The 44,187-nt window shown below is 74.9% G+C and carries 30 protein-coding genes; 15 read left to right on the forward strand and 15 right to left on the reverse strand.

What is annotated here, in order from left to right:
• Nucleotides 1–28 precede the first annotated feature (28 nt).
• The 11 genes from ACFVGY_RS28020 (at nucleotide 29) to ACFVGY_RS28070 (ending at nucleotide 21,448) form a co-directional block, all read left to right on the forward strand.
• Nucleotides 29–2,839, forward strand: a complete 2,811-nt coding sequence (locus ACFVGY_RS28020) for a hypothetical protein (RefSeq protein WP_385682003.1) — start codon at nucleotides 29–31, stop codon at nucleotides 2,837–2,839.
• Between the two features lie 66 nt (nucleotides 2,840–2,905).
• Nucleotides 2,906–3,421: a GPW/gp25 family protein gene (locus ACFVGY_RS28025; protein ID WP_385682005.1), complete on the forward strand. Its 516-nt coding sequence runs from the start codon at nucleotides 2,906–2,908 to the stop codon at nucleotides 3,419–3,421.
• Between the two features lie 19 nt (nucleotides 3,422–3,440).
• Nucleotides 3,441–5,618 carry a putative baseplate assembly protein gene (locus ACFVGY_RS28030; protein ID WP_385682007.1) on the forward strand — a complete coding sequence of 726 codons (2,178 nt, stop codon included), beginning with the start codon at nucleotides 3,441–3,443 and terminating at the stop codon, nucleotides 5,616–5,618.
• Nucleotides 5,618–7,849, forward strand: a complete 2,232-nt coding sequence (locus ACFVGY_RS28035) for a phage tail protein (protein WP_385682009.1) — start codon at nucleotides 5,618–5,620, stop codon at nucleotides 7,847–7,849. The genes ACFVGY_RS28030 and ACFVGY_RS28035 overlap by 1 nt, the downstream gene beginning before the upstream one ends.
• A 238-nt stretch (nucleotides 7,850–8,087) precedes the next feature.
• Nucleotides 8,088–10,019 carry a hypothetical protein gene (locus ACFVGY_RS28040; RefSeq protein WP_385682011.1) on the forward strand — a complete coding sequence of 644 codons (1,932 nt, stop codon included), beginning with the start codon at nucleotides 8,088–8,090 and terminating at the stop codon, nucleotides 10,017–10,019.
• Nucleotides 10,012–12,105: an AAA family ATPase gene (locus ACFVGY_RS28045; protein ID WP_385682013.1), complete on the forward strand. Its 2,094-nt coding sequence runs from the start codon at nucleotides 10,012–10,014 to the stop codon at nucleotides 12,103–12,105. Before ACFVGY_RS28040 ends, ACFVGY_RS28045 begins: the two co-directional genes overlap by 8 nt.
• Entirely contained in the window at nucleotides 12,102–13,532 is a 1,431-nt protein-coding gene (locus ACFVGY_RS28050) for a hypothetical protein (protein WP_385682015.1), read from the forward strand. The genes ACFVGY_RS28045 and ACFVGY_RS28050 overlap by 4 nt, the downstream gene beginning before the upstream one ends.
• On the forward strand, nucleotides 13,529–15,055 hold the full coding sequence (locus ACFVGY_RS28055; RefSeq protein ID WP_385682017.1) for a hypothetical protein: 1,527 nt from the start codon (nucleotides 13,529–13,531) through the stop codon (nucleotides 15,053–15,055). The genes ACFVGY_RS28050 and ACFVGY_RS28055 overlap by 4 nt, the downstream gene beginning before the upstream one ends.
• Before the next feature lie 78 nt (nucleotides 15,056–15,133).
• Nucleotides 15,134–15,928 carry a BTAD domain-containing putative transcriptional regulator gene (locus ACFVGY_RS28060; protein ID WP_385682019.1) on the forward strand — a complete coding sequence of 265 codons (795 nt, stop codon included), beginning with the start codon at nucleotides 15,134–15,136 and terminating at the stop codon, nucleotides 15,926–15,928.
• Between the two features lie 20 nt (nucleotides 15,929–15,948).
• The gene (locus tag ACFVGY_RS28065) at nucleotides 15,949–19,317 is read left to right on the forward strand and encodes a DUF3376 domain-containing protein (RefSeq protein WP_385682021.1); all 3,369 of its coding nucleotides are present in this window, start codon (nucleotides 15,949–15,951) and stop codon (nucleotides 19,315–19,317) included.
• A 55-nt stretch (nucleotides 19,318–19,372) separates the two neighbouring features.
• Nucleotides 19,373–21,448 carry a SpoIIE family protein phosphatase gene (locus ACFVGY_RS28070; protein WP_385682023.1) on the forward strand — a complete coding sequence of 692 codons (2,076 nt, stop codon included), beginning with the start codon at nucleotides 19,373–19,375 and terminating at the stop codon, nucleotides 21,446–21,448.
• A gap of 64 nt (nucleotides 21,449–21,512) precedes the next feature.
• Here ACFVGY_RS28070 and ACFVGY_RS28075 read toward each other — a convergent pair whose 3' ends face one another.
• Both ACFVGY_RS28075 and ACFVGY_RS28080 read right to left on the reverse strand, forming a co-directional pair.
• Nucleotides 21,513–24,323, reverse strand: a complete 2,811-nt coding sequence (locus ACFVGY_RS28075) for a SpoIIE family protein phosphatase (RefSeq protein WP_385682025.1) — start codon at nucleotides 24,321–24,323, stop codon at nucleotides 21,513–21,515.
• 442 nt (nucleotides 24,324–24,765) lie between these two features.
• Entirely contained in the window at nucleotides 24,766–25,914 is a 1,149-nt protein-coding gene (locus ACFVGY_RS28080) for a glycerate kinase (protein ID WP_385682027.1), read from the reverse strand.
• Nucleotides 25,915–26,129: 215 nt separating this feature from the next.
• Here ACFVGY_RS28080 and ACFVGY_RS28085 point away from each other — a divergent pair, with 215 nt between their 5' ends.
• Both ACFVGY_RS28085 and ACFVGY_RS28090 read left to right on the forward strand, forming a co-directional pair.
• Complete coding sequence (locus ACFVGY_RS28085) at nucleotides 26,130–26,630, forward strand: NUDIX domain-containing protein (RefSeq protein ID WP_385682029.1); 501 nt, start codon at nucleotides 26,130–26,132, stop codon at nucleotides 26,628–26,630.
• Nucleotides 26,631–26,679: 49 nt separating this feature from the next.
• Nucleotides 26,680–27,108 carry a hypothetical protein gene (locus ACFVGY_RS28090; RefSeq protein ID WP_385682031.1) on the forward strand — a complete coding sequence of 143 codons (429 nt, stop codon included), beginning with the start codon at nucleotides 26,680–26,682 and terminating at the stop codon, nucleotides 27,106–27,108.
• A 202-nt stretch (nucleotides 27,109–27,310) separates the two neighbouring features.
• On the opposite strand, the gene ACFVGY_RS28095 is transcribed toward ACFVGY_RS28090, so the two are convergent.
• Together ACFVGY_RS28095 and ACFVGY_RS28100 are read right to left on the reverse strand one after the other, a co-directional pair.
• On the reverse strand, nucleotides 27,311–27,835 hold the full coding sequence (locus tag ACFVGY_RS28095) for a methylated-DNA--[protein]-cysteine S-methyltransferase (RefSeq protein ID WP_385682032.1): 525 nt from the start codon (nucleotides 27,833–27,835) through the stop codon (nucleotides 27,311–27,313).
• Nucleotides 27,836–27,850: 15 nt separating this feature from the next.
• A complete protein-coding gene (locus tag ACFVGY_RS28100) occupies nucleotides 27,851–29,335 on the reverse strand; it encodes an AlkA N-terminal domain-containing protein (RefSeq protein WP_385682033.1) in 1,485 nt (494 codons plus the stop codon).
• Nucleotides 29,336–29,580: 245 nt separating this feature from the next.
• On the opposite strand from ACFVGY_RS28100, the gene ACFVGY_RS28105 reads away from it, so the two are divergent.
• Nucleotides 29,581–30,537, forward strand: a complete 957-nt coding sequence (locus ACFVGY_RS28105) for a hypothetical protein (RefSeq protein ID WP_385682035.1) — start codon at nucleotides 29,581–29,583, stop codon at nucleotides 30,535–30,537.
• A 316-nt stretch (nucleotides 30,538–30,853) separates the two neighbouring features.
• On the opposite strand, the gene pssA is transcribed toward ACFVGY_RS28105, so the two are convergent.
• The 10 genes from pssA to ACFVGY_RS28155 all read right to left on the reverse strand — a co-directional run bounded on the left by pssA (nucleotide 30,854) and on the right by ACFVGY_RS28155 (nucleotide 42,853).
• Complete coding sequence (gene pssA, locus ACFVGY_RS28110) at nucleotides 30,854–31,675, reverse strand: CDP-diacylglycerol--serine O-phosphatidyltransferase (RefSeq protein WP_179176699.1); 822 nt, start codon at nucleotides 31,673–31,675, stop codon at nucleotides 30,854–30,856.
• Nucleotides 31,676–31,709: 34 nt separating this feature from the next.
• Entirely contained in the window at nucleotides 31,710–32,366 is a 657-nt protein-coding gene (locus tag ACFVGY_RS28115) for a phosphatidylserine decarboxylase (RefSeq protein WP_360631413.1), read from the reverse strand.
• Between the two features lie 188 nt (nucleotides 32,367–32,554).
• Nucleotides 32,555–33,769, reverse strand: coding sequence for an acyl-CoA dehydrogenase family protein (locus ACFVGY_RS28120; RefSeq protein WP_385682037.1), 1,215 nt, complete (start codon nucleotides 33,767–33,769; stop codon nucleotides 32,555–32,557).
• Nucleotides 33,770–33,796: 27 nt separating this feature from the next.
• Complete coding sequence (locus tag ACFVGY_RS28125) at nucleotides 33,797–34,300, reverse strand: MaoC family dehydratase (RefSeq protein WP_360631407.1); 504 nt, start codon at nucleotides 34,298–34,300, stop codon at nucleotides 33,797–33,799.
• 15 nt (nucleotides 34,301–34,315) lie between these two features.
• Nucleotides 34,316–35,290, reverse strand: coding sequence for an HpcH/HpaI aldolase/citrate lyase family protein (locus ACFVGY_RS28130; protein ID WP_385682041.1), 975 nt, complete (start codon nucleotides 35,288–35,290; stop codon nucleotides 34,316–34,318).
• Entirely contained in the window at nucleotides 35,287–37,347 is a 2,061-nt protein-coding gene (locus ACFVGY_RS28135; protein ID WP_385682043.1) for a protein meaA, read from the reverse strand. Before ACFVGY_RS28135 ends, ACFVGY_RS28130 begins: the two co-directional genes overlap by 4 nt.
• 85 nt (nucleotides 37,348–37,432) lie before the next feature.
• Entirely contained in the window at nucleotides 37,433–38,770 is a 1,338-nt protein-coding gene (ccrA, locus tag ACFVGY_RS28140) for a crotonyl-CoA carboxylase/reductase (protein WP_385682046.1), read from the reverse strand.
• Between the two features lie 475 nt (nucleotides 38,771–39,245).
• Nucleotides 39,246–40,067: a TetR family transcriptional regulator gene (locus ACFVGY_RS28145; RefSeq protein WP_385682049.1), complete on the reverse strand. Its 822-nt coding sequence runs from the start codon at nucleotides 40,065–40,067 to the stop codon at nucleotides 39,246–39,248.
• Between the two features lie 175 nt (nucleotides 40,068–40,242).
• Nucleotides 40,243–42,045 carry a 3-hydroxyacyl-CoA dehydrogenase family protein gene (locus ACFVGY_RS28150; protein ID WP_385682052.1) on the reverse strand — a complete coding sequence of 601 codons (1,803 nt, stop codon included), beginning with the start codon at nucleotides 42,043–42,045 and terminating at the stop codon, nucleotides 40,243–40,245.
• 454 nt (nucleotides 42,046–42,499) lie between these two features.
• A complete protein-coding gene (locus tag ACFVGY_RS28155) occupies nucleotides 42,500–42,853 on the reverse strand; it encodes a hypothetical protein (RefSeq protein WP_385682055.1) in 354 nt (117 codons plus the stop codon).
• A 151-nt stretch (nucleotides 42,854–43,004) separates the two neighbouring features.
• Here ACFVGY_RS28155 and ACFVGY_RS28160 point away from each other — a divergent pair, with 151 nt between their 5' ends.
• Nucleotides 43,005–43,574 carry an adenylosuccinate lyase gene (locus ACFVGY_RS28160; protein ID WP_385682058.1) on the forward strand — a complete coding sequence of 190 codons (570 nt, stop codon included), beginning with the start codon at nucleotides 43,005–43,007 and terminating at the stop codon, nucleotides 43,572–43,574.
• Between the two features lie 8 nt (nucleotides 43,575–43,582).
• Here the strand turns inward: ACFVGY_RS28160 and ACFVGY_RS28165 are convergent, their stop codons facing one another.
• A complete protein-coding gene (locus tag ACFVGY_RS28165) occupies nucleotides 43,583–43,999 on the reverse strand; it encodes a RidA family protein (protein ID WP_385682061.1) in 417 nt (138 codons plus the stop codon).
• Nucleotides 44,000–44,187 lie beyond the last annotated feature (188 nt).

A 44,187-nucleotide genomic window follows, 5' to 3' on the forward strand; every position in this document is an offset into this window, starting at 1 on the left:
TCTTGCTTTGAGTGCGGATGCGACTGATGTGTTTCCGAGACTGGCCGCGCGCGCCGCCACCGCCGGGCCCGGCGGGGCCGCACCGCCCGCCCGGCTCGCGGACGAGCTCGCCCGCGCCCTGCCCGCCCCCGCCCCCGACATGCCCAAGGAGGAACTGGCCCTGGAGGGCGGCGCCCCGCTCGCCCCGTCGCCCGCCGTCGCCGCGTACCTGGAGCAGAAGGGGCCCGCGGGCGGGCCGGTCCGCGTCCGCCTCGGGCACACCGCCGCCGGCATCCTGCACCTGCGCTCCACCGACCGGGGCCCGGCCACGGCCGCCGGCGGCGCGTTCCAGCCGGTGCCGCTCCTGCTCCCGTTCCTGCTGCCGCTGCGGACCGCCGGCATCGAGCCGGTCCTCGCCGTCCGCGTCCATGACGGCGTCCTGCAAGGACACGCCTCGGTGGTGGTGCAGGGCACCCTGATCGCCGGCCACCGCGCCCTCCTCGACCGGATCGCGAGCTGCGCCCGGGTCCTCGGCTGGCTCGGCGTCAGCGGCCTGAAGCTGCCCGGCGCGGAGAACGAACTGCGCGGCCCGACGCTGGTGGTGAAGGCCACCGGCATGGGCTTCACCCTCGGAGGCTTCCTCACCGCCTCCGGCAGCTTCGGCCTCACCGGCGACACCGTCACCTTCGACGCCGTCGCCCGCGGCACGGTCGCCGGCCTCGGCTCGGTGGAGGTCCCGGTGGTCCGCGGCCCGGACGGCGCGCTGTCCGGCAGCGCCTCCGTGGACGTGGCGCTGCGCGGCTTCACCGGGCAGGTGACGGCCGCGTACGCGAGCGGGGCGGTCGACGTCCGGGGCACCGTCGGCTACGCCAACGACCGGTTCGACGGCCAGGTGACTTTCGTCGCCACCGACCCGGCGACCGCACGGGAACTGACGGACAGCCGGCTCGCCGAACAGGTGAAGACCGCCCCGATCGTCACGGGCGAGCCGGCTCCCGCGCAGGCGGCCGCCACCGGGGCCCCCGACGGGGCCGCCGGGCCGCGCCCCGGCCCCCGCGTCCTCGCCGGCTGGGGCACGGTCACGGTCCGGCTGGCCGACTGGCTGGGCGGCGAGGCCCTGGTCGTGGTCGACCACCGCGGCGACGTGACCGTCGTCGGCAAGATCGTGCCGCGGATGGACAAACCGCTCTTCGAGCAGAAGGACTTCGTCAAACAGCTCGCCCGGTTCGAGGTCCGCACGCTCTACGGCGTCCCGCTCGTCGGCAACGTCTTCCTCTTCGCCGGCATCGGCCTGGAAGCCGTCGCCACGATCGGGCCCGCGACCCTCGACCGCATGGAGCTCACCGGCACCTGGTCCACCAAACCCGAGGTCCTCAAGGACTTCGGCCTGACCGGCACCCTCAACGTCTCCGCCTTCGCCGGACTGCGCCTGAAGGCCGAGGGCGGCGCCGGCCTCCAACTCCTCGGCCACGACATCAAGGCGGGCGTCGCGCTGCACGCCCTCGCCGGCGTCCGCGGCTACGTGGAGGCCACGCCCCGCATCGGATTCCGCGAGGTCGCCGACCCGAAGGCCGGCAAACGCGGGGAGTTCTTCCTCGCCGGGCACATGGAGATCGCCGCCCAGCCCTTCCTGGCGCTCGGCGGGGACCTCTTCGTCGAGCTCGACAGCCCCTGGTGGTCGCCCGCCCCGGACAAGCGGTGGGACTGGCCGGTGGGACGGCTGGAGTACCCGCTGTCCGGGGAGTTCGGCATCGGGGCGGACGTGGAGCACGTCCTCGGCTCCGGGAAGGTCCCCGAAGTCGCCTTCAGCGACGTCAAGTTCAGCCCCGACAAGTTCATGAGCGACCTGGTCAACGACAGGGTCCCGGCGAAGTCGGCCGCGGACGAGCAGAAGAAGGGCGCCTGGAAGGAGCCCGGCACCCCCGGCACCCCCGGCACCACCGGATCCCCCGGCGGTGCCGGCCCGGGGGCCGGCCCGGCCCCGGGTGCCCCGGCCGCCGCCCCCGCCGGGGCCCCCACGGCCCCCTCCCGGCCGACCGCCCGCCGAGCGCCGGCCGCGGGACCCGGCCCGGTTCCGGCGGCACCTCGCAAGGACCCCGCCGACGTTCCCTCCCCGGCCAAGCAGACCCGCTGGCTCTCGGGGCTCCAGGCCCTGGGACGGATCGCGCAGAAGTCGCACGCCCACCCGTACGAGGAGGCCGACCTTCGCGCCGAACTCGCCGGAGTCCGCAGGACGTACGGGTTCAGCGTGCTGGAGCCCGAGCTGCACGAGGGAAAGTGGCACGTCACGGCGGCCATGAGCCCGAAGGCGCAGAAGCTTCCGCTCATCGACGCCGCCCCGAAGGGCACGGCGAAGGACGCGGCGAAGGAGGCGGCGAAGGAGGCGGTGAAGGACGCGGTGAAGGGATCGCAGAAGGAGGGCGGCAAGGCCGGCGTCGACCGCCGCGACCCGAAGGAGCTGCCCGACTTCCACGGAGGCCGCTACGACGAGCTGAAGAACCCGAAGACCGGACTCAACTACGCCGGCACCGAGATCAACCACATCCCCCCGCACAGCGTCACCAAGCAGGTCAGCACGGTCTCGTACGGCCGCGGCCCGGCCATCCAGATGGACCGCCAGGACCACCGGGGGCGCAAGAACCCCGACGGCAACTGGAGTTCTCATCCGCGGGCGCTGAGCACGGGCAGTTGGACGGAGTCCAAGGAGCACCGCGCCCGGCAGCTGGAGCTGATGGAGGCCGAGCGGTTCAAGCAGGCGGTCCGGCTGGACGTCAACGACATCCGGTCCAAGTTCGGCGCCAAGTACGACGGCGCCCTCAACGAGATGAAGCCCGCGCTGCGCGCCGAGGGCTGGTGGTGACCGGTGGCCGCGGCCCGTGGCAGCGGGGGAGACGGCGCGGTGACGCCCGTCGCGCAGCATGGAGCCATGGCAGCATCTGACGCCCTGACATACGCCCCCGGCGGCGGCCCGCTCCCCGCGGCCGGGCCCGCGGGCGAGGCCTGGTCCGGGACCGGGATCCGGTTCCCGCTGCGGCCGCAGGGCGGCGACGGCGGCGACGGCGGCCCGGGTGGCGGAGGCGGCCCGGGGGAGGGAGGCGGCCCGGGCGATGGAGGCGGCCGGCTCGGCTGGGTGGCGGGCAGTGCCGCGATACGCCAGTCCGTGGAGACCATCCTCGACACCGAGCCCGGCGAACGCGTCATGCGCCCCACCTTCGGCTGCGGACTGCGCCGCCACCTCATGGCCCCCAACACCCCCGCCACCCGCGCTGCGATCGCCGCCGAGATAGGCGAGGCCCTCGCCGCCTGGGAGCCCCGTATCCAGGTCACCGAGGTCTCCGTGACCCCGGGGGAGGAGCCGACCCTGGTGTGGATCGACATCGCCTACGTACGACTGCTCGACCTGCGCCCGGACAATCTCGTCTACCCCTTCTACCTGCGATAGAGGGCCGGGTGACGACGCCATGCCGCTGATCGGCCCCATCCTCGACGACCGCACCTTCGAACAGCTCCGCGACGAGCTGGTCAAACGGATCCCCGTCTACGCCCCCGAGTGGACCGACCACAACGCCGGCGACCCCGGCATCGCCCTCCTCGAACTCTTCGCCCACCTCGGCGAGTCACTGCTCTTCCGCTTCAACCAGATCCCCGACGCCACGAAGGTCGCCTTCCTCCGGCTGCTCGGCGTACGCCCCCGCCCCGCGCTCACCGCCCGCACCCTCCTCACCCTGCGCACCGAGCGTCCCGATGGGGTCCAGGTGCTGCGCGGCACCGAGGCCCGGGCCGGCGCCGTCCCCTTCGAAACCGACAACGAGACCGTCGCCTGGCCCCTGGACGTCCTCGCCGCCGGCAAGACCCCCGTCGCCCCCGCCCCGCCCGGCAGCGGGGAGAGCCGCCGCCGGGACAACGCCGTCGAGGCCCTCCCCAAGGCCGACCGCGACCGCGTCGCCGCCGGCGCACCCGTCGTCTTCTACACCACCACCGAGGCCCCCGCCGATCCGCTCGACCCCGACCGGCCACCCCTCGACGTCAGCACCACCCTCGACCAGAGCCTGTGGATCGCCCTCCTCGCCCGCCCCGCCACCGACCCCGCCCGGCTGCGCGGCCAGACCGTCTTCCTCGGCGTCGTCCCCGACGAGGAACTCCGCCGCCCCTACGACCTGGTGGCCCGGGACCCCCGCGACCCCACCCGGCTGCGCGCCGGCGACCTGCTGAACGCCCCGCCCGGCTTCCTGTGGGAACTGTGGAACGGGCCCGGGGCCCGTACCCCCTTCACCCCCCTCGCCGTGCTCGGCGACACCACCCGCGGCCTCACCACCGCCGGCGTCGTCAGCGTCGCCCTGCCCACCGCCTTCCCCACCCACCCCCAGGGGCAGGCCGGAACCGGCGGACCGAACAGCCCTCCGACGCCGGCCGACGAGCAGACCGCCGCCCGCGTCCTCGGCTGGCTGCGCGTACGCCGCCCCACCGGGGAGAACGACGCCATCCACCGCATCCGGTGGGTCGGCGTCAACGCAGTCGGAGCCGTCCAGGCCCGCACCGCCGCACCCGAACTCCTCGGCACCGGCACCGCCGAGGCCGGACAGGTCCACCGACTCACCCAGCGCCCCGTCCTCCCCGGCAGCGTCCGCCTGGAGGTCGAAGAACCCGACGGCTGGCAGCCCTGGACCGAGGTCGAGGACTTCGCCGCCAGCGGCCCCCTCGACCGGCACTACACCCTCGAACCCGACGCCGGCCTCGTCCGCTTCGGCAACCGCGGCCGGCTGCCCCGGATCGGCGAACGCATCCGCGTCCTCGGCTACCGGTACGGCGGCGGCGCCGCCGGCAACGTCCCGGCCGGCGCGATCACCGCCCTCACCGGGGTCTCCGGCGTCCAGGCCGGCAACCCGCTCCCCGCCGCAGGCGGCGCCGACCCCGCCTCCCTCGCCGACGCCCTCGAAGCGCTGCCCGCCGAGGTACACCGCCGCGACCGCGCCGTCACCGCCGACGACTACCGTGCCCTCGCCCTCGAAGTCCCTGGCGTACGGCGCGCCGAGACCCTGCCCCTGCTCCACCCCGACACCCCCGGCCGGCCCGCCGCCGGCGTCGTCAGCGTGCTCGTCTTCCCCGCCGAGGACCTCCGCGACCCCGGCGCGCCGCTGCCCGACCTCGCGCTGCTGCGGCAGGTGGCCGCGTACCTCAACCCCAGGCGCCCGGTCACCGCCGAGCTGTACGTCATCCCGCCCACGTACGTGGACATCGCCGTCTCCGTCGGCATCCGGACCCGGGAGGGCTACCAGCCCGACGCCGTGCGCCGCTGGACCGAGCTGATCCTGCGCCAGTACCTGGCCCCACTGCCGCCGTACGGGCCCGACGGCGCCGGCTGGCCGCTCGGCCGGGCCGTGCGGCGCGCCGAGCTGGAGGCCGTCGCCGTCCAGGTGGAGGGGCTGGAGTACCTCGACGGCGAACTCGCCCTGGCCCGGCGCGGCCCCGCCGGCTGGACCCCGCTGCCGCTCGTCCCGCTGAACCCGTGGGAGGTGCCCCGGCTCGCCGAGATCACCGTCGTCACCGGCAGCCCGCTGCCCGTCGGCGCCGGCTACGGCACCCCGCCCGCGCCGCCCGGAGACCCCGTCGTCGTACCGCTCCCCCCGGAGGTGTGCTGATGCACGGCGACCGCACCACCGCCCTGATCGCCGACCCGGACCAGTGGGTGCGCTGCCGCCACGAGTCCACCGCCCTGCTCGACGGCGGCGGCGTCCAACTCGCCTGGGAACCGGAGCCCGAGCCCGAGCCGGAGCCCGGGCCCGGGCCCGTGACCGGAACCGGAACCGGATCCGGGACGGCGGGCCCCGCGCCCGCCTCCGCATCCGCGTACGGCGCCGCGTACGGCCCGGCCGGGCTCGCCTTCGACCGATGGGGCCGCGCCTACCGCTCCCAGCCGCGCGCCGGCCGCGTCGACGTCCTCCCGCCCGGCGCCACCGCTGCCGCCCCCGCACCCGCCCCCCACCGGCCCGGCACCCTCTGCGTCCCCCGCGGGCTCGCCGTCGACGCCGGCCAGCGGCTCCACATCGCCGAGTCCGGCGGCGCCGCCGTCCACGTCGTCGACCTGTGGGGCGAACGGCTGCTGCGCCGCGTCCCCGTCCGCACCGCCGCCCACCCGCACCGCCGCCCCCTCGACGTCACCGCCCACTGCGGGGCCGTCGCCGTCCTCGTCACCCGGCCCGCCGGAATCCTCCTCCTCCAAGGCCGCCGCGGCCCCCTGCGCGGTCCCGCCCTGCACCGCCCGCCCGGCGCCGACGGCCTGCGCCCCACCCGGATCGCCGACCACGCCGGACACCTGTACGTCCTGTGGACCGGGCCCGCGGGCCCGGCCGGCGCGGCCGCCGTCATCGCCCGCGCCGACGGCACCCGCCCGCTCACCGTCGGCGGGGCCACCGACCTCGACCTGACCCCCGACGGCACCCTCGTCGTCGCCCGCACCCCCGGCCGCCCGTTCCGCCGCTTCCGCCCCGACGGAACCACCGCCTGGGCCGAGCTCGAACCGCTGCGCGCCCCCGACTACGACGGCGGCGCCCTGACCGTGGACCCCGACGGCCGCACCGCGTTCACCACCGCCGCCGGCATCGCCCGTACCGCGGGAGCCGCCGCCCGGTACACCCCCACCGGCACCGTGATCTGTTACCGCCTCGACGCCGGCGAGTACCGCATCCGCTGGGGCCGCCTCTTCCTCGACGCCTGCATCCCGCCCGGCACCGACGTCCGGGTCAGCTTCCTCACCGACGACGAGGACACCGTCCCCGACCCGCTGCCCTGGCAGCCCCCCGTCCGTGGACCGCGGGCCGTCCACCGCCCCGACCTCACCCCGCCCCTGCCCTCCCGCGCCGGACACGCCGCCCGGCTCCCCGCCCCCGCACCCCTGTTCCGGCGGCCCACCGGACGCGAACTGCCCTGGGCGCAGATCGATCCCGACGACGCCTACGAGACCTACGAGGCCCCCGTCCAGGCCCCGCCCGGCCGCTACCTGTGGATCGTGCTCCGCCTGACCGGCACCCTCCGCCTCACCCCCCGCGTCCGGGCCCTGCGCGTCGAACGGCCCGGGCACCGGCTGTCGGCGACCCTGCCCAGGGCCTGGAGCCGGGACGAGACCCACGCCGCCTTCCTGCACCGCTTCCTCGCCCCCGCCGAGGGAATGCTGCACGAGATGGACTCCCGCGCCGCCCTGCGCACCCTGCTCCTCGACCCCCGGACCACCCCGCAGGAGGCCCTCGGTTGGCTGGCCGGACTGCTCGGCCTGGCCCTGGACCGGCGCTGGCCCGTGGCCGCCCGCCGCGAACTCATCGCCCAGGCGTACGACCTCTTCCGCATCCGCGGCACCGCCGCCTGCCTGGAACGCATCCTGCGGCTCTACCTGCCCGTGCCCGTCAGCGTGGTGGAGCACTGGCGGCTCCGCGGACTCGCCGGCGCCGTCCTCGGCACCGCCCCCGGCGGGCCGCCCGCCCCCGCCGTCGGCGGCGCGGCCGCCACCTCCGGGGCGCTGGGCCGGTTCACCGTCGGCGGCACCCGGCCCGGCGAGGACGGCTACACCGCCACCGCGCACCGCTTCAGCGTCCTCATCCCCGCGGCCCCGACCCCCGCCCAACTGGACGTCGTACGCGGCATCGTGGAATCCCAGAAGCCGGCCCACACCCGCGTCGACATCTGCCCCCTCGGCACCGGCATGCGCATCGGCCGCACCCTCCACCTCGGCCTCACCTCGGTCGTCGGCCCCGGCGCCGCCTGGGCCCCGGCCGTCGCCGGCCACCTCACGCTGGGCACGAACGCCGTCGTCGGCGTTCCGGCCCAGGGATCCCGCATCGGCGAAACCACCATCTCCGGGGCGGTGCGCGTCGGATGACCCACCACCACCCCGCCGTCGTCCCACTGCCCGGCGGCACCACACACGGCACGGTCGCGCTCCCCCCGGACGCGCGCAGTGCACCCCCGCACGGCAGCGCAGGCGTGGACGCACGCCGCCCCGGCGCGTCAGCAGCGCGGCGGGCGGACGTACGGGGCCGGCCAGGGGCGGTCTGCGGCGCGGACCGGACGGGTGGGCCGGGCGGGGGAGCCGTCGGAACCGGGGCGGGGTGGGTACGGTGAGCGGCGGGCGGCCGGGGGACGGGCGGCCGGAGGCCGCCGCGGGGCCGGAGGTGGTCGTCGGCCGGTTGTCCGCCACCCTGCGGTACGACCCGGGAGGGGTGCCGCCCGCGGCGGACCGGTTGCGCGGGCCGCTGCGGCACGCCGTCGCCGGCCACCTGGAGGCGGCCCTGCGCGCCCTCGCCCTGCCGCCCGGGCGGTGGTGCCTGGCCCGGCTCGACCTGACCGTTCCCCTCGACCTGGACCGCCCCGACACGGCGCTCGCCCACGACTGGTCCCGCGCGGTCGCCGAGGCGATCGCGCGGACGGTACGGGAGGACCGGGGCCCCGCCGTCCACTACCGCAACGACGCCGACCTGCTCGCCGACGCCGTCACCGGCCTCGCCACCGGGCGCCACGAACGGCTGTGGGCCTGGCGCCAGACCGGCCTGGTCCGCCCCGAGGACCCCGCGCCCGCGGCGGCCCCCGGCGCGGCGGTGCTCGCCGTGCTGGAACGCCACCCGCACCAGGCCGCCGCCACCGTGCTCCGCGCCGCCGAGCGCTGCGGGGCGGCCGCACTGGACCGGGCCCTGGGGCGCCGCGGCTGGCAGCGGCTGGCCGCGCTCGTGACCGGCGCCGCCCCGACCCCGCCCGGCGACACGGACCCCGCCCCCGCCCTGCGCACGCTGGCCCGCACCCTGCTCGCCGGATCCCGGTTCGCCGCCCTCGTGCGGGCCGCCCGGCTACGCCCGGCCGAACCGACCGCGGCCGCCTGGGCCGTGCTCGTCCTCGCCGAGACCGACCCCGCCGCGCTGCACCGGGCCGAGGCACGCCCCGGCCTGCACCGCCTCCTCACCGAGGCCCTGTACGCGCCTGGCGCCACGACCGCCCGGACCGATGTCGAACAGCGCCCCTCAGCGGCGGAGTCAGGGCCCGACGGTCCCGCCCGCCCCGCGGCTGCCGGGCCGGCCGGACCCGAGGCGCCGCCCGGGGGCGTGGTCGAGCAGGCCGGGGGAGCCCCGCCCGCCCCGCCGGAGCCCGTCGGCCCCGGCCGCTGCGCCCCCGCGCCGGACACGCCCGCCGGGCGGGCAACCGTGCGCGCCCCGGAGCGGGACGACTGCCCGGCGGCGGACCCGTCGCGGGGATCCGTCCCCGAGCCGGCCTCCGGGCCGTCGGCCGAGGGCGTGCCGTCCGACTGGGCCGGGCTGCTGTTCCTGCTGGCGACGGCCGCCGGGGCCGGCCTTCCGGACCGGGTCCTGGACGACCCCGTCCTCGCCGCACGGCCGTTGCCCTGGGTGCTGTACACCGCCGCACGCACCCTCGTGCCCGCCGTCCCCGCGGGCGACCCGGCCGCCCTGGCCCTCGCCGGCCTCGACCGGAGCCGGGCCGTCCGCGTTCTGGGCGCCGAGCCGCCCACCCCGGCTGAACAGGCCCGGGTCGACGCACTCGCCGCCTCCTGGGCCCGGGCCACCGCCGCCCGGCTGGCCCCAACGGCCCAGCCGGCCACCCCCGTTGCAGCGTCCAATCCCGCCGCCCCCGCCCCCGCTCCCGCTCCCGCTCCCGCCCCCGCCGCTCCCCCCGCTTCCGCCCCCGCCGCCCCGGCACGGCCGGAGCCGCCCGTCTCGGACGACCCCGCTGCCGCCCCCCGCCCGGATTCGGGTTCGCCGCACCGTGCGTGCACACCGCCCGCTCCGGCCGCCGCCATCCCTGACACCCCGCTCGGCCGGGCGCCTTCCACCGCATCATCAGCCGTGGCACCGGCCGGGGCGGACGAGCGGCGGGTCGTGGCGGCGGTGGCTCGGCGGCGGGGGCGGGTGGTGGCCGAGGCGGGGTGGGTCGAGGTGGTGCTGGCCGCCGGGGACGCCGATCCGCGGGTCCGGCGGGCGGGGTTGGACCTGGATCCGGGCTGGGTCGGCTGGCTGGGGGCCGTCGTGAGGTACCGCTATGTCTGACCGCATCAGCCGTGACCTGTCGGTCCGGGCCGCCGCCGTGGCCGTACGGGTCGCGGAACTGCTGGAGACCACGTGCAGCGAGGAGGCCGGCGCCGAGCCCGCCGCCTTCCTGCGCGACTGGGCCGCGGCCGCCGAGCGCCGCGCTCCCGGTCCGACCCCCGCCACCGCCCCCGGCCCGGACGCCGAGAGCGCGCCGCTCGACCGGCTCGTGCGCTGCTACGGGCTCGGCGTGCTCGAAACGGAGCTCGTGCTGTTCGCCGGGCTCCCCGAGGAACACGAGGGCCTCGCCCGGACGTTCCGCACCATGCATCCGGCCGGCGCCCCGCACCCCAGCGTCGGCCTCGCCGGGCTGCTCGTCGACTGCGCCGGCAGCCGCAGCTCCGCGGGCGCCCGGACCGCCGCCCCGGACCGGGTGGCCCTGCGCCGGCTGCTCCACGAAGGTCCCGCCGTACGGGCCGGGCTGCTCGCGCTGACCGGCGACGGCCCCTTCCACGAGCGCTCGCTGACCCTCGCCGACCAGCTGTGGGAGGCCCTGCACGGCCACCCCGCCCGGCCCGCGGCGCTGGAGCCGGCCGACGCCGGCCCGCCCGTCCCCGGCCTCGACGGCTGGCTCGCCCTGCCCGAGAGCGTCCGGGCGGTCGCCGCGCTCCGCTCCCGCGAACCCCGCACCCTGCTCGTCAGCGCCCGCGACGAAACCGTCGCCCTCAGCCGCTGCGCGGCCCTTGCCGCCGCCGCCGGTCTCGACGTGTTCGCCGCCCGCGCCCGCCCCGAAGACCCGGCGGCCATCGGCCTGCTGGGACTGCACGCCGCCGTACGGGGCGCCGTACCGCTGCTGGTGGTGGCCGCGCCGCCGGCCGGGGCGGGCCCGGTCACCCCGGCCGTGGACCGCGTTCCGGGCCCGCTGCTGGTGTGTGCCGCGCCCGGCGCCGTACGTCCCGGGCCGCAGCGGCCCGTGCTCACCGTGCCCGTCGGCCCGGTCGGCGTGGCGGACCGGCGCCGGGCCTGGCAGGCGGCGCTGCCCGGAGCCCCCGGCCGGGCCCCGGAGCTGGCGGCCCGTCACCCCCTGGACCCGGCGCTCACCGCACAGGTGGCCCTCGACGTGCGCAGCCGGGCCGCCCTCGCCGGCCCGGGCAACGGCCCCGACGGCCGCCCGGACGTGTCCGGTGCCATCCGGGCCCGGGCCGGGGCCCTGCTTCCCCCGGGCGTCGACCTGGTCGGGCCGAGCGCCCGCTGGTCGCGGCTCGTCCTCTCCGCGGAGGCCGACGGCCAACTGCGGGACGCCGTCGCGCGGCTGCGCCACCAGGCGCTCGTCCTCGACGACTGGCGGCTGCGGGAGGCCGCCCGGGCCGCACGCGGCGTACGGCTGCTGCTGACCGGCCCGCCCGGCACCGGCAAGTCCCTCGCCGCCGAGGTGCTGGCCACCGAGGCCGGCCGGGACCTGCTGGTCGTCGACGGATCCGAGCTGGTCTCCAAGTACATCGGCGAAACGGAGAAGAACCTCGCGGCCTGCTTCGAGGCGGCCGAGCGCACCCAGGCGGTGTTCCTGCTGGACGAGGCAGACGCCCTGTTCGGCACCCGCACCGAGATCTCCGAGGCGAACGACCGGTTCGCGAACATGGAGACCGCGTACCTGCTCCAGCGGCTGGACCGGTTCGACGGCCTGGCCGTCCTGACGACCAACCTGCGGCAGAACATCGACGCGGCCTTCATCCGCCGCATGGACTTCGTCGTGGAGTTCCCGCTGCCCGACGATACGGGCCGGCACCGCATGTGGGACCTGCACCTGCCGCGCGCCCTGCGGGACGCCGACGTCGACCTGGCCGCACTCGCGCAGTGCTACCCGGTGCCCGGCGGCTGGATCCGCAACGCCGCGATCGGGGCGGCGTTCCGGGCGGCCGACGAGGCAGGACCGGTCCGGCAGGCCCACCTGGCCGATGCGATGCGGCGCGAGTACGGCAAGGCGGGCCGGCCCTTCCCCGGGGATCCGGTCACCCCGGGCGGCGCCGGCGCGGACCGCCGGGCCGCGCAGGCCCTGGCCGCGGCAGACACGGCGAGCGACACGCTCACCCGGAAGGAGAACCCATGACGGCCCTCGGCACCGGCGGCACCCCGTGCGGCTGCGGCTGCAGCGGCGGCGGCCCGTCCGCCCCGGACCTGCCCACCGGACCCTCGCCCGGAAGCGGCCCCTGCGGCCCCGGACCCTGCGGCGGGGAGGAACTGCCCGCCAACCCCTTCCTCGCCCTGCGCGTGGCCTTCGGCATGCTCCTCGGCGAGGACGACTTCCGCGTCCTGATGGGGAATCCGCGCGGCAAGCTCATGCTCCACAACGCCTGGTTGCACGGGCCGGGCGTCATCTGGGGCCTGGGGGTCGCGCGGGACGGCGACGAACTGGCCGTACTGCCCGGGCTGGCCCTGGACGGCCTGGGCCGCGAACTCGACCTGGAGGCGCGGTGGTGCCTCTCCCTGACGCAGTGGGCGAGGGACTGGGCCGAACAGCACCCCACCGAGCCGACGCCGGAACCCGTCGCCCGCACCGCCGAGGCCTGGATCGTCGCCGAGTTCGCGTCCTGCCCCGACCGCCCGGTGCCGGCCCTGGCCGACCCCTGCGACGTGACGCGCCGCCACGACGACTTCTCCCGGACCGTCGAGACGGCGGCGGTCACCGTCCGCTCCCGTCCGCCCGAACCCTGGCGCCCGTACCACCGCGTACGGGTCCTCCTCGGCCTCGACGAGGCCGGCGAGGGCGACGCCGCCGGCCGCGAGGCGCTGCGCGAGGCCGCCGAGGTCGCCCGGGTCCCCGCCCACCTGCGGGCCCCGGCCCTGCTCGCCGCGTTCCGCCGGCTCGCCGCCGCCGACGCCACCGAGCAGGCGCCGCGGTGCGAGGAGGGCGACGCCTGCCCGCCCCGGGCGCCCGTGACCGAGGAGCACGCGGCGGTCGTCCTCGCCCGCCTCACCGTCGCGTTCACCGAGTACGACGGCTGCGTACGCGTCGAGGAGGTGCGCGTCGACCCCTCCGTGCGCACCGCCGTCCTGCCCACCACCACCCTCCAGGAACTGGCCTGCGGCCTCGCCCCCGGACTCGTCGGCGCCGTTCCCGAGGCCGACGCGGGAGGCCCCCGCCTGATCCGCGACTCCCTCGCCTGGAGCCGCGAGCACACCGTGCTCACCTTCGACGTCACCGCCCCCCTCGCCCCCGGCTGCGCGGAACCGGGAGGCGTCGAGATCACCTCGCTCTCCGACACCGGCCGCGGCTGGGCGACCGACGACGTCGCCGGGATCGGCATCTCCGCCCACGGCCGCCGGGTACGGGTCGACCTCGACCAGCGGCCCGCGTACGAGACCGTCCGCATCCGCATCCGCGGCACCGGCCCCACGCCGCTGTACGGCGACGCGCCCCGCGCTCCCTTCGCCGGCCCGGCCGGCGGGCCGCCGGGCACCCTCGACGAGGGCCACGACGCCGTCGTCACCGTCCACCTGCCGCGCGGGACGGCTCCCGAAAGGACCGAGGAATGACGATCACCGAAGGAACCGCCGACGGCGGGATCGACCGGCTCAACGCCTTCGACGGCCTGTTCCTGCGCGCCGAACACCTCAACCTCATCCAGGACTACGCCCGGGAACTCGCCCTCGCCGTCGGCGCCTGCGCCGGCCCGGGCACCGTCGAGGGCTACGAGGTCACCGTCCAGGACGGCACGCTCCGCGTCGGAGCCGGTCTCGCCGTCAACGCCGAGGGGCGGCCGCTGCGCTCCGAGCGGCTGGTGACGCTCCCGCTCACCGGCCTGAAGCCCGGCCTCGACGGGTTCTGGTGGGTCGAGGTCGCCCCCGCCACCCGGGACCACGGGGAGGCTCCGGTCCAGGGCAGCTACTGCGACGACCCGTGCTCCGGGACGGGCACGACCCGGCACCCGTACACCGCCGAGGGAGTGCGGATCCGGCTGGTGGAGGACACCGAGCGCGGCCTCGACGGCCAACTCCCCGCCGCCCGCCGCAACTTCCTCGCCTCCCGGGTCTTCGGGGCCGAGCGCACGGCGCACTCCGCCTGGCCGTACGGCACCGCCGCCGCCACCCTGCCGCGCAGCTGGGGGCCGCCGGCCGCCGCCCCGAGCCGGTCGGCGGCCGTCCGCCTCGCGGTGCTGCTGCGCGTCCCCGGTACGGCCGACGGCTTCGAGGTGGACGTGTGGACCGCCCGCCGGGACCGGGGCGCGGCCCCGCCGTACCGGTACGGGCAGTCGCGGCTCGGGATGCGCCCCTGGGACGTCTACATCGCCCAGATCCTGCAGTTCCAGAGCCAGTTGGCGCAGGTGCTGGCGGCCCGGGAGGCGCAGGGGGCGTCAGGGGCGTCGGGGGCGCCGGGGGCGACGGGCCCTCGAGAGGGGCCGGGGGCCGGGTCCGCGGCCGCCGGTCCCGGGATCGGGCCGCTGTTGGAGCAGCTCGCCCTCCTCGGCGACCAGCAGTTCCTGCGGACCCGTACCAAGGACCAGCTCGGCCGCGAGGTGGCCCGGATCGTCGCCGGCCTCGGCGCGCACGGCGGCCCCGCCGCGGTCGCGCCGCCCCCGGCGGCGGCCGAAGGCCCGTACTCGCTGGAGCAGTTGGGCATCGTCGAACTGCCGCCCGCCGGGTACCTGCCGGTCCGCGCCGACGAACCCGAGGAGGGGGACGGGGACGGAGGAGGCGGGGACGGAGGGGACGGAGGGGACGGGGACGGAGGGGACGGGGACGTGGACCGCAGCGTCCCCGGCCGGATCGAGACCCTGCTCGGGCAGCAGGCGTACCTGCGGTACTGCCGGTGCGGTCCGGCGGACATCGCCGAGGCCGTCGAGGAGGCCCGCAACCGCGACCGGATCCGCCTCGACACCCCCTCCTTCCTCGACGTCCTGGTGCCCGTCGACGAGGAGGGGGAGCCCGCCGGCGACTGGGTCGCCTTCGTCCGCAGCCGCCGCCGCATCTGCTACAGCCCCGGCAGCGCGGGCACCGCCGCGGACCGGGGGGCCGAGAACCGGGGGGCCGCGAACCGGGGGGCCGCGAACCGGGGGTGAACTGTTGCACTCGGTGACTGATCCGTGACGGTCTGCGCATAGCATGGGCGGTCGGACTTCTCTGCGGGAGGACCGCCCATGAACCAGCAGTTCCTCGAGTCTCCGTCCCGTGTTCCCGGGGCGGGTGAGGCGCCGATGCTCCATCTCCTCGGCGGCCCGCGCGTGGTCCACCAGGGGAGATGGCTGGACGTTCCGGAAGGGGGGAAGCGACTGCTCGCGTTCGTCGCGCTCCACGGGGGCCGGGTCGAACGCAGGCATGCCGCGGGCACGCTGTGGCCGTCCGGGGACGACCTGAGGGCGGCGGGGAACCTGCGGTCCGCGCTGTGGCGGCTCAAGGCCGCCGGCATCGACCTGCTCGACTCCGACAAGTGCTCGCTCTCCGTCCGTGAGCACACCGTGGTCGACCTGTACGTGCTGTACGGCTGGGCCGGACGGCTCATCAACGGCACCGCCACCGCCCAGGACCTCTCCCCGCTGAAATGGCGCACCGACGCCCTCGACCTGCTCCCGGGCTGGTACGACGACTGGGTGCTGCTGGAGCGCGAACGGGTGCGCCAGCGGTTGCTGCACGCACTGGAGGCCCTCAGCCGCGAGTTGGGCCGCGTCGGACGGCATGCCGAGGCGGTGGAATCCGCGCTGGTCGCGGTCAGTGCCGAACCGCTGCGCGAGAGCGCCCAGCGGGCCCTGATACAGGCACACTTGGCAGAGGGCAACCTGGTGGAGGCCATGCGGGCGTACGACACCTACCGCAACCTCGTCCGGCGCGAACTCGGCGTGGACCCCGGGCGCGAACTCTCGGCACTCATACGCGACTTCTGCCGCGCCGCGACCCGCTCCCGCGAGGTCCTCGCCGCCCGGGTGCGACACGCCTGATCCCGAGCCAAGCTGGGGGCATGAGCGACGACCCACGGGGCGGGCGCAGCTCCGAGCTGCGGCTCGCCCTCGCGATGCGGGGCGGGGTCAGCCTCGCCGTGTGGATGGGCGGGGCCTGTTGCGAAACGGCGGCCCTGAGGGCGGCGGCTCCGGCTGCGGCTCGGGCGGCGACGCCGGAGCCGGAAGCCGCCCCGGAGCCGGGCACCCCGGAGGACGGGAACCCGCAACGGGGGCAGGACGAAGGCCCGGACCGAAGCCCGGGCCGGGGCGGGGGAGAGGATCCGGCCCGGGGTCCCGGGCCGGGCGTCTACCGGGGCCTGCTCCAGGCCTGCGGCTACGACCACGTCGACATCGACGTCCTCGCCGGCACCAGCGCCGGCGGCCTCAACGGCGTCCTGATGGCCTGCCACCTCGTCTACGGCATGCCCTTCGGCAAGGGCGTCCGCGACCTGTGGCTGCGCCTGGGCGACCTCGAAGGGCTGCTCCGCCGCTCGACCCCGTTCCACGTACCGGCCTCGCTCCTGCGCGGCGACGAGGTCTTCTACCGGGAACTGCGCGCCTCCCTCGGCACGCTCGTCGACCAGGCCCCGCGGGACTGGAAGGCCCCCGCCTCGCTCCGGCTGATCCTGACGGCGACCCGGCTGCGGCCCCGCCGCGACTGGGTGCGCCCCACCCTGGGCCGGCCGCTGCTGGTGGGCCGGTCCAACGCCTACTTCCGCTTCCGGCACCGCAGCGCCCTGACCGACTTCCCCGACGACACCACCGGCGCGGCCCGCGAGACCGCCCTGAACCGGCTCGCCTACGCCGCCCGCACCACCTCCTCCTTCCCCGGCGCCTTCGAACCGGGCCGCATGTACGTCGGCAACGGCGCCCAGCCGTTCACCGACCCGCTGCCCGTGGACATGCGGGGCGTCAGCAGCGAGACCGGCTACCCGGACGAGAACCTGGGCGGCTGCATCGAGCTCATGGACGGCGGGCTGCTCGACAACATCCCCGTCGCCTGGGCGGTCCGGGCCGTCGCCGCCGCCCCCGCCGACCGCCCGGCCGACCGGTGGCTGCTGTTCCTCCAGCCCGTCCCGCCGTTCCCACCGCCCCCGGAGCGGGGCACCCGACGCCGCGTCCCACGGCTCGTGCGGACCGCCGTGGCCTCCCTGGCGGTCAAGGCCGGCACCGAGTCCCTGCGCGACGACGCCCTGGAACTGCGGGCCGCCGAGGCCGCGGCCCAGCAGCGGCAGAGCGCCGCCGGGGTGCTGCCCCTGGCCCTGGAGGAGCTCCAGGCCGCGGCCCTGGCCCGGCTCCCCGCCTACCGCGCGAAGGTCGGCGCGGCCGAGGCCACCCGGCTGATCCGGCTCCTGGAGGACCCGGCCGAGGTGACCGGCCCGGACGGGCTGCCGCTGCCCGCCGGCCCCGGCCCGCTGGAGCCGCTCGACGCGACCGGTCAGGGCTCGGTCACCCTCTTCGGGCGGCTGCGCCGGCCGGAGACCGCCGCCGGCCTGGTGCTGCCCGAGGGGCCCGGCGCACTCCCCGAACCGGGCCGTTCCCCGCTGCCCCTGGCCCGTACGGTGCGGCTGCTCATGGACTGGGTACGGGCCTGGGAGTCCGGCGGCCCACCGGTGGATCCGGCCGTCGCCGAGGACCTGCGGCGGCGGCTCTACGCCTTCCGCTTCGCCGTCGCCACGGTGATCGCCGCGCGGGACCGCCTGCTGCTCGCCGCCTACCGCGACGAGCTCGCCCGGGGCCTGGTCCCCTCCGACGCAGCCGCCCCGTACCGGGCCGCCACCCGCAGCCTCGGCGCCCTGATGCCGGCCCTCCCGCCGCCCGGCGCCGACCCGGCGCAGTGGGACACCTGGTCGGTCAACCTGGCCCAGGCCGTGACCGGCGGCCCCCCGCCCCCCGCCTCCGCTCCCGTCGTGCTGCGCGCCGCCCCCGCCCCGCTCGCGGACGTCTACGCCGGCCTGTGGGAGCGGCTCGCCGACCTGGGCGCGACCATCGGCGCGGCCCTCCCGGCCGGCGTCGACGGCTACGAGGCCCTGGAGGAGGCCTCCGTCGCCCCGTTCCCGACCACGGCGGACGCCCTGGCCTTCGCCGAGGTGCTGCTCGGCCCGCTGCGCCCGGGCCCGCTGGCCGAGGCCGCCGACATCGCCTTCCACACCGTCTCCGCGGCCAACACCAGCTGGGCGACCGGCGCGGTCCTGCCCGGGGTGCCCCGGAACTCGCCGAAGGACCTGGTCAGGGCGAAGCTCAGCGGCAACCAGCTCAACAACTTCGCCGCGTTCCTCAGCGCCCGCTGGCGGATGAGCGACTGGACCTGGGGCCGCCTGGACGGCGCCGCCTCCCTCGTCTCCGTGGTCGCCACCGATCGGCGCCTGGAGGACGGGTTCGGGGGCATCGAGGACCTCACGGCCCTCGGGGAGAGCGTTGCCGGGGCGACCGGCCTCGGGTCGGCGTTCATGGAGGCCTGGGCCGCGGACGTCGTGGCCGCCCCCGAACTGCCGCCCTGGGACCGCGTACGGGGCGTCCTCACCCAGCTGCGCCAGCGCGAGATCCTCGACGAGGAACTGCCGCTCATCGCCGACCTGCACCGCACCGGCCCGCGCGGCGGCAACCGGCCGCCGGAGCCGCCGCCCGCCCCGCCGCCCCTGGAGCCCGACGCCTTCGACGGTGCGCTGGGCGCCTTCCGCGAGATCGGCGCCGAGGGCGTCGGCCGGCTGCTCCGGGCCCGCGACCCGCGCCGGTCCGCCCTGCGCGCCGGACTCGTCGCCTGGCCGGCCCTCCAGCCGACCGGCGGGGCCGGTGCCCGCCTCGTGCAGGGGGTGCTCGGAGCACTGAAACCGCTGGTCTACCTGCCCCTGCTGAGCGCGGTCCTGGCACCCTGGCACGCTCTGGCCGCCGCCGCGCTGATGTGGACCGGCATCGCCTTCAGCACCGGCCGGTGGTCCTCCCTCCTCGGGCACGTACCCGTCTGCCTGTACGCCATGGCAGCGCTGGCCGGCGCCGCGTGGCAGCTGATCCGCCCGGCCTGGCCGCGCAGGATCACCGCCCCCGTCCTCGCGGCCGGCCCGCCGCTCGCCCTGTGGCTGCTGCGCGGGCTCCACCCCCCGGACGTCGGCGCCGGCTGGCGCACGGTGATCGTCGGTGCCGCGTTCGCCCTGGCCGCGGGGGCCCTGCTGGACGTGGGCGCCGACCGGTGGGAGCAGCTGCTCCCCGCGGCGGCCGCCGCGGGCGTCGTGGCCGGGCTGATCCAGTTCGGGCGGGGCCCGCTCGGCGGCTGGTGGGGGGCGCTGATCCTGTACGCCGTCCTCTTCTGGGTGACGTTCGTCCTGCCCTGGCTGTACCCCCGGCCGCGCCCACAGGGCCCGCAGGGTGACGACGCAGGGCCCTCCCCCTGACGCTCGGATAGGGTGAATCGGTAGGAATCGGACCCCCCGGGGTGAGGTCGGTGCGGTGGACGCTTATCAGTCGACGAGCGAGGTCCCGGAGCAGCCGGCCGCGGCTGTCGGGTACGCGGGTGTGCTCCGGGAACTGCTGCCGATCGCCCTGTGGCGGGAGGACGCCGACGGCCGCGTCGTCGAATGGTCGCTGGCCGCCCAGGACCTGCTCGGCCACCGCCCCGAGGACATCCTGGGCCGCCCCGGCACCGAGGTCCTCGTCCCCGACGCCAACCGCGAGCTGGCCCACCAGCTGACCCGCCGCGTCCAGGCCGGCGAGACCGTCGTCGGCACCCTGCCCGTCCGCCACCGCGACGGCCACCGCGTCACGATGGAGATGTGGATCGTCCCCGCCGCCGACGCGCGGGGGCGCACCGGAGCCATGCTGATCGCGGTGGAGACCTCCGAGGTCCTGCGGATGCGGGACTCCCTCGCCGCCCTCCAGAGCCTGTTCACCCAGTCGCCCATCGGACTCGCCACCCTCGGCCCCGACCTGCGGTTCCTGCGGGTCAACGACGCCCTCGCCCGGATGAACGGCGTCAGCCCCGCCGGCCACGTCGGCAAGCGGCTCACCGAGGTCGTCCCCGGCGTCAACGCCGACGTCCTGGAGGCGACCATGCGGCAGGTCCTGGAACGCGGCACCGGCGTCGTCGACGTCCGCCGCACCGGCCGCACCCCCGCCGACCCCGACCACGACCACACCTGGTCCTGCTCCTACGCCCCGCTCCTCGACGCCTCCGGCCGCGCGCTGGGCGTGATCGCCTCCCTCATCGACATCACCGACAGCCAGCACGCCCAGATCGAGGCCGAACGGGCCCGGCGCCGCTTCGCCGTCCTCGCCGAGGCCGGCACCCGCATCGGCACCACCCTCGACCTGCGGCAGACCGCTGAGGAGATCGCCCAGGTCCTCGTGCCGCAGCTCGCCGACTCCGCCGACGTACAGCTGCTGGAGGCCGTCCTCGCCCCCGACGACGCGGCCGGCTCGCACCGCGGCGTCATGCGCCGCCTCGCGGCCGTCTTCCCCGACCCGAGCGCACCCACCGCGAAGCTGCTGCCCGGCCAGACCTTCAAGATCCCCGTCGGGACGGTGTACGAGCAGGTCATCGCCGCCGGCCGGCCCATGAACCTGTACCGCACCGACATCAACACCCTCATCCCGGACCCGCGCGCCGAGCCGCTGCGCGCCTACCTCGCCACCCTCGGCTCGGCCCGGCTGATCCCCCTGGTCGCCCGCGGCACCGTCCTCGGCGCCGTCACCGTGACCCGGCTGGCCAGCCGCGAGCCCTTCGACGAGCAGGACTGCATCCTGATCGACGAGGTCGTCGCCCGGGCCGCCCTCAACATCGACAACGCCCGGATGTACACCAACCAGCGCCGCGCCGCCCTCACCTTGCAGCGCAGCCTCAGCAACAGCGCGCTGCCCCGGGTGACCGGCCTGGAGCTGACCGGCCGCTACCTGCCCGCCAGCGACCACGACGTCGGCGGCGACTGGTACGACGTCATCCAGCTGCCCGGCGGCCGGACGGGCCTGGTCATCGGGGACGTCATGGGGCACGGCATCCACGCCGCGGCCGTCATGGGCCAGCTCCGCACGGCCGTGCGCACCCTGGCCCGGTACGGCGTCCCCCCGGCGCAGCTGCTGCGCTCCCTCGACGCCGTGGTGGCCGACCTCGGCGAGGACGAGATGGCCACCTGCGTGTACGCCGTCCACGACCCGGCCTCGGGCGGCTGCACCATCGCCCGCGCCGGCCACCCCCCGCCGGCCGTGGCCGCCGCCGGCGGGCAGGTCACCTTCCTCGACGGCCCGCCCGGCACCCCCCTGGGCACCGGCGGCCGCGAGTTCCGCACCGAGGAGGTGGCCCTGCCGCCCGGCAGCCTCCTCGTGCTCTACACCGACGGGCTCATCGAGGCCCGCGACCGCGACCTCGACCAGGGCATGGCCCAGCTCGGCTGGGTCCTGCGCGACCCGGCCGTCCCCCTGGACCGACTGTGCGACGCGGTGCTGACCCGGCTGCTGCCCACCGCCCCGCAGGACGACGTGGCCCTCTTGTTGGCCCGCACGGTCCTCGGCGGGCACCCGCCGCCCGACTAGCGCCGGCCCGGCCGGCCAGGCCGGCCCTTCCGGCTGGGCCAGCCGCCGGCCGCTGCCGCGCGGGTCACCACGCGAGGTCTTCCAGGGCGTCCAGGTCGGGGGCGGGCACGGCGGGCTCGCCGGTGTCCGTGAGCGGTAGCTCGGCCCAGATCACCTTGCCGCGCTCGGTGTAGCGGGTCCCCCAGCGGTCGGCGTACTGGGCCACCAGGAACAGGCCCCGACCCCCCTCGTCGGTGGTGGCCGCGTACCGCAGGTGCGGGGAGGTGCTGCTGGCGTCGGACACCTCGCAGATCAGCTTGCGGTCGCGCAGCATCCGCACCCGGATGGGCGCGTTCCCGTACCGGATGGCGTTGGTGACGAGCTCGCTGAGGATCAGTTCGGCCGAGAACGCGGTCTCCTCCAACCCCCACGTGGTCAGCTGCCGGGCGCTCGCCCCCCGCACCCGGGACACGGCCGCCGGGTCCGCGGGCACCTCCCACTCCGCGATCCGGTCGGCCTCCAGGCGCCGAGTGTCGGCGATCAGCAGGGCGATGTCGTCGCTGGGCGCCGGGAACAGCAGTGCGTCCAGCACGTCCCCGCAGGCCTGGTCGGGGCTGCGGCCCGGCCGGGCGAGGGTCTCGGCCAGCACCACCTGACCGGTGTCGAAGTCCCGGTCGCGGTCCTCCAGCAGCCCGTCGGTGAACAGCACCAGTCGGCTGGATTCCGGCAGCCGCAGCTCCACGGCCTCGAACGGCATGCCGCCCACCCCGAGCGGCAGCCCGACCGGCAGCTCCGGGAACTCCACCCGCCCGTCCGGCCACACCAGCGCGGGCCCGGGATGCCCCGCGCTGGCGATCGTGCAGCTCCCGGACACCGGGTCGTAGACGGCGTACAGACAGGTCGCGCCGGTGACCGAGGCCGACTCGCCGGCCGCCGCGTCGCTGCCGTCGGGGCCGGCGGTGGCCGCCGACTCGTTCTGGTCGATCCGGTCGATCAGCTCGTCCAGGTGGCCCAGCAGCTCGTCCGGCTGCATGTCGAGGGTGGAGAAGTTGTGCACGGCGGTCCGCAGCCGCCCCATGGTGGCCGCCGCGTGCACCCCGTGGCCCACCACGTCGCCGACGATCAGGGCCACCCGGGTGCCCGCGAGCGGGATCACGTCGAACCAGTCCCCGCCGACCCCGGCCTTCGCCGGCAGGTACCGGAAGGCCGCCTGCACGGCGCTCTGGTCGGGTAGTACCCGCGGCAGCAGGCTGCGTTGCAGGGTGACCGCCGTCGCGTGTTCCCGGGTGTAGCGGCGGGCGTTGTCGATGGAAACCGCCGCCCGGGCCCCGAGCTCCTCCGCGAACGACAGGTCCTCCTCGTCGAACGCGTCGGGCGTGGCGGCGGCCCGCCAGAAGTTCGCCATGCCCAGCACCACGCCGCGGGCCTGCAGCGGCACCGAGATCAGCGAGTGCAGCCCGTACTCCAGGGCCTCCCTGGTGCCGGCCTCGTCCTGGGCCCGCCAGCCCATCGCCGCATCGAGGTCCGCAGCGAGCACCGCCCGCCCGGCGTCGAGGGCCGCGGCCATGGGGGCCGTGGGCACGTCGAAGCGGATGAGGTCGCCCACCGCCTGCAGCGGCTGGTCGGTGCGGACCCCGCCCATGGCCGCCCGCCGCATCTCCGAGTGCATGCCGGCGGCGAGCTCGGGATCGTCCCCGTGCAGCACCGGCTCCAGCAGCTCCACCGTGACGAAGTCCGCGAACCGGGGCACGGCGACCTCCGTCAGTTCCTCCGCCGTACGCACCACGTCCAGCGTCGTCCCGATCCGCACCCCGGCCTCGTACAGCATCTGGAGCCGCTCCCGGGCCACCTCGGCGCGGCCGGAGAGCGCGGCGAGCTCGGTGGAGTCGCGCAGCGTCATGACGCTGCCGGTGGGCCGCCCCTTGTACGGCTTGGTGGGGCGCACGTTGATGGCGAGGAGCCGGTCGCCCGCCAGGTGCACCTCGTCCGTCGCGACCCGCCCCGACAGCAGCAGCGAGGTGGTGCGCGCGTCGAGCCCGAGATCGGTGACGTTGCGGCCCTCGGCCCTCGGCGGCAGGTCCAGCAGCCGCCGCGCCTCGTCGTTGGCCAGCAGCAGCCGGTGGTCGGCGCTGATGATGAGGACGCCCTCGCGCACGGCGTGCAGCACCGCCTCGTGGTGCTCGTTCATCCGGGCCATCTCGGCGGCGCCCAGGCCCCGGGTCTGGCGCCGCAGCCGCTGGCTGACCAGCGCCGCGCCGGCCGTGCCCAACAGCAGGGCGACCCCCGCCGCCCCCAGGAGCAGCGGCAGCTGGCCCTCCACCACGTCCGAGACGTTCTCGACCTCTATCCCGGTGGCGACCAGGCCCACGACCGTCCCGCTCGCGTCCCGTACGGGCACCACCGCGCGGACCGCGTTGCTGGGCTCGCCGCGGAACGTCTCGGTGAAGGACGTCCCGGAGACGGCGCGCGTGAGGTCCCCGCCGGCGCGCGCGCCGATCAGCTCCGGGCGCGAGTCGGTGTAGCGGATCCCGTTGGTGCTCATGACGGCGATGAAGTCGACGCCGGCGGCCGCGGTGGCGGACTCCGTCAGCGGCTGCAGGGTGGGCGTGGGGTCGGACGAGTCGAGGGCCGCCGACAGGCCGGGGGCGTGGGCGAAGGCCTCGGCGGCTGCGAGGGACCGGTTCTTGGCCTCGCGCTCGCTGTCGTACCGCGCCTGGAACACCAGCGCCAGCGCGGCCGCGGTGATCAGCAGCAGTACGAGGGAAGCCTGGAGCGCGAAGACCTGACCGGCGACGCTGCGGGCACCCCGGGAGAGGCGCGCGAGCAGTCCCGGGTCGAGTTCGGCCGCGAGCCGGGGCGGCGACTCCCGGGGCGGTCGACCAAAACGTCCGGTCATGAGCCATTTCTAACACTGTCACCGTGATTCGCGCGTGGCCGCGGCCCCGCCCCGGCCCGCCGCCCACACCTGCTCCGCCGCCCGCGCCGCCATACCGCCGCGGGGCCGTACCGCCGCCGGACGGGGCACGGCGGGCCCGCCCCCACCGCCGGGACCCGGGCGAGCGGCCTTCGGGCGGCGGGCGGTACGGGTCCGCGCCCCGCGACGGTGCCACGCGTCGGCCTCCGGCGCCCCGGCCGGCGCGCGGTGGGCCGGTCGGAGTACGACCACCGGGGGCAGCGCCCGGATCCGCACCGGCACCGGACGCCGCGCCCGGCGCGCGGACCGGCAGCGGGACCCGCGCCCGGGCGGGAGCGGGAGGGCCCGAACGGCCGGCGGCCCGGCGTCCCCGCGGCCCGGCCGGAGGGACGCCGGGCCCCCGCGAGCCGCAGCGGGAGGCGGGTCAGAGCGCGTCGGCGGCGATGGTGGCCGCGACCCGTTCCAGCAGCGGGCCCGCGTTCGCGATGCACTTCGCCGGGTCCGGTTCGAGTTCCGTCAGCGGGTACGCCCGGCGGATGCCCGCCGCCTGCAGCGCCGACTGCTCCAGCAGGAGCCGCCCGCACACCGCGACGACCTCCTTGCCCGCCGCGCGGGCCGCGGCCGCGACACCGGCCGGGGCCTTGCCGTGCAGGGTCTGCTCGTCCAGCGAACCCTCGCCGGTGATCACCAGAGTCGCCCGCTCCAGGGCGGGGGCGAAGCCCAGCACCTCCAGCATCAGCTCGATGCCGGGCCGGAAGCTCGCGCCGAGCAGCAGCGCACCGTAGCCGATGCCGCCCGCGCCGCCCGCGCCCGGGGAGGCGGCCAGCTCGGTGGCCTTCGGGCCGATCGCCTTCTCCAGCACCAGCGCGTAGTGCGCCAGCGCCGCGTCGAGCACCGCGACGTCCTCCGGCGAGGCGCCCTTCTGCGGGCCGTACACCGCCGCGCAGCCCTTCGGGCCAGTCAGCGGGTTGTCCACGTCGCTGGCCAGGACGAAGTCCACCTCCGCGAACCGCGGGTCGACACCGGACAGGTCCGCCGAGGCCAGCCGGGCCAGCGCGCCGCCGCCCGGGCCGACCGGCTCGCCGTCGGCGTCGAGGAACACCGCGCCCAGGGCGGCGAGCATGCCCGCGCCGCCGTCGGTGGTGGCGCTGCCGCCGACACCGAAGACGATCGTGCGCGCACCCGCGTCCAGCGCGGCCTTCAGCACCTCGCCCGAGCCGTACGTCGTCGCCGCCAGGGGCGCGAAGACGCCCGGCGGCAGCAGCTGCAGCCCGGAGGCCTCCGCCATCTCCACCACGGCGGTCCCGTCGCGCAGCGCGAAGGCGGCCGTGACCTGCTCGCCGAGGGGCCCGGTCACCCGTACCTCCCGGCGTTCGAACCCGGCCGCCACGGCAGCCGCGACCGTACCGTCGCCGCCGTCCGCGACGGGGAGGGTCTCGACCTCCAGGCCCGGTACGGCCTTGCGCAGGCCGGCCGTCACCCGCTCGGCGACCTGAACGGCCGTGAGCGAGCCCTTGAATTTGTCCGCGGCGATGAGCACGCGCGCGGCCCCAGTTACTGCTCCGTCCGTCACCTTGCTATCCCTTGCTTTCGAACAGTGCAGTCGCGCCCCCATGAGCCTATCCGGAGGATCCTCCTATGCCCATGGGTGGCGTGGGTCACCTCCGGCATTCCATGCGTATAAATACGGACATACGCCTGCATGTCGGTGTCGACTCGCCCGGATCCGCACGACGGTCCACCGAAACGCCCGTGATCGCGTACGCCCCCGCTCGATAGGGTGACCGGGTGACCACCACGGATGACTACGCCACGTACATCGCGAGCCTGCCCCGGGTCCTGGCCGGCTCGGCCGCCCTGTTCCGCGACGTGCACGGGCGGGTGCTGATCGTCGAGCCCAACTACCGCGAGGGTTGGGCGCTGCCGGGCGGCACCATCGAGTCCGACCGCGGCGAGTCCCCGCGAGCGGCCGCCCGCCGCGAGACCGCCGAGGAGATCGGCCTCGACGTGCCGCTCGGCCGGCTGCTCGCCGTCGACTGGACGCTCGGTCCGGGGCGGCCGCCCCTGGTCGCCTACCTGTACGACGGCGGCGTCCTCGACGAGGCGCAGCTCGCCGGGATCCGGCTCCAGGAGGAGGAGCTGCTCTCCTGGCGGCTCGTCGAGCCCGCCGAGCTCCCCGGCTACCTCCTCGGCCCCCTCGGCCTGCGCGCCGTCGAGGCCTGCCGGGTCCTGGACTCCGGCGAGGGAACCGCGGAACTGGAGAACGGCCGCCGCCCGGACGCGTCCTGACACCGGGTCGGTGGCGGGGGGCTCAACCAGAGCAGGACACAATCATCCGATGATCACGATGTACGCCTGGCCGAGCACGGCCGACGGGCCGGACGCCCTGCCCATGGTCCACTTCACCACCGACCGCCAGGACGGCGGCGAGGTCACCCCCGACGGAACGCCGGTGTGGCTCTTCGACACCGCGATACGTGAGGGCGGCTGGGCCCTCTTCACCGACTTCGACGGCTGGGCCACCCCCGCCGAGGGCTGGCGGGCCCTCTACCGCCGCGAGGACGACCTGCTCGCCGTCTCCGGGCCGGGCCCCTGCGAGGGCTGGTACCAGGGCAACCTCGGGGCCGACGCCGACTGGGTGGAGGCCGCCACCGCCCGGCAGAGCGTGGTCCTGCTCGCCGCCCCGGTCCAGCACCCCTCCCTGTTCCCGTACGCGGTGGAGGCGGGTGCCGCGTTCGCCCTGCTGGTGCCCCTGGCCGTCGTCTAGCTAGCGGTGCGCCGCGCGGCGGTGGCCTTCGCCCTGTGCACGACGTGCGCGACGGCTCCCTCACCACCCGGCGCTACGAGCTGACGCACTGACGCACGATGAGTTCTACGGGCGGCCTTTCTCCACCTCGGGATCCCGCTGAACCGCTGGCTGCTCGAGGACCGCACCGGCCGCGGCCGTTAGCGGGCCGCCGCCCCGGGGATCAGAAGAGGGCCCCCGGAGCCGGGACGGCGGCCGTCTTGCCGGACTCGAACTCCAGCAGGCGGACCTTGCGGTCGACGCCGCCGCCGTAGCCGGTCATGCTGCCCGAGGCGCCGATCACGCGGTGGCACGGGACGATGATCCCGATCGGGTTCTTGCCGTTGGCCAGGCCCACCGCCCGCGAGGCGTTGGGCTTGCCGAGCCGGGCCGCGAGCTCCCCGTACGACCAGGTCTGCCCGTACGGGATGCGCACGAGCTGGGCCCACACGCTCTGCTGGAACTCGGTGCCCTCCCAGCGCATCGGCAGGTCGAACTCGGTCAGCTCCCCGGCGAAGTACGCGGCGAGCTGCCGCGCCACCTCCGGGAACGGCTCCTCTGCGGCGGCGACCCGCTCCCCGAAGGACTCCTCGGCGGGGCGGTGCCGCTGCCCGGTCATGTACAGGCCGCTGAGGACCCCGTCGGTGGCGACGAGCGTGAGCGGCCCGTACGGGCTGTCGACGACGGTGTGCTGCGTGGTGTGCGTCATGGTGCTGCGTGCTCCTCAGACGGGGAGGTGGTTGATCGGGTGGTCGTAGGTGGCCCACAGGTACTGGACGGCGTACGCGCGCCAGGGCCGCCAGGCGGCCGCGCGGGCGGTGAGCGCCGCGGGCGTGGACGGCAGCCCGAGCTCCGCGGCGGCCTTGCGCAGCCCCAGGTCGGAGGGGAGGAAGGCATCGGGGTCGCCCAGTGCCCGCATGGCGATGACCTCGGTGGTCCACGGGCCGAAGCCGGGCAGGGCGGCGAGCCGGGCGCGGGCGGCCTCCCAGTCGCTGTCGACGCCCAGCGCCAGCGAGCCGTCGGCCAACGCCGCGACCAGGGTGGTCAGCGTGGTGCGCCGGCTGCGCGGCAGGGCGAGCTGCTCCGGGTCCAGGGAGGCCAGCGCCTCCGGCGACGGGAACAGGTGGGTCAGCCCGCCCTCGGGATCGGGGTCGGCGACGGGTTCGCCGTACGCGGTCACCAGCCGGGCGGCGTGCGTCCGGGCCGCCGAGGTGGACACCTGCTGGCCCAGGACGGCCCGTACGGCGAACTCGGCCGCGTCGACGGTCCGCGGGACGCGGCGCCCCGGGGCCTTGTCCACGAGCGGGGCGAGCAGCGGGTCGGAGCGCAGCTGCCCGTCCACCGCCTCGGGGTCGGAGTCGAGGTCCAGCAGCCAGCGGCAGCGGCTGATGGCGAGGGTGAGGTCGCGCAGGTCGGTGAGGGCCAGCTGGCAGCCGATGTGGTCGGGCTGCGGGGTCAGGGCGACGACCCCGGTGCCGTAGGGGAGCCGCAGGGTCCGGCGGTAGGCGCCGGCCCGCCACTCCTCGACGCCGGGGACGGCGGTGGCGGCGAGGTGGCCGAAGAGGTTGTCCGGGTTGAGCGGGGCCCGGTAGGGCAGCCGCAGGCTGATCGACCCGGGAATCCGCGGCTCCGGCGGGCCGCCCCTGCCGGCGGCCCGGGAGCGCAGCTCGCCGGGGGCGAGGGCGTACACCTCGCGCACGGTCTCGTTGAAGGTCCGGATCGACGAGAAGCCGGCGGCGAACGCCACGTCGCCCATCGGCAGGGCCGAGGTCTCGATCAGCAGCCGGGCGGTCTGCGCCCGCTGGGCCCGGGCGAGGGCGAGCGGCCCCGCCCCGAGCTCGGCGTTCAGCTGCCGTTCGACCTGCCGGGTGGAGTACCCGAGCCGGGCCGCGAGCCCCGGGACGCCCTCGCGGTCGACGACACCGTCCCGGATGAGCCGCATGGCCCGGGCCACGGCGTCGGCGCGGGCGTTCCACTCGGGGGAGCCGGGGGAGCTGTCGGGCCGGCACCGCTTGCAGGCCCGGTAGCCGGCCTGCTGGCAGGCGGCGGCACTGGGCAGGAAGGTCATGTTCTCGACCTTCGGAGGCACGGCGGGGCAGCTGGGCCGGCAGTAGATCCCGGTGGTCCGCACGGCGGTGAAGAACCACCCGTCGAACCGGGCGTCCTTCGACTGCACGGCCCGCACACAGCGCTCGGTGTCGGTGTACATGGCTCCAGCATCCCGGCCGCCCCCGTCCGGGGCTGGCGGTTTTCCGACATCAAGCGTAGCGGGGCCCAGGGCCGGGTCGCACTCCTCGGGCGGCGGCGGGGGCTGCCGTCCGGGTCCGGGCCGCAGCGTTCTGCCCCGGCCCCTCTTTCCCGGCCGACTCGGGGGCCATGGCAGTATGGGCGCCGATTTTCGGCCGCTCGCTCTCGTCGATGGCCTGAAACATTCGAATCCTGGAAGGACCCCCTGTGAGACCCGAGGCCGAGGCCGTCGTGTGGACCGTCGTCTGGCTCCTGTTCCTCGGCGCATCCCCGGTGGTGCTGCGCCGGCACTGGCGCGGGGCCGGTATCGCGAGCCGGCCGGATCTGGACTGGGTGTCCTGGTCGCTGCCCTGGGGGATCTCCGCCGGCCCCGAGCTGCGGCAGGGCATCAACCGGGCCGTGCCCGTCATCCTCGGCGGGCTCTGGGTCCTCACCCTCGGCGTGGGGGTGCGCGGCATCCTGCCGGTGCTCGGGGTCGAGCTGTCTGCCACGGCGGGCATCGCGATCCCGGCCGCCGCGGTGGGGCTCACGGCGTTCGGGGCGGTGGTGCTCGTCCCGGGGGTCGTCCTGTTCAACCGGCCCCGGCTGCTGGTGGCACCGGGCCTCCGCGGGGAACCCGGGCTGCTGGCCCGGTGGCGTTCCGACCGGCGGACACGGGCCGCGGAAACCACGCCGGCAGGTGTCCGGTCGGCCGACCGGACACCAGTCGGCACGGTCGCCGCCATGCTGCTGGGCCTGGCCGCCTTCACGACCTTGGGCATCCTGTACGCGGCCCAGTGGTGGCGTGCCGCCGCCCTGCACTGGCCGGGCGGTGGCCACGCGTTCGCCGCCTGTCTCGGTTTCGCGCTCCCCGTGCTGGCCGTCGGGGCGTTCTTCGCCGCCGCCCGGGCCAGCGACGCGTCCGGGCTCCGCGCCGTCCCGCACTGGCTGCTGACCGGCGCGGTGGCGGCCCCGCTCGTCGTCACCCTGATGCTGGCCATCCATACGATGCCCGGCCGGCGGGAGGGGACCCGGGGTTGCGGCGACCGCTGCTGGGTCCGGTACGCCTACCCGCACGCCGTGGCATGGCAGGTCACCGGCTTCGCCGTGGGCCTGGCCCTCACCGGCCTGCTCGTCTACGCCTTCCTCCGGGCGCGCCCCCGCCGATCAGCCGCCCCGGCCTGAGGGCGCCGGCCCGACCGCCTGGCGGGCCGGTTCGACGGCCTGACGGTCGAGCCCCGCCCCCGGCGGCCTGGGGGACGCGCCGCGCCGCAGCGTCTGCACCCCCACGCGAAGGGCCGACGGCGCATCGCGTCGAGGTTCCGGAGCCGCTCCGAGCCGCGCCCGGGACTGCGCACCCGCTCCGGTCGGGCCGGCTCCACCCGGAGCCTCCCGCTCCGACGGGCCGGGGTCGCGCGGCGCACCGCGCGCGGCCCCGGGCAGCGCGAAGGCCCCGGGTCGAGGGACCCGGGGCCTTCGTACGCACGGAGCCGGCGCAGCGCTACGGCAGCTGGGCCGCCCGCGCCTCCCGCCGGTTGTGGCGGAACGTGTTCGCCCGGCGGGTGGTCGCGAACAGCGGAATGGTGGCCGCGAGCGCGATCTGCAGGGCGCAGCCGGTCTGGAGCAGCAGCTGGCCGCCGGGGGCGTCGAACGCCCAGGCCGCCAGCAAACCCATCGCCGAGACGATCCAGCTGAGCATCGCCACCGCGAGGACCCCCCGCGGCTTCGGGTACTCGACCCGGCTCACCATCAGCCACGCGACGCCGATGATCGCCAGCAGCGTCGGCACGAACGGCAGCTCCAGCAGCACGACCGAGACGACGGTGAGCGCGCCGAAGGGGCTCGGCATGCCCTGGAACATGCCGTCCTTCATCGTCACGCAGCTGAATCTGGCGAGCCGCAGCACCACGGCCAGCAGCACCACGATCGCCGCGAGCGCCGACACCTTCTGGTGGGCGTCGTCGGCGACCATGCCGTAGACCAGCACGAAGTACGCCGGCGCGAGGCCGAAGCTGATCAGGTCGGACAGGTTGTCCAGCTCGGCGCCCATCGGGGAGCTGCGCAGCTTGCGGGCGACGATGCCGTCGAAGAGGTCGAAGACCGCCGCGAGCAGCATCAGTATCACCGCGGTCGCCGCGCTGTGCCGGGCCATGCCGGACTCGCCGCTGCCCGTGAGGTGCGGGATGAGGATTCCGGTGGTGGTGAAGTACACCGCCATGAATCCGCAGGTCGCGTTGCCGAGGGTGAGGGTGTCCGCTATCGACAGCCGCAGCGAGAGCGGCATGTCGTCTTCGGCGGCCTCCTCCTCCGCGGCCTCGGGCACCCACCCCGTCGACGGCGTCGCGGGAGTCTCAGGGTCAGTCACGGTCAATTCGGGTCACCCCCGCGGTGGTGGTCTGACCGACCTCGACCGCGACCTCGACGCCCTCGGGGAGGTAGATGTCGACGCGGGAGCCGAAGCGGATCAGACCGATGCGTTCGCCCTGCTCCACCTTGGTTCCGGCCGGCAGGTAGGGGACGATGCGGCGCGCGACCGCACCGGCGATCTGCACCATCTCGATGTCGCCGAGCTCGGTGTCGAAGTGCCAGACGACGCGCTCGTTGTTCTCGCTCTCCTTGTTGAACGCCGGGACGAACCCGCCGGGGATGTGCTCCACGGACGTGATCGTGCCCGCCAGGGGCGCGCGGTTGACGTGGACGTTCAGCGGGCTCATGAAGATCGCGACGCGGGTGCGCCCGTCCTTCCACGGCATGATGCTCTGCACCACACCGTCGGCGGGCGAGATGACGCGGCCCTGGGCGATCTCACGCTCGGGGTCCCGGAAGAACCACAGCATGCCCGCGGCGAGCGCGGTGGCGGGCACGGCCGCGGCGGCCCAGCGTCCGGACTTGCGGGCCCGGGCGAGGCTGAGCGCCGCGGTGGCGACGGTCGGCAGAAGCCACGGCGATGCTCCGCGCGCGAGGCGTACGCCCAGGAGGCTGTCGCGAGGTGCAGAGGTTTGGCTGTGGGGCATGGATGACCTTCGTAGCGGTGGATTGCCGCGCCGCAAACAGGGGGACGGGACGGCGGCTTTTACTGGAATGCTATCGGTTGCGCGCGACAACTGGGCAAGCCAGAAGCTCAGTCGATGCCCGTCAGCCAGTGACTGCAAGTGATTCTTTTGCGGCGAACCCGTGGAGGATTCGCCGCAAAAGGGGACTTTCAGCCCTGGAGTCGGTACTCCTCGAGCAGGCGTCGCCCAATGATCATTTTCTGGATCTCGGCAGTACCCTCACCGATCAGCAGCATCGGAGCCTCGCGGTAGAGGCGCTCGATCTCGTACTCCTTCGAGAAGCCGTAGCCGCCGTGGATGCGGAACGCGTCCTCCACCACCTCCTTGCAGTACTCGGAGGCGAGGTACTTCGCCATCCCTGCTTCGAGGTCGTTTCGTTCCCCGGAGTCCTTTTTGCGTGCTGCGTTGACCATCATGGCATGGGCGGCCTCGACCTTGGTAGCCATCTCGGCCAGCTTGAACTGGATGGCCTGGTGCTGGGCGATCGGCTTGCCGAAAGTGTGACGTTGCTGGGCATACGAGACACCCAGCTCGAAGGCACGCTGCGCGACGCCGCAGCCACGGGCCGCCACGTTGACGCGGCCGACCTCGACGCCGTCCATCATTTGGTAAAACCCTCGGCCGGTGACTCCGCCCAGGACCCGATTGGCCGGAATGCGCAGTCCGTCCATGATGAGCTCGGTCGTGTCGACGCCCTTGTAGCCCATCTTGTCGATCTTGCCCGGGATGGTCAGGCCCGGTCGGACCTCGCCGAAGCCCGGCTCCTTCTCCACCAGGAAGGTCGTCATCGACTTGTGCGGCGCCGTGGCTGCTTCTGGACTGGGGTGTCCTTCGTCACTCCGGCACAGCACGGCCACCAGCGTCGAGGTGCCGCCGTTCGTCAGCCACATCTTCTGGCCGTTCAGGACGTACTCGTCGCCCTCCCTGACCGCCTTCGACGTGATGGCCGACACATCGGAGCCCAGCCCCGGCTCGGACATCGAGAAAGCGCCGCGGACCTCGCCCAGCGCCATGCGCGGCAGGAAGTGGTCCTTCTGCTCCTGCGTGCCGTGCTGCTTGAGCATGTACGCGACGATGAAGTGCGTGTTGATGATGCCCGAGACGGACATCCAGCCGCGCGCTATCTCCTCCACGCACAGCGCGTAGGTGAGCAGCGACTCACCGAGACCGCCGTACTCCTCGGGGATCATCAGTCCGAACAGGCCGAGCTCCTTGAGCCCGTCCACGATCTGCTGCGGGTACTCGTCGCGGTGCTCCAGCTCGGTCGCGACCGGGATGATCTCCTTGTCCACGAATTCGCGGACGGTCTTGAGGATCTCCTGCTGGACGTCGGTCAGCCCGGCGGTCTGGGCGAGTCGTGCCATGGCTACTTCTCCTGCGTCTTCACGTCGTTAGTTGGACACCGTCGGGCGGCCGGGCTGCTCGCCGCCGCGCTCCTTGATGTACGTCTCGGTCGGGACCATCACCTTGCGCCGGAAGACGCAGACGAGGGTGCCGTCCTGCTTGTAGCCCTTGGTCTCGACGTAGACGATCCCGCGGTCGCTCTTCGACTTCGAGGGGGTCTTGTCCAGGACCGTGGTCTCGCCGTAGATCGTGTCGCCGTGGAAGGTCGGCGCCACGTGCCGCAGGGACTCGATCTCCAGGTTGGCGATGGCCTTGCCGGAGACGTCCGGCACGGACATGCCGAGCAGCAGCGAGTAGATGTAGTTGCCCACGACCACGTTCTTGCCGAAGTCCGTCGTCTTCTCGGCGTAGTTCGTGTCCATGTGGAGCGGGTGGTGGTTCATGGTGAGGAGGCAGAAGAGGTGGTCGTCGTACTCCGTGACCGTCTTCCCCGGCCAGTGCTTGTAGACCGCCCCGACCTCGAACTCCTCGTACGTGCGTCCGAACTGCATGGTCTCAGGGCCCTTCTAGTTGTCGGGGGTCTCGAACTTGCTGGTGCGCTGCATCCCGGCCGCCCGGCCCTTGCCCGCGATGACCAGGGCCATCTTGCGGCTGGCCTCGTCGATCATCTCGTCGCCGAGCATCGCCGAGCCCTTCTTGCCGCCGGCCTCGGAGGTGCAGTAGTCGTACGCGTCCAGGATCAGCTCGGCGTGGTCGTAGTCCGCCTGGGAGGGGGAGAAGACCTCGTTGGCCGCCTCGACCTGGCCGGGGTGCAGCACCCACTTGCCGTCGAAGCCCAGCGCCGCGGCGCGGCCGGCGACCTCGCGGTAGCCGTCCACGTTCTTGATCTGGAGGTAGGGGCCGTCGATCGCCTGGAGGTTGTTGGCGCGGGCCGCCATCAGGATCTTCATCAGGATGTAGTGGTAGGCGTCCGCCGGGTAGCCGGGCGGCTGCTCGCCGACGACCAGCGACTTCATGTTGATGGAGGCCATGAAGTCGGCCGGGCCGAAGATGATCGTCTCGATGCGCGGGGAGGCCTGCGCGATCGCGTTGACGTTGTTCAGGCCCTGGGCGTTCTCGATCTGCGCCTCGATGCCGATCTTGCCGACCTCGAAGCCCATGGTCTTCTCGATCTGGGTCAGCAGGAGGTCGAGCGCCACGACCTGCTCGGCGTTCTGCACCTTCGGCAGCATGATGCAGTCCAGGTTCTGGCCCGCGCCCTCGACGACCGTGACCACGTCGCGGTACGTCCAGTGGGTGGTCCAGTCGTTGACGCGCACCACGCGGGTCTTGCCGGTCCAGTCGCCCTCGTTCAGGAACTTGACGATGGTGTGGCGGGCCTCGGGCTTGGCGAGCGGGGCGCAGGCGTCCTCCAGGTCCAGGAAGACCTGGTCGGCGGGCAGGCCCTGGGCCTTCTCGAGGAAGCGGGGGTTGGAGCCGGGCACCGCCAGGCAGGAGCGGCGCGGACGCAGGCGGTTCACCTGTGCGGCAGGCGTGGTCATGCGGGGACCTCCGTGCTGATGAGGGGGTTGAGCTTGTTGGCTTTGCGGATCTCGTCGACGATACGGCCGATGATCTCCGTGATACCGAAGTCCTTCGGGGTGAAGACGGCGGCCACACCGGCGGCCTTCAGTTCCTCGGCGTCGGCATTCGGAATGATGCCGCCGACGATGACGGGCAGGTCGGCCGCCCCCGCCGTGCGGAGGCGCTCCAGCACGTCCGGCACGAGCGCGCTGTGCGAACCGGACAGGATGGACAGTCCCACGCAGTGCACGTCCTCGGCCAGTGCCGCCGACGAGATCTGCTCCGGAGTCAGCCGGATGCCCTGGTAGACCACCTCGAACCCGGCGTCGCGGGCCCGTACGGCGATCTGCTCGGCACCGTTGGAGTGCCCGTCCAGGCCCGGCTTGCCGACCAGCAGGCGCAGCCGCCCGGCGCCCAGCTCCTCCGCGGTCCGCGCGACCTTCTCGCGGACCTCGGCCAGCGGGGTGCCCGGCTCGGCGGTCACGGCGACCGGGGCCGACGACACGCCGGTCGGGGCGCGGAACTCGCCGAAGACCTCGCGCAGGGCGGTCGCCCACTCGCCCGTGGTGACACCGGCGCGGGCGCACTCCAGGGTGGCCTCCATCAGGTTCTCGGTCCCGGCCGCGGCCTCCTTCAGCCGGTCCAGGGCCTGCCCGGCGGTCGGGAAGACGAACGGGTCGCCGTTGCCCTGCCGGTCGGTGGACTCCTGCCGCTCGGTCCGCCAGCGGCCGATGCGCTCGACGGTGAGGGCCTCCACCGCCCCGTCCACCGTCATGATGGCGCCGTCCAGGTCGGCGGTGAGCGGGTTGGGCTCGGTCTGCTGGAAGCAGTTCACGCCGACGATCTTGTCCTCGCCGGTCTCGATCCGGGCGCGGCGCTCGGCGTGCGAGGAGACCAGCTGGGACTTGAGGTAGCCGGATTCGACGGCGGCCATCGCGCCGCCCATCTCCTGGATCCGGTCGATCTCGGCGAAGCAGTCGGCGACCAGCGCGTCGACCTTGGCCTCGATGACGTGCGACCCGGCGAAGATGTCGTCGTACTCCAGGAGGTCGCTCTCGTGGGCGAGGACCTGCTGGATGCGCAGCGACCACTGCTGGTCCCAGGGCCGGGGCAGGCCCAGGGCCTCGTTCCAGGCGGGCAGCTGGACGGCGCGGGCCCGGGCGTCCTTGGAGAGGGTGACGGCCAGCATTTCGAGGACGATGCGCTGGACGTTGTTCTCCGGCTGGGCCTCGGTCAGGCCGAGCGAGTTGACCTGGACGCCGTACCGGAAGCGGCGCTGCTTGGGGTTCTCGATGCCGTACCGCTCGCGGGTGATCCGGTCCCAGATGCGGCCGAAGGCGCGCATCTTGCACATCTCCTCGATGAAGCGGACGCCCGCGTTCACGAAGAAGGAGATGCGGGCGACGACCTCGCCGAACCGCTCCTCGGGCACCTGGCCCGAGTCGCGCACCGAGTCCAGTACGGCGATGGCGGTGGCCATCGCGTAGCTGATCTCCTGGACCGGGGTGGCTCCCGCCTCCTGCAGGTGGTAGCTGCAGATGTTGATCGGGTTCCACTTCGGGATGTGGTTGACCGTGTACGCGATCATGTCGGTCGTCAGGCGGAGCGAGGGCCCGGGCGGGAAGACGTGCGTCCCGCGCGAGAGGTACTCCTTGACGATGTCGTTCTGGGTGGTGCCCTGGAGCTTGGAGATGTCCGCCCCCTGCTCCTCGGCGGCCACCTGGTAGAGCGCCAGCAGCCACATGGCGGTGGCGTTGATCGTCATCGAGGTGTTCATCTGCTCCAGGGGGATGTCCTGGAACAGCCGCCGCATGTCGCCGAGGTGGGAGACCGGGACCCCGACCCGGCCGACCTCGCCGCGGGCGAGGATGTGGTCGGGGTCGTAGCCGGTCTGGGTCGGCAGGTCGAAGGCGACCGACAGGCCGGTCTGGCCCTTGGCGAGGTTGCGGCGGTAGAGCTCGTTGGACGCCTCGGCCGTGGAGTGGCCGGCGTACGTCCGCATGAGCCACGGACGGTCTTTCTGGCGCTCTGTCATCTCAGGCTGTCCCTTTGGCCCTTGATCGCTGGATCGGTCCGACGACGGTTCAGATGGTGCGACTGGGTTGGATTGGTCCGCTCCGCTACGCGTCGCGGAAGCGGTTGATGGCGTCGATGTGCTTGTCGCGCATCTCCTGGTCGCGGACGCCCAGACCCTCCTCGGGGGCGAGGCAGAGCACGCCGACCTTGCCCTGGTGGAGGTTGCGGTGGACGTCGTACGCGGCCTGGCCGGTCTCCTCCAGGGAGTAGACCTTCGACAGGGTGGGGTGGATCTTGCCCTTGGCGATCAGGCGGTTGGCCTCCCACGCCTCGCGGTAGTTGGCGAAGTGCGAGCCGATGATCCGCTTCAGCGACATCCACAGGTAGCGGTTGTCGTACTCGTGCATGTAGCCCGAGGTCGAGGCGCAGGTGGTGATGGTGCCGCCCTTGCGGGTGACGTAGACGCTCGCGCCGAAGGTCTCACGGCCGGGGTGCTCGAAGACGATGTCGATGTCCTCGCCGCCGGTCAGCTCGCGGATCTTGGAGCCGAAGCGCTTCCACTCCCGCGGGTCCTGGGTGCGCTCGTCCTTCCAGAACGTGTAGCCCTCGGCGTTGCGGTCGATGACCGCCTCCGCGCCCATCTTGCGGCAGATGTCGGCCTTCTCGGGGGAGGAGACCACGCAGATCGGGTTGGCGCCGCCGGCGAGGGCGAACTGGGTGGCGTACGAGCCGAGGCCGCCGCTCGCGCCCCAGATCAGGACGTTGTCGCCCTGCTTCATGCCGGCGCCGTTGCGGGAGACCAGCTGGCGGTAGGCGGTGGAGTTGACCAGGCCGGGGGAGGCGGCCTCCTCCCAGCTCAGGTGGGCCGGCTTCGGCATCAGCTGGTTGGACTTCACCAGCGCGATCTCGGCCAGGCCGCCGAAGTTGGTCTCGAAGCCCCAGATGCGCTGCTCGGGGTCGAGCATCGTGTCGTTGTGGCCGTCGGAGGACTCCAGCTCGACGGAGAGGCAGTGCGCGACCACCTCGTCGCCGGGCTTCCAGGAGTTGACGCCCGGGCCGGTGCGCAGGACGACGCCCGCGAGGTCGGAGCCGATGATGTGGTACGGCAGGTCGTGGCGCTTGGTGAGTTCGCTGAGCCGGCCGTAGCGCTCCAGGAAGCCGAAGGTGGACAGCGGCTCGAAGATCGAGGTCCACACGGAGTTGTAGTTGACCGACGAGGCCATGACGGCCACCAGGGCCTCGCCCGGGCCGAGTTCCGGCACCGGGACCTGGTCGAGGTGCAGGGACTTGCGCGGGTCCTTGTCGCGGGACGCGAGCCCGGCGAACATCTCCGTCTCGTCCTTGTGCACGGTGATCGCGCGGTACGAGTCGGGGAGCGGCAGGGCCGCGAAGTCGGCGGCGGTGGCGGCCTGGGACTGGATCGCGTCCAGGATGTCCTTCACGGTGTTGCCTCCTGGGGTCCTCCCGGGCGGAGCCGGGGGAGAGCGCTGGCTGAGGGTGCGCTGAGGGTGCGCTGAGGGGTACGCGGGTGCGTTCGGGTACGTGGGCGGTGCTGCTGCGTGGTGCCGTCGGTCCGGCGGAGCGGTGGTGCGGGAGCGGCGCCTGTGGTGCGGCGCGCGGGTGCCTGGTGACGCAGGCGTCCGGGGCGCGTTCCGTGCCGAGTGGGCGTGGACCGCGGGGACATCCGGACGGGATTCAACGTATGGCACCCCGTGTCACTCAGCAAGGCACCGCGTGCCAAAACTTTCTCTCATTTGCCGATTGACCTGCGCAGATGAGCGATGATCGATCAGAGTTACCGGCGAGTAGGGCTAACTCGGACAAACGGAAGCGGCCGCTCCCGGAAGGGGAGCGGCCGCTGTGACGAGCGTCGCTTCGTGTGGTTCTTCGTGTCGCTCAGGACACCGGACCCCGTGGCTAGGCGTTGCGCAGTGCCTCTTCGATGGTCCGCATGACCTCTTCCAGCGGGGCGTCCGTCCGCGCCACCGCCACCAGCACCTCGTCCTGCGCGCGGACCGTGGCGGCCGGAGCCGCCGCCGGGGCGGGCGCCGCGGTCAACGCCCGGCCCGCGCCGATCCCCGTGCCGAAGGTCTTGCGGACGATCGCGAAGGCGTGGTCCAGCTGCGCCTCCACGTCCCCCTGGCCGCCCGACCGCAGCCAGCGCCGCAGCACGTGGTTGTGGGCCGTCACCACCGCCGACGCGGCCACCTCGGCCAGCAGCGGGTCGTCGTTGCCGTCGTGGGGTTCGGTCTCGTCGAAGTGGGCCAGCAGGTAGCGGGTGAAGAGCCGCTCGTACCGGGCCACCGAGGCGATCTCCCGCTCGCGCAGCGCCGGCACCTCCCGGGTCAGCCGGTAGCGCTCCACCGACACCGCCGGGGAGGCGGCGTACATCTTCATGACTTCCTTGATCCCACGGCACACCGTGTCGAGCGGGTGCTCGTGCGCCGGGGCCACGTCCAGCACGGCCTCGGCCCGGATCAGCGTGTCGTCGTGGTCCGGGAAGATCGCCTCTTCCTTGGACCGGAAGTGCCGGAAGAAGGTCCGGCGCGCCACCCCCGCGGCCGCGGCGATCTCGTCGACCGTGGTGGCCTCGTACCCCTTGGTCGCGAACAGCTCCATCGCGGCGGCGGCGAGCTCGCGGCGCATCTTCAGCCGCTGCGCGGCCGCCTTGCTGCCGGCCGCGCTCTCCGGACTGTCGGAGGCGGCGGCGCGGGGTGAGGTCTTGGCGGACTGGGACATAGAGCGAAAGTACTTCATTCGCGCCGGGGCGCGCGCCTGAGGGGGGCGGTACGGGGGTGGATGCGGGGGAGGGCCCGCACTGGGCTCGGAGGGTGCGGTCCGCCGTGAGGGTGCGGCAGACCCGAGCAGCCCTCCCCACGCATCCGGATCGGGGGCCCCGTGGGCCGGGCCCGTCTTACCGGCGGGCGTACTCACGGAATCCGCGGCCGGTCTTGCGGCCCAGGCAGCCCGCCGCCACCAGGTGCTCCAGCAGCGGGGAGGGGGCCAGGCCGGGCTCGCGGAACTCCTTGTGGAGCACCTTCTCGATGGCCAGGGAGACGTCCAGGCCGACCACGTCGAGCAGCTCGAACGGGCCCATCGGGTAGCCGCCGCCCAGCTTCATCGCCGCGTCGATGTCGTCGAGGCTGGCGTAGTGCTGCTCCACCATCTTGATCGCGTTGTTCAGGTACGGGAACAGCAGCGCGTTCACGATGAAGCCGGCCCGGTCACCGCAGTCGACGGGGTGCTTGCGCACCTTCGCGCAGACCGCCCGGACGGTGGCGTGCACGTCGTCCGAGGTCAGGACGGTCCGGACCACCTCGACCAACTTCATCGCCGGCGCCGGGTTGAAGAAGTGCATGCCGATCACGTCCTGCGGGCGCGAGGTCGCGCGGGCGCAGGCGATCACCGGGAGCGAGGAGGTCGTGGTGGCCAGCACCGCGCCCGGCTTGCAGACCTTGTCCAGGGTCGCGAACAGCTCCTGCTTGACCGCCAGGTCCTCGGCGACGGCCTCCACGGCCAGATCGACCTCGGCGAACGCCTCCAGCGACCCGGCCGGCGTGATCCGCGCCAGCGTCCCGTCCGCCGCCTCCTGCGTCAGCCGGCCCTTCGACACCGCGCGGCCCAGCGACTTCCCGATGGCCGCCTTCGCCGCCTCGGCCTTCTCCTGGCTACGGGCGGCCAGCACCACCGCGTAGCCGGCCTGCGCGAAGACCTGCGCGATCCCGCTCGCCATGGTGCCCGAGCCGGCCACGCCGACGGAGGAGACCTGGCGGCCCTCGCCGAGCCGGGCGCCCTCCAGCGGGGTCTGCGCGTCGCGGACGATCTCCGAGCTGCCCGGCTCGGCGTACGTGTAGAAGCCGCGCCCGGACTTCTGCCCGGTCAGCCCGGCCTCGGCCAGGTGGCCCAGGATCGGGGCCGGGGCGTGCAGCCGGTCGCCGGAGGAGGCGTACATGGCCTCCAGGACGGTCCGGGCGGTGTCCACGCCGATCAGGTCGAGCAGGGCGAGCGGGCCCATGGGCAGACCGCAGCCCAGCCTCATCGCCGCGTCGATGTCCTCGCGGGAGGCGTACTTCGACTCGTACATGGCGGCGGCCTGGTTGAGGTAGCCGAAGAGCAGGCCGTCCGCGACGAACCCGGGGCGGTCGCCGACCGAGACCGGCTCCTTGCCCAGCTCGCGGGCGAGGGCGGTGACGGCCTCCACGGCCGGCGGGGCGGTCAGCACGCTGGAGACCACCTCGACGAGCTTCATCGCGGGCGCCGGGTTGAAGAAGTGCAGACCGATGACGCGCTCGGGGTGCTGCGACTCGGCGGCGAGCCGGGTCACCGACAGGGCGTTGGTGCCGGTGGCCAGGATCGTGTCGGGGCGGACGATCGCGTCCAGCTCGGTGAAGATCCGGTGCTTGAGTTCGTAGTCCTCCGGGACGACCTCGATGACGAGGTCGGCGCCGGCCGCGGCCTCCAGCTCGGTGTAGGTCCGCAGCCGGGCGAGCACGCCTTCGCGCTCCTCCTCGGTGAGGCGGCCGCGGGCCACCGAGCGGGCCGTGGCGGCCGCGAGGGAGGCCGTGGCCCGGCGGGTGGCGCTCTCGTTGGTGTCGATGCCGACGACCTCGCGGCCGGCGCGGGCGAGGACCTCGGCGATGCCGGTGCCCATCGTGCCGAGGCCGACGACGGCGATGGTCTGGAGGGTGGACTGACTGGACGTGGACGGACGGTCCATCGCGGGACTCCAGTGGATGAGGGTGACGACTGGGGGTGCCGCGCGGCGCACGACGCGCGGCCGGCAGAACGGAAGAGCGGAAGAACGGGAAACATCCGCACAGGGCGCCGTGATCGGGCGGGGCGGAGAGCGGCGGACCCTGTCCCGGGGCCACGCCGTAGCGTGATGCGCGGTGCGCGGACGGCTGACGGCCGCGTACTGCGGGCGGTACCTGGCGTACCGGTGGTGCTGTGCGGTGCCTGGGCACCGGACCGACTGCACGAGGCGGCTGCGTCACCAGGCCGGCCTCGTACGTGTAGCAGTGAGACTAACTCGTCGGTAACTCCTTGGCCAGAGCGCGGAGAAGACGGCCGGTGTGACGTACGCCGCCCCGGGCGCCCACCGACCCACCGACCCACCGACCCGGCGCCCGCGGCCCCGAAGCCCCCACCGCCACGGGCACCGGCGCGCGTGCCTACGCGCTCGCCTCCCGGGCGGCGTCGGCGGCCGCCAGGTACCGCCTCAGCGCGTCCGCCTCCCCCGGCTCCCGCCACTTCTCCGCCGAGGCGGCCACGGCCGGGTACCGGTCGGTCAGGACCGCCGGGACGAGCGCGCGCAACGCCGCCGGGGAGGCGAGCCGGAGCACGGGCAGCGGCTCGTACACATGGGTCCAGCCGTCGACGACACCCTCGTAGGCCCACCGTCGACGGGGCACCGGTCGGCCTTCCAGCGGTCCGGGGCGTACGGGCCGTCCGGCCCGTCGAGGCCGGGCGACGGCTGCGGCGTACGCCTGGTGCGGCAGACGGTCCGGTGCGGGCGTCGCGGTCACGGTCGGGCTCCTCTTCTCCGGGCGGCAGGGGCGGAGCGGGGTGAGCCGGGCCGTCGGGCCGTCAGGTCCCGTTTGTCGCCTTGGCCGTGGATGGGAGCCAATGCGGCAGAACGCCGAACGGGCCGGCCCGGCAGCCCCTAGGGTGGGCCGCGTGAGCGACGTACAGGACGCACGGGACGTACTGGAACGCCTGCGGGCCGAAGCGGACGGCTCCCCCCGCTACCGGGAACTCCTCGACGCGGACCCGGACGCGCTCGCGGCCTCCCTCACGTCGGCCGGGCTGCCGCTGTGGGCCCGGGAGCTGGCCGCCTACCGGCTGGGACGGGCGGGCGACCGCCGGGCCTTCGAACCGCTGGTCCTGCTGCTCAACCACCGCGACCCGGCGCGCTGCACGGCCGCCGCCGAGGCCCTGGCCGCCCTCGGAGACCCGCGCACCGCCCGCGCGGCCGCCGCCCTGGCCACCAACGAGCTGCGCACCGCCTACGCCCTCCAGCCCGTCCGGCTCCTCGTGGCGCTCCGCGCGCCAGAATCCGCCCCGGCCCTGATCCGCACCCTGTCCCGGCGGCTCGCGCCGCACGACCCGTACTGGCGGGTGGCCCTGGCCTGCGTGGAGGGCCTGGGCACGCTGTCCGACCCGGACGCCCGCGAGGTCCTCACCCGCGCCCAGGCCCATCCCCGCCTGGCAGTGGCCGCCACCCAGGCCCTGCGCGCCCTGCCCTGACCCCGCCGTCAGGAGCGCGCGGGCTCCGGGACGACGGCGAAGGCCTCCACCTCCATCAGCAGGTCCGGGTGGACCAGGGCCGCGACCTGCACCGCCGAGGAGGCGGGGAGGCGGTCCGGGGCGATCACCGCGTCGCGGGCCGCCCGCAGCGCCGGCAGGTGGGCCATGGCCGTGACGAAGTACGTCAGCTTCACGACGTCGTCGAAGCCCGCCCCGGCGGCGGCCAGGCACCGGCGCAGGTTCTCGAAGACCTGCCGGGCCTGCGCATCGGGGTCGCCGGCGCCCACGATGACGCCCTCTTCGTCGAACGCGCACTGGCCGGATACGGCGACGAACGTCCCGGTGCCGACGACGACGTGGGTGTAGCCGGTGCCGGGGGCGACGCCCTCCGGCGCCGCGATACGGGTGAGGTGGTTGTCGGTCATGGTGGATGATCATGCCGGTCGGGTCCGCCGCCCGCCAAGCGGCCGCAGCCGGGCCGACGGCGGTTCGGCGGCGCGCCGAAGGGACGGGGGGAACCGCGCGACCGGCCGCGCCCGCGCGCCCGCCGCCGAGCCCCCCCGCGGGCGCCGCCCGCCCGCGCGGGCAGCGCCGCGGGGAGCGGCGGGCGGGG

The organism is Streptomyces sp. NPDC127106, assembly GCF_042677605.1.
Taxonomy (GTDB): domain Bacteria; phylum Actinomycetota; class Actinomycetes; order Streptomycetales; family Streptomycetaceae; genus Streptomyces.

What these genes read in the sequence shown, in the direction of transcription:
- ACFVGY_RS28025 (WP_385682005.1), top strand. Translation starts at nt 2,906, where the DNA reads ATGGCAGCATCTGACGCCCTGACATACGCCCCCGGCGGCGGCCCGCTC.
- ACFVGY_RS28030 (WP_385682007.1), top strand. Translation starts at nt 3,441, where the DNA reads ATGCCGCTGATCGGCCCCATCCTCGACGACCGCACCTTCGAACAGCTC.
- ACFVGY_RS28035 (WP_385682009.1), top strand. Translation starts at nt 5,618, where the DNA reads ATGCACGGCGACCGCACCACCGCCCTGATCGCCGACCCGGACCAGTGG.
- ACFVGY_RS28045 (WP_385682013.1), top strand. Translation starts at nt 10,012, where the DNA reads ATGTCTGACCGCATCAGCCGTGACCTGTCGGTCCGGGCCGCCGCCGTG.
- ACFVGY_RS28050 (WP_385682015.1), top strand. Translation starts at nt 12,102, where the DNA reads ATGACGGCCCTCGGCACCGGCGGCACCCCGTGCGGCTGCGGCTGCAGC.
- ACFVGY_RS28055 (WP_385682017.1), top strand. Translation starts at nt 13,529, where the DNA reads ATGACGATCACCGAAGGAACCGCCGACGGCGGGATCGACCGGCTCAAC.
- ACFVGY_RS28060 (WP_385682019.1), top strand. Translation starts at nt 15,134, where the DNA reads ATGAACCAGCAGTTCCTCGAGTCTCCGTCCCGTGTTCCCGGGGCGGGT.
- ACFVGY_RS28065 (WP_385682021.1), top strand. Translation starts at nt 15,949, where the DNA reads ATGAGCGACGACCCACGGGGCGGGCGCAGCTCCGAGCTGCGGCTCGCC.
- ACFVGY_RS28075 (WP_385682025.1), bottom strand. Translation starts at nt 24,323, where the DNA reads ATGACCGGACGTTTTGGTCGACCGCCCCGGGAGTCGCCGCCCCGGCTC.
- ACFVGY_RS28090 (WP_385682031.1), top strand. Translation starts at nt 26,680, where the DNA reads ATGATCACGATGTACGCCTGGCCGAGCACGGCCGACGGGCCGGACGCC.
- ACFVGY_RS28095 (WP_385682032.1), bottom strand. Translation starts at nt 27,835, where the DNA reads ATGACGCACACCACGCAGCACACCGTCGTCGACAGCCCGTACGGGCCG.
- ACFVGY_RS28100 (WP_385682033.1), bottom strand. Translation starts at nt 29,335, where the DNA reads ATGTACACCGACACCGAGCGCTGTGTGCGGGCCGTGCAGTCGAAGGAC.
- ACFVGY_RS28115 (WP_360631413.1), bottom strand. Translation starts at nt 32,366, where the DNA reads ATGCCCCACAGCCAAACCTCTGCACCTCGCGACAGCCTCCTGGGCGTA.
- ACFVGY_RS28120 (WP_385682037.1), bottom strand. Translation starts at nt 33,769, where the DNA reads ATGGCACGACTCGCCCAGACCGCCGGGCTGACCGACGTCCAGCAGGAG.
- ACFVGY_RS28125 (WP_360631407.1), bottom strand. Translation starts at nt 34,300, where the DNA reads ATGCAGTTCGGACGCACGTACGAGGAGTTCGAGGTCGGGGCGGTCTAC.
- ACFVGY_RS28130 (WP_385682041.1), bottom strand. Translation starts at nt 35,290, where the DNA reads ATGACCACGCCTGCCGCACAGGTGAACCGCCTGCGTCCGCGCCGCTCC.
- ACFVGY_RS28135 (WP_385682043.1), bottom strand. Translation starts at nt 37,347, where the DNA reads ATGACAGAGCGCCAGAAAGACCGTCCGTGGCTCATGCGGACGTACGCC.
- ACFVGY_RS28145 (WP_385682049.1), bottom strand. Translation starts at nt 40,067, where the DNA reads ATGTCCCAGTCCGCCAAGACCTCACCCCGCGCCGCCGCCTCCGACAGT.
- ACFVGY_RS28150 (WP_385682052.1), bottom strand. Translation starts at nt 42,045, where the DNA reads ATGGACCGTCCGTCCACGTCCAGTCAGTCCACCCTCCAGACCATCGCC.
- ACFVGY_RS28165 (WP_385682061.1), bottom strand. Translation starts at nt 43,999, where the DNA reads ATGACCGACAACCACCTCACCCGTATCGCGGCGCCGGAGGGCGTCGCC.